This window comes from Burkholderia anthinoferrum, assembly GCF_002925705.1.
In the GTDB taxonomy this organism is placed as follows: Bacteria; Pseudomonadota; Gammaproteobacteria; order Burkholderiales; family Burkholderiaceae; genus Burkholderia; species Burkholderia semiarida.
This window is the reverse complement of the sequence record NZ_LFZP01000052.1, coordinates 1-56,177: the sequence shown is the minus strand read 5'-3', so window position 1 is coordinate 56,177 and position 56,177 is coordinate 1. Positions and strand designations below refer to the sequence as shown.

General features: G+C 68.2%; 52 protein-coding genes and 2 pseudogenes (1 of these 54 running past the window's edge). 30 read left to right on the top strand and 24 right to left on the bottom strand.

The window, feature by feature from the left end; genetic code table 11:
• The 7 genes from rbbA to C5F75_RS22880 all read left to right on the top strand — a co-directional run.
• A protein-coding gene (gene rbbA, locus C5F75_RS22910; protein WP_104012787.1) for a ribosome-associated ATPase/putative transporter RbbA crosses the window boundary here: on the top strand, window positions 1-2,813 show its 3' portion. The gene continues 22 nt to the left of window position 1, outside the view; the window shows 2,813 of its 2,835 coding nt (coding positions 23-2,835); its start codon lies off the left edge, out of view; its stop codon occupies window positions 2,811-2,813.
• A gap of 2 nt (window positions 2,814-2,815) precedes the next feature.
• Window positions 2,816-3,940 carry an ABC transporter permease gene (locus tag C5F75_RS22905; protein WP_046546583.1) on the top strand — a complete coding sequence of 375 codons (1,125 nt, stop codon included), beginning with the start codon at window positions 2,816-2,818 and terminating at the stop codon, window positions 3,938-3,940.
• A 164-nt stretch (window positions 3,941-4,104) separates the two neighbouring features.
• Entirely contained in the window at window positions 4,105-4,293 is a 189-nt protein-coding gene (locus C5F75_RS22900; RefSeq protein WP_060009840.1) for a DUF2964 family protein, read from the top strand.
• A 28-nt stretch (window positions 4,294-4,321) separates the two neighbouring features.
• Window positions 4,322-5,458: an ABC transporter permease gene (locus C5F75_RS22895; protein WP_104012786.1), complete on the top strand. Its 1,137-nt coding sequence runs from the start codon at window positions 4,322-4,324 to the stop codon at window positions 5,456-5,458.
• Window positions 5,455-6,159: an ABC transporter ATP-binding protein gene (locus tag C5F75_RS22890; protein ID WP_174242195.1), complete on the top strand. Its 705-nt coding sequence runs from the start codon at window positions 5,455-5,457 to the stop codon at window positions 6,157-6,159. The genes C5F75_RS22895 and C5F75_RS22890 overlap by 4 nt, the downstream gene beginning before the upstream one ends.
• Window positions 6,156-7,241, top strand: coding sequence for an HlyD family secretion protein (locus C5F75_RS22885; protein WP_104012785.1), 1,086 nt, complete (start codon window positions 6,156-6,158; stop codon window positions 7,239-7,241). Before C5F75_RS22890 ends, C5F75_RS22885 begins: the two co-directional genes overlap by 4 nt.
• Window positions 7,219-8,694, top strand: a complete 1,476-nt coding sequence (locus tag C5F75_RS22880; RefSeq protein ID WP_060009705.1) for an efflux transporter outer membrane subunit — start codon at window positions 7,219-7,221, stop codon at window positions 8,692-8,694. The genes C5F75_RS22885 and C5F75_RS22880 overlap by 23 nt, the downstream gene beginning before the upstream one ends.
• 26 nt (window positions 8,695-8,720) lie before the next feature.
• Here the strand turns inward: C5F75_RS22880 and C5F75_RS22875 are convergent, their stop codons facing one another.
• On the bottom strand, window positions 8,721-9,176 hold the full coding sequence (locus C5F75_RS22875; protein WP_060009702.1) for a hypothetical protein: 456 nt from the start codon (window positions 9,174-9,176) through the stop codon (window positions 8,721-8,723).
• 304 nt (window positions 9,177-9,480) lie between these two features.
• Between C5F75_RS22875 and C5F75_RS22870 the strand changes: the two genes are divergently transcribed.
• Window positions 9,481-10,884: an MBL fold metallo-hydrolase RNA specificity domain-containing protein gene (locus C5F75_RS22870; protein ID WP_047852876.1), complete on the top strand. Its 1,404-nt coding sequence runs from the start codon at window positions 9,481-9,483 to the stop codon at window positions 10,882-10,884.
• 30 nt (window positions 10,885-10,914) lie between these two features.
• On the opposite strand, the gene C5F75_RS22865 is transcribed toward C5F75_RS22870, so the two are convergent.
• From C5F75_RS22865 to C5F75_RS22845, 5 genes are read right to left on the bottom strand one after another with little or no spacing between them, the layout of a single operon-like run.
• Window positions 10,915-11,955, bottom strand: a complete 1,041-nt coding sequence (locus tag C5F75_RS22865) for a zinc-dependent alcohol dehydrogenase family protein (protein ID WP_104012784.1) — start codon at window positions 11,953-11,955, stop codon at window positions 10,915-10,917.
• Between the two features lie 41 nt (window positions 11,956-11,996).
• Window positions 11,997-12,989 (bottom strand): bifunctional enoyl-CoA hydratase/phosphate acetyltransferase, encoded by a 993-nt coding sequence (locus C5F75_RS22860; RefSeq protein ID WP_104012783.1) that lies wholly within the window; start codon window positions 12,987-12,989, stop codon window positions 11,997-11,999.
• Complete coding sequence (locus tag C5F75_RS22855; protein ID WP_104012782.1) at window positions 12,986-14,803, bottom strand: PHA/PHB synthase family protein; 1,818 nt, start codon at window positions 14,801-14,803, stop codon at window positions 12,986-12,988. Before C5F75_RS22855 ends, C5F75_RS22860 begins: the two co-directional genes overlap by 4 nt.
• A complete protein-coding gene (locus C5F75_RS22850; protein WP_046546572.1) occupies window positions 14,800-15,546 on the bottom strand; it encodes a beta-ketoacyl-ACP reductase in 747 nt (248 codons plus the stop codon). The genes C5F75_RS22855 and C5F75_RS22850 overlap by 4 nt, the downstream gene beginning before the upstream one ends.
• Window positions 15,536-16,072, bottom strand: coding sequence for a hypothetical protein (locus C5F75_RS22845; protein WP_047852880.1), 537 nt, complete (start codon window positions 16,070-16,072; stop codon window positions 15,536-15,538). The genes C5F75_RS22850 and C5F75_RS22845 overlap by 11 nt, the downstream gene beginning before the upstream one ends.
• A gap of 153 nt (window positions 16,073-16,225) precedes the next feature.
• Here C5F75_RS22845 and C5F75_RS22840 point away from each other — a divergent pair, with 153 nt between their 5' ends.
• The 4 genes from C5F75_RS22840 (at window position 16,226) to C5F75_RS22825 (ending at window position 19,676) form a co-directional block, all read left to right on the top strand.
• A complete protein-coding gene (locus C5F75_RS22840) occupies window positions 16,226-17,065 on the top strand; it encodes a universal stress protein (protein WP_104012781.1) in 840 nt (279 codons plus the stop codon).
• 8 nt (window positions 17,066-17,073) lie between these two features.
• Window positions 17,074-18,273 (top strand): acetate/propionate family kinase, encoded by a 1,200-nt coding sequence (locus C5F75_RS22835; protein ID WP_104012780.1) that lies wholly within the window; start codon window positions 17,074-17,076, stop codon window positions 18,271-18,273.
• Window positions 18,274-18,342: 69 nt separating this feature from the next.
• Window positions 18,343-18,846 (top strand): universal stress protein, encoded by a 504-nt coding sequence (locus C5F75_RS22830; protein WP_060009677.1) that lies wholly within the window; start codon window positions 18,343-18,345, stop codon window positions 18,844-18,846.
• The gene (locus tag C5F75_RS22825) at window positions 18,843-19,676 is read left to right on the top strand and encodes a universal stress protein (protein WP_060009674.1); all 834 of its coding nucleotides are present in this window, start codon (window positions 18,843-18,845) and stop codon (window positions 19,674-19,676) included. The genes C5F75_RS22830 and C5F75_RS22825 overlap by 4 nt, the downstream gene beginning before the upstream one ends.
• A 48-nt stretch (window positions 19,677-19,724) precedes the next feature.
• Here C5F75_RS22825 and C5F75_RS22820 read toward each other — a convergent pair whose 3' ends face one another.
• Entirely contained in the window at window positions 19,725-20,195 is a 471-nt protein-coding gene (locus C5F75_RS22820; protein ID WP_047852883.1) for a universal stress protein, read from the bottom strand.
• A gap of 248 nt (window positions 20,196-20,443) precedes the next feature.
• Between C5F75_RS22820 and C5F75_RS22815 the strand changes: the two genes are divergently transcribed.
• The 3 genes from C5F75_RS22815 (at window position 20,444) to fnr (ending at window position 24,193) form a co-directional block, all read left to right on the top strand.
• Window positions 20,444-22,438 carry a PAS domain S-box protein gene (locus C5F75_RS22815; protein ID WP_104012779.1) on the top strand — a complete coding sequence of 665 codons (1,995 nt, stop codon included), beginning with the start codon at window positions 20,444-20,446 and terminating at the stop codon, window positions 22,436-22,438.
• Complete coding sequence (locus tag C5F75_RS22810) at window positions 22,435-23,082, top strand: response regulator (RefSeq protein ID WP_104012778.1); 648 nt, start codon at window positions 22,435-22,437, stop codon at window positions 23,080-23,082. Before C5F75_RS22815 ends, C5F75_RS22810 begins: the two co-directional genes overlap by 4 nt.
• Before the next feature lie 337 nt (window positions 23,083-23,419).
• The gene (fnr, locus tag C5F75_RS22805) at window positions 23,420-24,193 is read left to right on the top strand and encodes a fumarate/nitrate reduction transcriptional regulator Fnr (RefSeq protein ID WP_039353434.1); all 774 of its coding nucleotides are present in this window, start codon (window positions 23,420-23,422) and stop codon (window positions 24,191-24,193) included.
• 29 nt (window positions 24,194-24,222) lie between these two features.
• Here fnr and C5F75_RS22800 read toward each other — a convergent pair.
• Window positions 24,223-25,206 (bottom strand): annotated as a pseudogene (locus tag C5F75_RS22800) (zinc-dependent alcohol dehydrogenase family protein); the annotation flags it as partial.
• A 175-nt stretch (window positions 25,207-25,381) separates the two neighbouring features.
• On the opposite strand from C5F75_RS22800, the gene C5F75_RS22795 reads away from it, so the two are divergent.
• The 5 genes from C5F75_RS22795 to C5F75_RS22775 all read left to right on the top strand — a co-directional run bounded on the left by C5F75_RS22795 (window position 25,382) and on the right by C5F75_RS22775 (window position 30,157).
• Window positions 25,382-26,383 carry an Acg family FMN-binding oxidoreductase gene (locus C5F75_RS22795; protein ID WP_104012777.1) on the top strand — a complete coding sequence of 334 codons (1,002 nt, stop codon included), beginning with the start codon at window positions 25,382-25,384 and terminating at the stop codon, window positions 26,381-26,383.
• A gap of 51 nt (window positions 26,384-26,434) precedes the next feature.
• Entirely contained in the window at window positions 26,435-26,770 is a 336-nt protein-coding gene (locus C5F75_RS22790; RefSeq protein ID WP_047852887.1) for a c-type cytochrome, read from the top strand.
• A gap of 22 nt (window positions 26,771-26,792) precedes the next feature.
• Complete coding sequence (locus tag C5F75_RS22785) at window positions 26,793-27,821, top strand: LOG family protein (protein ID WP_104012776.1); 1,029 nt, start codon at window positions 26,793-26,795, stop codon at window positions 27,819-27,821.
• A gap of 139 nt (window positions 27,822-27,960) precedes the next feature.
• Window positions 27,961-28,185: a hypothetical protein gene (locus C5F75_RS22780; RefSeq protein WP_046546559.1), complete on the top strand. Its 225-nt coding sequence runs from the start codon at window positions 27,961-27,963 to the stop codon at window positions 28,183-28,185.
• A gap of 205 nt (window positions 28,186-28,390) precedes the next feature.
• On the top strand, window positions 28,391-30,157 hold the full coding sequence (locus tag C5F75_RS22775; protein WP_104012775.1) for a SulP family inorganic anion transporter: 1,767 nt from the start codon (window positions 28,391-28,393) through the stop codon (window positions 30,155-30,157).
• Window positions 30,158-30,255: 98 nt separating this feature from the next.
• On the opposite strand, the gene C5F75_RS22770 is transcribed toward C5F75_RS22775, so the two are convergent.
• Window positions 30,256-30,495, bottom strand: coding sequence for a hypothetical protein (locus tag C5F75_RS22770; protein WP_104012774.1), 240 nt, complete (start codon window positions 30,493-30,495; stop codon window positions 30,256-30,258).
• Between the two features lie 50 nt (window positions 30,496-30,545).
• On the bottom strand, window positions 30,546-31,196 hold the full coding sequence (locus C5F75_RS22765; protein ID WP_039353456.1) for a BON domain-containing protein: 651 nt from the start codon (window positions 31,194-31,196) through the stop codon (window positions 30,546-30,548).
• A gap of 230 nt (window positions 31,197-31,426) precedes the next feature.
• Here C5F75_RS22765 and C5F75_RS22760 point away from each other — a divergent pair, with 230 nt between their 5' ends.
• On the top strand, window positions 31,427-32,092 hold the full coding sequence (locus tag C5F75_RS22760) for a nitroreductase family protein (protein ID WP_104012773.1): 666 nt from the start codon (window positions 31,427-31,429) through the stop codon (window positions 32,090-32,092).
• 105 nt (window positions 32,093-32,197) lie between these two features.
• Here C5F75_RS22760 and C5F75_RS22755 read toward each other — a convergent pair whose 3' ends face one another.
• The 4 genes from C5F75_RS22755 to C5F75_RS22740 form a co-directional block, all read right to left on the bottom strand.
• The gene (locus C5F75_RS22755; RefSeq protein WP_046546555.1) at window positions 32,198-32,632 is read right to left on the bottom strand and encodes an Hsp20/alpha crystallin family protein; all 435 of its coding nucleotides are present in this window, start codon (window positions 32,630-32,632) and stop codon (window positions 32,198-32,200) included.
• Window positions 32,633-32,812: 180 nt separating this feature from the next.
• Window positions 32,813-33,088, bottom strand: a complete 276-nt coding sequence (locus C5F75_RS22750) for a DUF1488 family protein (RefSeq protein WP_104012772.1) — start codon at window positions 33,086-33,088, stop codon at window positions 32,813-32,815.
• A gap of 65 nt (window positions 33,089-33,153) precedes the next feature.
• Window positions 33,154-33,624 carry a universal stress protein gene (locus C5F75_RS22745; RefSeq protein WP_047852893.1) on the bottom strand — a complete coding sequence of 157 codons (471 nt, stop codon included), beginning with the start codon at window positions 33,622-33,624 and terminating at the stop codon, window positions 33,154-33,156.
• Between the two features lie 143 nt (window positions 33,625-33,767).
• On the bottom strand, window positions 33,768-34,241 hold the full coding sequence (locus tag C5F75_RS22740) for a hypothetical protein (protein WP_104012771.1): 474 nt from the start codon (window positions 34,239-34,241) through the stop codon (window positions 33,768-33,770).
• Window positions 34,242-34,590: 349 nt separating this feature from the next.
• Here C5F75_RS22740 and C5F75_RS22735 point away from each other — a divergent pair, with 349 nt between their 5' ends.
• Window positions 34,591-35,541 (top strand): universal stress protein, encoded by a 951-nt coding sequence (locus tag C5F75_RS22735; RefSeq protein ID WP_046547312.1) that lies wholly within the window; start codon window positions 34,591-34,593, stop codon window positions 35,539-35,541.
• Window positions 35,542-35,551: 10 nt separating this feature from the next.
• On the opposite strand, the gene C5F75_RS22730 is transcribed toward C5F75_RS22735, so the two are convergent.
• Window positions 35,552-37,843, bottom strand: coding sequence for a heavy metal translocating P-type ATPase (locus C5F75_RS22730; protein WP_104012881.1), 2,292 nt, complete (start codon window positions 37,841-37,843; stop codon window positions 35,552-35,554).
• A gap of 228 nt (window positions 37,844-38,071) precedes the next feature.
• Here C5F75_RS22730 and C5F75_RS22725 point away from each other — a divergent pair, with 228 nt between their 5' ends.
• Complete coding sequence (locus tag C5F75_RS22725) at window positions 38,072-38,689, top strand: hypothetical protein (protein ID WP_104012770.1); 618 nt, start codon at window positions 38,072-38,074, stop codon at window positions 38,687-38,689.
• A gap of 479 nt (window positions 38,690-39,168) precedes the next feature.
• A complete protein-coding gene (locus C5F75_RS22720) occupies window positions 39,169-40,773 on the top strand; it encodes a bifunctional aminoglycoside phosphotransferase/ATP-binding protein (RefSeq protein WP_104012880.1) in 1,605 nt (534 codons plus the stop codon).
• A gap of 70 nt (window positions 40,774-40,843) precedes the next feature.
• Here the strand turns inward: C5F75_RS22720 and C5F75_RS22715 are convergent, their stop codons facing one another.
• The 7 genes from C5F75_RS22715 to C5F75_RS22675 form a co-directional block, all read right to left on the bottom strand.
• Window positions 40,844-41,293, bottom strand: coding sequence for a CBS domain-containing protein (locus C5F75_RS22715; RefSeq protein ID WP_060009641.1), 450 nt, complete (start codon window positions 41,291-41,293; stop codon window positions 40,844-40,846).
• A gap of 189 nt (window positions 41,294-41,482) precedes the next feature.
• Window positions 41,483-41,953, bottom strand: coding sequence for a hypothetical protein (locus tag C5F75_RS22705; RefSeq protein ID WP_060009636.1), 471 nt, complete (start codon window positions 41,951-41,953; stop codon window positions 41,483-41,485).
• Between the two features lie 381 nt (window positions 41,954-42,334).
• Window positions 42,335-43,594 carry an ABC transporter ATP-binding protein gene (locus C5F75_RS22695; protein ID WP_060009828.1) on the bottom strand — a complete coding sequence of 420 codons (1,260 nt, stop codon included), beginning with the start codon at window positions 43,592-43,594 and terminating at the stop codon, window positions 42,335-42,337.
• A gap of 119 nt (window positions 43,595-43,713) precedes the next feature.
• Entirely contained in the window at window positions 43,714-45,447 is a 1,734-nt protein-coding gene (locus C5F75_RS22690) for an ABC transporter permease (RefSeq protein WP_060009630.1), read from the bottom strand.
• A 123-nt stretch (window positions 45,448-45,570) separates the two neighbouring features.
• A complete protein-coding gene (locus C5F75_RS22685) occupies window positions 45,571-46,953 on the bottom strand; it encodes a nicotinate phosphoribosyltransferase (protein ID WP_104012879.1) in 1,383 nt (460 codons plus the stop codon).
• Between the two features lie 210 nt (window positions 46,954-47,163).
• Entirely contained in the window at window positions 47,164-47,613 is a 450-nt protein-coding gene (locus C5F75_RS22680; RefSeq protein ID WP_104012769.1) for a CBS domain-containing protein, read from the bottom strand.
• A gap of 226 nt (window positions 47,614-47,839) precedes the next feature.
• Window positions 47,840-48,364, bottom strand: a complete 525-nt coding sequence (locus C5F75_RS22675; protein ID WP_258048582.1) for a hypothetical protein — start codon at window positions 48,362-48,364, stop codon at window positions 47,840-47,842.
• Between the two features lie 324 nt (window positions 48,365-48,688).
• Between C5F75_RS22675 and C5F75_RS22670 the strand changes: the two genes are divergently transcribed.
• The 3 genes from C5F75_RS22670 to phaZ all read left to right on the top strand — a co-directional run bounded on the left by C5F75_RS22670 (window position 48,689) and on the right by phaZ (window position 50,918).
• Entirely contained in the window at window positions 48,689-48,904 is a 216-nt protein-coding gene (locus tag C5F75_RS22670) for a hypothetical protein (protein ID WP_046546545.1), read from the top strand.
• Window positions 48,905-49,147: 243 nt separating this feature from the next.
• Complete coding sequence (locus tag C5F75_RS22665; RefSeq protein WP_047852899.1) at window positions 49,148-49,576, top strand: hypothetical protein; 429 nt, start codon at window positions 49,148-49,150, stop codon at window positions 49,574-49,576.
• Between the two features lie 127 nt (window positions 49,577-49,703).
• Window positions 49,704-50,918 carry a polyhydroxyalkanoate depolymerase gene (phaZ, locus tag C5F75_RS22660; protein ID WP_104012768.1) on the top strand — a complete coding sequence of 405 codons (1,215 nt, stop codon included), beginning with the start codon at window positions 49,704-49,706 and terminating at the stop codon, window positions 50,916-50,918.
• A 79-nt stretch (window positions 50,919-50,997) separates the two neighbouring features.
• Here the strand turns inward: phaZ and ppsA are convergent, their stop codons facing one another.
• Window positions 50,998-53,409: a phosphoenolpyruvate synthase gene (gene ppsA, locus C5F75_RS22655; protein ID WP_060009620.1), complete on the bottom strand. Its 2,412-nt coding sequence runs from the start codon at window positions 53,407-53,409 to the stop codon at window positions 50,998-51,000.
• Between the two features lie 282 nt (window positions 53,410-53,691).
• Here ppsA and C5F75_RS22650 point away from each other — a divergent pair, with 282 nt between their 5' ends.
• Together C5F75_RS22650 and C5F75_RS22645 are read left to right on the top strand one after the other, a co-directional pair.
• On the top strand, window positions 53,692-53,964 hold the full coding sequence (locus C5F75_RS22650; protein ID WP_146075222.1) for a DUF4148 domain-containing protein: 273 nt from the start codon (window positions 53,692-53,694) through the stop codon (window positions 53,962-53,964).
• A 56-nt stretch (window positions 53,965-54,020) separates the two neighbouring features.
• Window positions 54,021-54,425, top strand: coding sequence for a hypothetical protein (locus C5F75_RS22645; protein ID WP_104012767.1), 405 nt, complete (start codon window positions 54,021-54,023; stop codon window positions 54,423-54,425).
• 327 nt (window positions 54,426-54,752) lie between these two features.
• Here the strand turns inward: C5F75_RS22645 and C5F75_RS22640 are convergent, their stop codons facing one another.
• A complete protein-coding gene (locus C5F75_RS22640; protein WP_407641359.1) occupies window positions 54,753-55,244 on the bottom strand; it encodes a WYL domain-containing protein in 492 nt (163 codons plus the stop codon).
• Between C5F75_RS22640 and C5F75_RS22635 the strand changes: the two are divergent.
• Window positions 55,168-56,100, top strand: a pseudogene (locus C5F75_RS22635) (ISNCY family transposase); the annotation flags it as partial. The gene C5F75_RS22640 and the pseudogene C5F75_RS22635 sit on opposite strands and share 77 nt — an antisense overlap.
• Window positions 56,101-56,177 lie beyond the last annotated feature (77 nt).

Sequence of the window (56,177 nt, the reverse complement as noted above, 5' to 3'; positions counted from 1 at the left end):
ACCCCGCCGCCGGCGCAACCGAGGGGCCGCCGGTTCCCGAGCCCGTCGCGCGGCTGTCCGGCGTCTCGCTGCGCTACGGCGGCAAGGCCGCGCTCGACGACGTGACGCTCGACATCCCGGCCGGCCGCATGGTCGGGCTGATCGGGCCGGACGGCGTCGGCAAGTCGAGCCTGCTCGCACTCATTTCCGGCGCACGCGCGATCCAGCAGGGGCGCGTGTGGGCCCTCGGCGGCGACCTGTCGTCGCGCCGTCATCGTGCGCGCGTCTGCCGGCGCATCGCCTACATGCCGCAAGGGCTGGGCCGGAACCTGTACGCGACGCTGTCCGTCGAGGAAAACCTGCAGTTCTTCGCCAGGCTGTTCGGCCACGACGCGGCGGAGCGGCGCCGGCGGATCGACGCGCTCACGCACAGCACCGGCCTGCACCCGTTCCTGGACCGGCCCGCCGGCAAACTGTCCGGCGGCATGAAGCAGAAGCTCGGCCTGTGTTGCGCGCTGATCCACGATCCGGACCTGCTGATCCTCGACGAACCGACGACCGGCGTCGATCCGCTGTCGCGCGCCCAGTTCTGGGAGCTGATCGGGCGCATTCGCGCCGCGCGGCCGGCGATGAGCGTGCTGGTGGCCACCGCGTACATGGACGAGGCCCGGCGATTCGACCGGCTGATCGCGATGGACGCCGGGCGCGTGCTGGCAACCGGCAGCCCGGACGCGCTGCTGGCCCGCACCGGCTGCGGCACGCTCGAGGATGCGTTCGTCGCGTTGCTCCCCGACGCGCAGCGGCGCGGGCACCAGCCGATCCGGATCGCGCCGTTCCAGCCCGATGCAGCCGCCGGCTACGCGATCGAGGCCGACGGGCTGACGATGCGGTTCGGCGATTTCGTCGCGGTCGATCACGTCAGCCTGCAGATCCGTCGCGGCGAGATCTTCGGCTTCCTCGGCTCCAACGGCTGCGGCAAGTCGACGACGATGAAGATGCTCACGGGGCTGCTTCCCGCATCCGAAGGCACGGCGACGCTGTTCGGCCAGCCGGTCGCGGCGGACGACATCGACACGCGCCGGCGGGTCGGCTACATGTCGCAAGGGTTTTCGCTGTACGGGGAGCTGACCGTGCGGCAGAACCTCGTGCTGCATGCGCGCCTGTTCGGCGTGCCGGAGGCGGACGTGCCCGGGCGGATCGCCGAAATGGCCGAGCGCTTCGGGCTGGCCGGCTCGCTCGACGCATTGCCCGAACGCCTGCCGCTCGGCATGCGGCAGCGGCTGTCCCTCGCGGTGGCGATGGTGCACAAGCCCGAGCTGCTGATCCTCGACGAGCCGACGTCCGGGGTGGACCCGGTCGCGCGGGACGACTTCTGGCGGCTGATGATCGAGCTGGCGCGGCACGATCGCGTGACGATCTTCATCTCGACGCACTTCATGAACGAAGCCGAACGCTGCGATCGCATCTCGCTGATGCACGCGGGCCGCGTGCTCGCCAGCGCCGCCCCGGCGGAGCTCGTGCGCACGCGCGGCGCCGGCTCGCTCGAGGAAGCGTTCATCGCGTACCTGACCGACGCGCAGCAAGCGGAGAGCCCGCCGGCGGACGAGGCGTCCGACGCGGGCTGGCTGGGCACGCCGCCCGACACCGCCGAATCCGCCGAATCCGCCGACACCACCGGCGCCCGTGCCGGCGCCGGCCGCGCGGCCGCGTGGTTCAGCCCCGCACGCGCCGGCAGCTACCTGTGGCGCGAACTGCTGGAGCTGCGCCGCGACCCGCTGCGGGCGACGCTCGCGCTGTTCGGGTCGCTCGTGCTGATGTGCGTGATCAGCATCGGCATCAGCCTCGACGTCGACAACCTGACGTTCGCGGTGCTCGACCGCGACCAGTCGATCCTGAGCCAGGACTATGCGCAGAACCTCGGCGGCTCCCGCTACTTCGTGCCGCGCGCCCCGCTCGTGGACGATCGCGATATCGACCGGCGCATGCGCAACGGCCAGTTGTCGCTCGCGATCGAGATTCCGCCCGGCTTCGCCCGCGACGTCGCGCACGGCCGGCACGTCGAGATCGGCGCGTGGATCGACGGCGCGATGCCGATGCGCGCGGAGACGATCCGCGGCTACGTCGCCGGCATGCACGAGAACTGGCTGCGCGACCAGGCGAAGCGCCGGCTCGGCGTGTCGCTCGCGCCTGCCGTCGAGATCGCCGTCCGCTATCGCTACAACCCGGACGTCAGGAGCCTGCCGGCGATGATCCCGGCCATCATGCCGATGCTGCTGCTGATGCTCCCCGCGATGCTGACGGCGCTGGCCGTCGTCCGCGAACGGGAGCTCGGCTCGATCGTCAACCTGTACGTGACGCCCGTCACCCGCGCCGAATTCCTGCTCGGCAAGCAGGCGCCCTACGTGATGCTGGCCATGCTGAACTTCCTGCTGATGGTCGTGCTGGCCGACATCGCGTTCGGCGTGCGGATCAAGGGCAGCTTCTTCACGCTCGCGGCCGCGGTGCTGGTCTTCAACGTGGTGGCCACGGGCATCGGGCTGTTCGCGTCGACGTTCACGCGCAGCCAGATCGCCGCGATCTTCATGACGATCGTCGGCACGCTGATTCCCGTGGTGCAGTTCTCGGGGCTGCTCACGCCATTGTCGTCGCTGGAGGGCGCCGGCAAGTGGATCGGCACGGTCTACCCGGCCACCTACATGCTCGCGATCAGCCGCGGCGTGTTCAACAAGGCACTCGGCCTGGGCGACCTGTCGTCGCAGTTCTGGCCGCTGCTCGCGGCAGCGCCGGCCATCCTGGTCATGACCGCCGTGCTGCTGCGCAAACAGGAGCGCTGACCATGTCGCGCCTGCTCGTCATTTTCCGGCTCGGGGTCAAGGAGCTCTGGAGCCTCGCCCGCGATCCGATCCTGCTCGTGCTGATCGTCTATACGTTCAGCGCGTCGATCTACGTCGCGGCCACCGCGCGCCCGGAAACGCTGCACAAGGTGCCGATCGCGATCGTCGACGAGGATGCATCGCCGCTGTCCGCGCGCATCGTCGCGGCGTTCTTCCCGCCGCAGTTCGCGCCGCCCCCGATCGTCGGCGCGGCCGCGGCAGACCGCGGCCTCGACAACGGCGACTACACGTTCTCGCTCGACATTCCGCCGGATTTCCAGCGCGACGTGCTGGCCGGCCGCCCTGCGACGATCCAGCTCAACGTCGACGCGACCCGCATGACGCAGGCGTTTACCGGCGGCGGCTACGTGCAGCAGATCGTGTCGGGCGAGATCGATGCATTCGTTCGGCGCTATCGCGGCGCATCGTCGCCGCCCGTCGATCTCGCGATGCGGATGCGCTTCAACCCGAATCTCGACGAGGTGTGGTTCGGCGCGCTGATGGAGCTGATCAACAACGTGACGATGCTGTCGATGATCCTCACCGGGGCCGCGCTGATCCGCGAGCGCGAGCACGGCACGATCGAGCATCTGCTCGTGATGCCGGTGACGGCGGCCGAGATCATGCTCGCGAAGGTGTGGTCGATGGGGCTCGTCGTCACGGTGGCGGCCGTCGCATCGCTGACGCTGGTCGTGGGCGGGGCGCTGCACGTGCCGATTCCGGGCTCCATCCCGCTGTTCGTGGCCGGCATGGCGCTGCACCTGTTCGCGACGACGTCGATGGGCATCTTTCTCGCGACGCTCGTGCGCAGCATGCCGCAGTTCGGGATGCTGCTGGTGCTCGTGCTGCTGCCGCTGCAGTTGCTGTCGGGCGGCCTGACGCCGCGCGAAAGCATGCCGCTCGCCGTGCAGGACATCATGCTGGCCGCGCCGACCACGCATTTCGTCGAACTCGCGCAACGCATCCTGTACCGGGGCGCCGGCCTCGATGCGGTCTGGATCCAGTTCGTGGTGCTGTTCGCGATCGGTTGCGTGCTGTTCCTGCTGTCGCTGATGCGCTTTCGCAAGACCATCACGCAGATGGCGTAAGCGGCCCGTCGGGCGCCCGGATTCGTCCGTTGATACAGATCAACCGTGCCGGAACCTTGCACGCGATCATGACGTCACGACTTGCGCAATCCGTAGCGGCCGCGATCGCGGCCACGCGGCATCGCGCTCACGGGCGGCCGGCGGCCGCCTCCCTGGAGAACGCCATGATGCGCCTGCCAAACCGGATCGTTCTTGCCACGCTCGGCGTGTTCATCGCACTCGCGTCGCTGCTGGGCGTCGTGCACGCGATGCTGGTCGGCGTGCATGTGCTTCCATACGCGATCGTCGCGCTGGTGGCGGGCAGCGCCGCCTTCGTCGCGCAGCCGGATCCGGGCGCCGGCGAGCATTCATGATGCGCTCGTACCCGGCTCACGCCCCATCATGAACGGCATCCTCCGCCTCGCGTTCAAGCTGCTCGTGAACGACAGCGCGAAGTTCACCGCGCTGACTATCGGCATCACGTTCTCGGTGCTGCTGATGATCCAGATGACGTCGCTGTTCGCCGGGATCCAGAACAAGTCGTCGGCGTCCGTGATCAACATCGGCGCGAAGGTGTGGGTGATGGACCCGGCCGTGAAGACGATCGCGAACAGCATCGGCATGCCCGGCTACGTGCTCGACGCGGTACGCAGCATCGATGGCGTCAAGTATGCGGTGCCGCTCTACTCCGGCGGCGCGCTCGTCAAGCTGCGCTCCGGCACCTATCAGGCGGTGACGATCGTCGGCCTGGACGATGCGAGCCTGCTCGGCCGGCCGACGATGCTGCAGGGCCGGATCGAGGACATCTACGCGGAGAACGGCTTCATCGCGATCCGGGATCCGGAGTTTCCGAAGCTCGAGAATCCGGCCGTCGGCACCGATTTCGAGCTGAACGACCATCGCGGCGTGATCGTCGGCATCGCAAAAGTGGCGGCCAGCGGCCTGTTCGGCACGCCCACGCTCTATACGACCTACGCGCGCGCGATCCGCTACATCCCGTCGCCGCGCTTCACGACGTCCTACATCCTCGTCGAGCCGAAGTCGGAGGCGGACATCGCGCACATCAAGGCCGTCGTGACGTCGCTCGGCTATCGCGCTTACACGCGCGACGAATTCATCGCGCAGATCGCACGCTTCTACAAGTACGAGACGGGGCTCGGCACCAACATCATGCTGATGACGATCATCAGCTTCATCATCGGCCTGTCGATCTCCGGCCAGACGTTCTATGCATTCATCCTAGAAAACCTCGACAAGTTCGGCGCGCTGAAGGCGATCGGCGCGAAAAGCCGCGAGCTGGTCGCGATGATCCTGTTCCAGGCGACGTTCACCGCGCTGACCGGCTACGGCATCGGCGTCGGCCTGTGCGTGCTGATGATCAGTCTCGCGAAGCTGCAGATTCCCGATTACGCGGCGCTCGTCACGTTCGGCAACCTGGCGCTCGCGTTCGGGATGGTGGTGGTGATCGCGACGATCTCGAGCTATCTCGGCGTGCGCCGCGTGCTGCGCATCGAGCCGTTCGACATCTTCCGGGGCTGACGATGGCGAAAGTCGCGATCGACGCGCGCGGCGTCACCAAATGGTTCGGCGAAGGCGACGCGCGCACGCAGGCATTGTGCGAGGTGTCGATGCAGGCGAACTTCGGCGAGATGCTGCTGATCGTCGGGCCGTCCGGCAGCGGCAAGACGACGCTGCTCAGCGTGATCTCGGGCATCCTGCGGCCGGAATCGGGCTCGGTGTCGATCGACGGCGTCGACCTGTGGGCGCAGCCGAACGACGCGATCGCCGATTTCCGGCTGAACCGGATCGGCTTCGTCTTTCAGGACTATCACCTGTTTCCGAAGCTGACGACGGCCGAGAACGTCGCGATTCCGCTGATCCTGAAGCGCCGGCCGTGGGACGAAGCGCTGCACGAAGCGCTCGGCTATCTCGACGTCGTCGGGCTCGGCAATCGTGCGCAACTGCCGCCCGTCAAGCTGTCCGGCGGCGAGCAGCAGCGCGTGGCGATCGCGCGCGCAATCGTCAGCCAGCCCGACCTGCTGATCCTCGACGAGCCCACCGCGTCGCTCGACGGCGACACGGGCCGCATGATCATCGACTTCGTCAAGCACCAGGTGCTGAACGACACGCGCTGCATCGTGATCGTCACGCACGATGCGCGGATCTTCGAGTACGCGGACCGCATCCTGCGGATGGAGGACGGCAAGCTGAACGGCATCGACCGCGGAGGTGCGCGATGAAGCACCGGCTCGTGTTCGTGGCGGCGGTGCTCGGTTTCCTGGCCAGCCTCGTCGCCGCATGGGTGTACAGCCGCCAGGAGCCGCCGCAGCCGCCGGTGTTCAAGCCGGCCGCCAATCCGTACGCGCGCGGCGTCTATGCGAACGGGATCGTCGAGAGCGAGCAGCCGGCCGGAGCGAACGTGAACGTCTACCCGGACGTGACGGGCGCGGTGACGCGCATCCTCGTGCACGACGGCGATCCGGTGAAGGCCGGCGATGCGCTGCTGACGATCGACGACTCGGTGCAGCGCGCCACCGCCGCGCAGCTTGCGGCGCAGGCCGACGCGGCCGCCGCGCTGCTCGACGAGCTGAAGGCACAGCCGCGCTGCGAGGTGCTCGACGTGGCGAGCGCGCAGACCACAGCCGCGCAGGCCAGCCTGAAGCTCGCGCAGGATCAGTACGACAAGCAGCGGCACGCGTACGACATCGACCCGAAGGCCGTGAGCCGCGACGCACTCGATACGGCCGCGAACGCGGTACGTGTCGCGGCGGCCAACCTCGACGTCGTGATGCGGCAGTATCGCCTGACGAAAGCCGGCGCGTGGCGCTACGACGTGCGCAACCAGGAAGCGCAGGCCGTCGCGCTGCGGCGTGCGGCCGACGCGGCCGCCGCGCTGCTGGCCCGCTACACGCTGCGCGCGCCGGCCGACGGCACCGTGCTCGCGATGAACGCGGCAGTCGGCTCGTACCTGACTTCGCAGGGGCTGTACGACACCTACACGCAGGGCAACGCGCCCGTCGCGGTGCTCGGCACGCCGGTCGACCGCCTGCAGGTGCGCTGCTACATCGACGAAATCCTGATCCATCAGCTGCCCGACCTGCACGCGCTGAAGGCGCACATGTTCGTGCGCGGCACGTCGGTCGAGGCCGACCTCCAGTTCGTCCGCGTGCAGCCGTACGTGACGCCGAAAATCGAATTGTCCGACCAGCGCACCGAGCGTGTCGACGTACGCGTGCTGCCGGTCATTTTCCGTATCGTCCCGAACAAGGCTGTCCGGTTGTTTCCCGGGCAGATCGTCGATGTGTACGTGGCCGGCAAGTAATCGCCTCGTCCACCGGATGTCGGGCGCGGCGGCCGTGCTCGCGGCCGCCGCGTCGCTGGCCGGATGCATGGTCGGGCCCGACTTCAAGCGTCCGCCCGTTCCGCGTGTCTCGCGTTTCGTCGCGGCGGACGCCGCCGCCGGCGCGTGGACGGCAGGCGGCCAGGCACAGGCGCTGTCGGCGGGCGAGCCGCTCACGCGCGACTGGTGGACCCGCTTCGGCAGCCGCGCGATCGACTCGACCGTCGGCGAGGCACTGACCGGCAGTCCGACGCTCGATCTTGCCGAGGCAACGCTGCGGCGCAGCGAACATGCGCTGCGGGCCGGCGAAGGCGTCTTCTTTCCGCAGGCCGATGCGCAGGCCGGCGCGTCGCGCCAGCGTGACACGCCGCTGCGCACCGGGCAGGCACTGCCGGCATCGATCTTCAACCTGTACACGCTATCCGCGACGGTCAGCTACACGCTCGACCTGTGGGGCGGCGAGCGGCGCCAGATCGAGGCGCTGGCGGCCGATGTCGACGCACGGCGCCAGGCGCTCGCGGGCGCGTACCTGATGCTGAGCGCCAACGTCGTCAACACGATGATCGCGCGCGCCGCGTATCGCGACGAAGCCGCGGCCACGCGCGAAATGATCGGCCTGCTCGACGAGCAGATCCGCCTGACGCGCGCGCAGGTCACGGCCGGCGCGGCAGCCTACGTCGCCGTGCTCACGCTGGAATCGCAGCGCGCGTCGCTCGAAGCGACGCTGCCCGTGCTCGATCAGAAACGCGCGCAGGCCGACGACCTGCTCGCACTGCTGGCGGGCCGCTACCCCGTCGACTGGCAGACGCCCGACCTGTCGCTCGAGCGCATCGCGCTGCCGGCGCGCTTGCCGGATACGGCGCCGTCGTCACTGGTGCGCCGCCGGCCGGACATCCTGCAGGCGGAAGCGCAGTTGCACGCGGCCAGCGCGCAAGTCGGCGTCGCGACGGCCGCGCTTTATCCGACGCTCACGCTGTCCGCGTCGGGCGGTTTCGACAGCATCGTCGCCGGCCGGCTGTTCGCGCCGGCCGGCCGTGCATGGAGTGTCGGCGCCGGGCTCACCGCGCCGCTCTTTCACGGCGGCACGCTGCTGAACCAGCGGCGCGCGGCGCAGGACGCGTACGAAGAGGCCGACGCGACCTACCGGCAAGTGGTGCTGTCGGCGTTCTCGCAGGTCGCCGACACGTTGCGCGCGCTCGCAAACGATGCAACGGCACTCGATGCGCAGGTCCGCGCGATGGCCGCGGCCCGCGATGCGCTGACGCTCACGCAGGCCGGCTACGACGCGGGGATTTCGGGTTATGTGCCGTTGCTGGTCGCCGACGTGCAATACCATCAGGCGCGCCTGGCGTGGCTGCAGGCGCTCGCGCAGCGGCTGCAGGACACGGTCGCGTTCTACGTCGCGCTCGGCGGCGGCTGGGGCGACGCGGGCTGAAACGAGGCGGTGCGTGCGACCGGCGTTCAGCCCGTCTGCGTGTGCGCCACGACGTCGGGACGCTGCCACGGCGGCAGTTCGGCCCAGCCGAGCGGGCCGTAGACGGTGCCGCCGGCAGCCTCGATCGTCTCGACGAATTCGGCGAGCGTGGCCCCGGCCGGCACGGCCAGTTTCATCGCGTCGACGAACGCCTCGCTGCGCAGCCACGGCACCGCGCCGCCGTTGATTTGCTCGACGCTCCAGTCACCCCCGTGCCGGCCCGCTTCGGGCGGCAGCAGGCGCGGCGCGTCGAACGCCACGCGCAGCAGTTGCGCGCGCGAATCGCTGTAAGGCGGTTGTGCGGTGTCCTGGTAGGGCACGTCGGCCCAGCTCTGGCCGCATTGCAGATCGAGCGGCAGGCAGGTGAACCACGCCCAGGGTGCGCGCACGAAGCACAGCCGGTAGCCGGTCCGCGCGCCGTCCAGGTTGGCGATCAGCGTCATGATGGGTTCGTCCCGAAAGCGTCGTGATCTCGTTGCGCAACGTGTACTCGCCGCAGGCGGCCTGCGCGGAGGGCGGGATCACGACATCGCCCGCGCGCATGCGACCACTATCGTGCCGCCGTCCGGCCCGCGCGTTGATTGACGTCAACCCGAAGCCGCAGCGGCCGGACGACGAACCTCGCCCGAGCGTGACACGGATATGGATACAGATACGGATGCGGCAATCCCTGATTTCCATCAATCGCTTCGCGCGCATCCGCGCTGTAATCGACTCACTGCTCCGTCCACTCCCGTGAGGCGATCCATGAAACTGACTTTTCTCGGTGCGACCGAAACCGTGACCGGCTCGAAATACCTGGTCGAGCACGGCAACCGGCGCGTGCTGGTCGACTGCGGCCTGTTCCAGGGCACCAAGAACCTGCGGCTGCGCAACTGGAGCCCGTTGCCGGTCGCGCCCGACACGCTCGACGCGGTCGTGCTCACGCACGCGCATATCGACCATACCGGCTATCTTCCGGTGCTGGCGCGCGAAGGGTTCCGCGGGCCGGTGTATTGCACGGCGGCCACGGCCGAACTCTGCGACATCATGCTGCGCGACAGCGCGCGGCTGCAGGAGGAAGAAGCCGATTTCGCGAACCGCCACGGCTATTCGAAGCATCATCCGGCACAACCGCTCTACACGCTGGACGATGCGCAGCGCGCGCTGCACCTGCTGAAGCCCGTCGCGTTCGACGAATGCACCGGGCTCGGCGGCGGGCTGGCGTTCCGCCTGCTGCCGGCCGGCCACATTCTCGGCGCGGCGAGCGTCGTGATGCACTGGGATCACAAGGTGCTGGCCTTCTCGGGCGACCTCGGCCGCTATCACGACCCGATCATGCAGCCGCCGCTGGCGCCCGCGCATGCGGACTACCTGGTCGTCGAATCGACGTACGGCGACCGCCTGCATCCGGAATCGGACCCCGAGAACGAACTCGCCGCGCTGTTCGACAAGACCTTCGCGCGCGGCGGCGTGGTCGTGATGCCGTGCTTCACGGTCGGCCGCGCGCAGGAAATCCTGCACTACATCGCGCGGCTGAAGGCGTCCGGCCGGATGGCGCGCGTGCCGGTATTCGTCGACAGCCCGATGGCCACCGACGTGACCGAGATCTATCGTCACCACATCCTCGAACACCGGCTGACGCCTTCCGACGCGAACGCGCTCGGCCATGCGGCCACGATGATCCGCTCGGTCGAGCAGTCGAAGGCGATTGCCGACCATCATGGCCCGATGGTCATCATCGCCGGCAGCGGGATGGCGACGGGCGGCCGCGTGCTGCACCACCTGAGCCGCTACGCGCCCGATGCGCGCAACACGATCGCGCTGGTCGGCTATCAGGCGGCCGGCACGCGCGGCGCGGCGCTGGTCGCGCACGAGCCGACGCTGAAGATCCACGGCGAGTACGTGCGCGTGCGCGCGCAGGTCGAGTCGATCACGACGCTCTCCGCGCATGCCGACTACGAGGAGATCCTCCGCTGGCTCGGCACGATGCAGCGCGCGCCCGTGCGGACCTTCGTCACGCATGGCGAGCCGGCCGCGGCCGATGCGATGCGGCGGCGCATCGCGGAGCGCCTGCACTGGCCGTGCGAGGTGCCGGTGTATGCGCAGTGCGTCGATCTCGATGCGGTCGAATCCGGCGACACGCACGCGCCGGCCGCGCTTTCCTCCTGACGGCGTGACCCGCCGCGCGCTACCCGGCCATCAACCGACTTCGATGATGACCTTCAGCGCATGGGTTTGCGCCGCGCGGCCGAACGTGTCGTACGCGCGCTCGACGTCGTCGAGCGAGAACCGGTGCGTGATCAGGCGTTTCGGATCGAGGCGCCCGGCGCGCACGGTCTTCAGCAGCATCGGCGTGCTGACCGTGTCGACCAGCCGGGTCGTGATCGAGATGTTGCGATTCCACAGCTTCTCGAGGTGCAGGTCGGCCTTGACCCCGTGCACACCGACGTTCGCGACCACGCCGCCCGGCGCCACCAGTGACGTGCACATCTCGAACGTCGCCGGAATCCCGACCGCCTCGATCGCGCAATCGACGCCGACGCCGTCGGTCAGCTTCATCACTTCCGCCACCGGGTCGCCGGCGCGGCCGTCGATGCAGTCGGTCGCGCCGAAGCGCTGCGCCGCGTCCAGCCGGTTGCTGTCCGGATCGATCATGATGATCCGCGCGGGCGAGTAGAACTGCGCGGTCAGCAGCGCCGCCAGCCCGATCGGGCCCGCGCCGACGACCGCCACCGAGCAGCCCGGCTGCACCTTGCCGTTGAGCACACCGCATTCGAACCCGGTCGGCAGGATGTCCGACAGCATCACGAGCGCCTCCTCGTCCGCGCCCGGCGGAATCCGGTAGAGGCTCGTCTGCGCATGCGGGATGCGCACGTACTCGGCCTGCGTGCCGTCGATCCGGTTGCCGAGGATCCAGCCGCCGGTCGTGCAATGCGAATACAGGCCGCGCCGGCAGTATTCGCAGCGGCCGCACGACGAAATGCAGGAAATCAGCACATGATCGCCCGGCTTCAGCGCATCGACGGCGGCGCCGACCTGCTCGACGATCCCGACCCCTTCGTGGCCGAGAATGCGGCCGGGTTCGCAAGTCGGTACGTCTCCCTTGAGAATGTGCAGATCGGTGCCGCAGATCGTCGTGCGCGTCACGCGCACGAGCGCGTCGGTGGGCGACTGCAGTTCCGGCATCGGCCGCTCCTCGAGCGCCTTGCGCCCGGGCCCGTGGTAGACGAGTGCTTTCATCGGGGTTCCTCCATCTAAAGAAAGGGTTGCAGGTACGTTGATCAGGACTGCGGCGCATGCCGCGCCTGTGCCAGCACCATCGCGAGTGCGCAGGACGCGACCCGGACGGCCGCGCCGTCGGCGCGGCTCGTCAGCACGATCGGCACGCGCGCGCCCACGACGATGCCCGCGCTCACGGCGCTGCCCAGGTATTCGAGCTGCTTCGCGAGCAGGTTTCCCGCTTCGATATCGGGCACGACCAGGATGTCGGCGCAGCCGGCGACCGGCGAATCGATCCCCTTGTCGTGCGCCGCCCGCAGCGAGATCGCGTTGTCGAACGCGAGCGGGCCGTCGACGATCGCGCCCGTGAGCTGGCCGCGCTCGGCCATCTTCGCGAGCGCCGCCGCGTCGAGCGTCGAGCGCATCGCCGGATTGACGGTCTCGACCGCGCACAGCACGGCCACGCGCGGGCACGCCACGCCCAGCGCATGCGCGACGTCGATCGCGTTCTGCGTGATGGCCGCCTTCTGCGCGAGGTCCGGCGCGATGTTCACCGCCGCGTCGGTCAGGATGAACGGACGCGGATACGCCGGTGCCTCGATCAGGAAACAGTGGGAGATGCGCTTGTCGGTGCGCAGCCCCGATTCGGCCGCGACGACCGCGCCCATCAGCTCGTCCGTATGCAGGCTGCCCTTCATCAGCGCGCCGGCACGGCCCGCCGCCGCGAGTTCCACCGCGCGGGCCGCCGCCGCATGGCTGTGCGGCACGTCCTCGATCGTCCACGGCGACAGATCGACGCCCGCGTCGTGCGCGACACGCAGCACCTTGTCGCGCGGCGCGACGATCAGCGGCTCGATCGCGGCCGCCAGCGGCGACTCGCGGAGTTCGACCAGCGCGACGAGACTGGTTGCATCGCACGGATGCACGACGGCCACGACGAGCGGCGCTGCGTTGCGTGCCCGCGCGATCAGCCCGGGCCATGCGCCGTCCGCGCGCGGCAGCAGGCCGGGCAGGCATGCGCCGCCGCACGGATCCGGATGCCGATGCCCGTTCATGTCTGGAGCACGTAGGCGCCCGGCGCCGCCGCGAGCCCGGCGGCCGGCGTGCGGGCCGGCACGTCACCCGACGAGCGCGCGCGCAGCCAGTCGCGCCAGCAGGTCCACCACGATCCGTCGACCGCGGGCGTGTCGCGCATGAAGTCGCGCGGGCTGCGGTAAGGCGCGCCGGGTTCGCGGGTCGCGCAGCGGTAATGGCGGCCCGGATGACCGGGTTCCGACACGATGCCCGCGTTGTGTCCGCCCGCCGTCAGCACGAAGGTCAACGCATGGTGCGTCAGCAGATGAAGCTTGTAGACCGAGCGCCACGGCGACACGTGATCGCGCTCGGTGCCGACCGCGAACGTCGGCACGTCGAGATCCGACAGCGCGACCGGCCGCCCGTCGACACAGTAGCGGCCGGCCGCGAGATCGTTGTCGAGGAACAGCCGGGTCAGGTACTCCGAATGCATCCGATACGGCATGCGCGTGGTGTCCGCATTCCACGACATCAGGTCGTTGGGCTTCGTGCGCCTGCCGAGCAGGTATTCGCTCATCATCCGCGACCAGATCAGGTCGCGCGCGTTCAGCAGTTCGAACGCGGCGGACATCTGCGCGCCGTCCAGGTAGCCCTGCCGCCACATCAGCGCGTCGAGCGCGGACAGCTCGCTCGCGTCGATGAACAGGCCGAGTTCGCCGGGTTCGCTGAAATCGGTCTCGGCCGCGAGCAACGTGACGGATCGCAGGGTTTCGTGTTGCCGCCCGTCGCGTGCGAGCGCCGCCGCGGCGATTGCCAGCAGCGTGCCGCCGAGGCAATAGCCGGCCGCGTGGACCGCCTCGCCGCAGATCGACCGGACGACGTCGAGCGCGGCCAGGCACCCGTCGCGCAGGTAATCGTCGAGCCCGAGATCGCGCGCTTGCGCGTCCGGATTGCGCCACGACACCGCGAACACGGTGTAGCCCGCATCGACGAGGAAACGGATCAGCGAATCGTGCGGCTGCAGATCGAGGATGTAGTACTTCATGATCCACGACGGCACGATCAGGATCGGCTCGCGCGCGACGCGCGGTGTCGTCGGGTCGTATTGCAGCAGTTCGCACAATGCGTTGCGCCACACGACCCGGCCCGGCGTAATCGCCACGTCGCGCCCCGGCAGGTACGCCCGCGAGTCGCGGCCACGCGTGCCGCCGGCGCGATCGAGCCACGCGCTCGCATCGTCGAGCCAATGCTGCGCACCCGCCGCGAGGTTCGCGCCGCCGCTGCGCATCGTCGCGTCGAGCGCGACGGGATTGGTCGCCAGAAAGTTGCCGGGCGAGCACGCGTCGAGCCATTGACGCGCGACGAAGCCGACCAGCTCCTCATGGTGCCGTTCGACACCCGGCACGCCGCGCGTCGCTTCGCGCCACCAGCGCTGAACCGACAGGAAGCCGTCGCGATACGTGCGAAACGGCCAGCCCGACCATGCGGGCGCGGCGAAGCGCGGATCGGCGTGCCCCGCATGCACGGCCAGGCCGTCCGTGTCGGCATCGTCCGCCGCGCCTTTCTCCGCCGCCGCCGCGGGCGCGGCCGCGAGCCACGCCTGCGTCGCGAGTTCGAAGCACTTGCCCGGCGACACCGCCAGGTGAGCGCCCCAGTCGAGCACGGCCAGCGCCAACGACACGGGCGACAGCCCGAAGGTCATCGCGGCGACGTTGGCATGCGCGGCGCGGTTCCATTGTTCGGCGGGGGTCGCCTCGGCGGCGGTGCATTCGGGCCGGTCCGGCTCCTGCTCGTCCCGAGCCGGCGACCGCCTCGATTCGCGCGGGAGGGGCACACGGATGACGGACGCTTTCATCGCATGTACATGCCGCCGTTGACGTCGAATTCCGCACCGGTTGCGAACGCCCCCGCATCGGAACACAGGAAGGCGACGAGCGCGGCGATTTCGTCGGGGTCGCCGAGGCGGCCGGCCGGAATCTGCGGCAGGATCTTCGTGTCGAGCACTTCCTTCGGTACCGACTCGAGCATCGCGGTGGCCAGGTAGCCCGGGGCCACCGTGTTGACCGTGATGCCGTGCCGCGCGAGTTCGAGCGCCAGCGATTTCGTGAAACCGTGAATGCCGGCTTTCGCGGCCGCGTAGTTCGCCTGCCCGTACGCGCCGCGCTCCCCGTTCACGGACCCGATGTTCACGATCCGGCCGAAGCCGGCATCGATCATCCCGGGCACGAACGGCTTCGTCATGTTGAACAGGCCGTCGAGATTGGTGCGCAGCACCGCATCCCACATGCTCTTGGTCATCTTCACGAAGGTCGCATCGTGCGTGATGCCCGCGTTGTTGACGAGCACGTCGACGCGCCCGAACTCCGCCAGCACGCGCGCCGCGCAGTGCTGGCACGAGTCGTAGTCGGCCACGTCGACCTCGTACGCATGAAACGTGCGGCCCGCCTCGCGTTCCTGCGTGAGCCACGTCGCGACGTGGTCGTTGCGTTCGGTGTGCGACACCGCCACCGTCATGCCGGCCTCGTGCAGGCGGCGGCTGATCGCGGCACCGAGGCCGCCCATCCCGCCGGTGACGAACGCAACCCGTTCAGCGCGCATGATCGTGCTCCTGCGCCGCATGGCGGCCATCGAGACGCCGGACGTCCGCGGCCCCGTCGCCCGCATCGACGGTTTCCGTGATGCCGAGCTCGAACGCGGCCATCCAGTCGCGCCACGGCATGCTCGCCTCGTTGACCACGGCCAGCCGCCCGAGATCGGGCCACCAGTCGGTCTGGTAGCGCGACAGCGCGCCGGTGCCGTAATCGCGCAGCCACGTGCGCCACGCACTCGCGCTCTCGAACTGCCCGCGCATGCACAGCTCGGTGGCGTCCTGCCAGATCGCGACGGTCGCGATCGTGTAGTCGCGCATCACATGCCGGGCCGCCTCGCCGAACGCCGTCCACTCGTTCGTCGCGGTCAGCGCCTGCTGCAGGCCGCGCACCGCGTCGCGGTCCCGCTCGATGCGCCGCCCTGCCAGCGCGTGCCATTCGTGCTGCCAGTCGCGAGCAAGCACGGCCATGCGCAACGCTAGATCGCAACCCGCGCGGCAAGCGTCGTTCGGTGTGGTCAAAGCCTGGGGGCTCATCGTCTTCCCTCCTTCGATCCGGTCGGTGAATGGGCGTCCACGTCACTGTGCGACCGTGGCGCATGGCACCCGTTGATCTGAGTCAAGCACGCGGAAACCCTGCTTCGTAGACTGGATTGCACTGGCGGATCACCCGTCGATGGAGCGATTCCGATGAGCTACAAAAGCCTAGTCGTGCACCTCGATACGAGCACCCGCGCGCATTCGCGTCTCGAGCTGGCGTTGCGTCTTGCCCGGCGCTTCGGTGCGCATCTCACCGGGCTGTACGCGGTCTACACGCCGGAGCCGCATTCGTTCTACGTGATGGCCGGTTCCGCAGACTATTTCCGCGCGCACCGCGAACAACGCGACGAGCGGCTCGGCGCACTGGAGCGCCTGTTCCATGCGGAAACCGCGCGGGCCAAAGTGCCGGCCACCTGGGTTCGCGCGGACGAGCGCGCGAATGTGGCCGTGCCGCGTGCCGCTCGTCTTGCCGACCTCGTGATTGCGGGCCAGAGCGACCCGAACGATCCCGAAACCTACATCGACGACCAGTTTCCGGAGAACCTCGTGTTGTCCGCCGGGCGCCCGGTGCTGTTCTGGCCCTACACCGGCGAATTCCCGTCGATCGGCGAACGGGTGTTCGTCGCCTGGGACGGCAGCCGCGAAGCGGCCCGCGCCGCGCACGACGCGCTCCCGTTCCTCGAGCATGCGAAGCGCACGACGGTCGCCGCCGTGGTCGACGGCGATTCCGAAGCGGCGACCACACGCATTCCGGCCGCCGATGCCGCGCTGATGCTGGCGCGCCATGCGCGCGACGTGAACGTGCTCGATATCGACACCGGTACCGGCGCGTCGGTCGGCGACACGCTGCTGTCGCGCGCTTACGAAACGGGTTCCGACCTGCTGGTCATGGGCGCGTACGGGCATCCGCGCTGGCATGAACTGATCATGGGAGGCGCCACGCGCACGGTGCTCGCGTCGATGACGCTCCCGGTGCTGATGTCGCACTGAATCGATCGATGCGTACGCTCGCGCTGCTCGTCGTCAATGCCGGTTCGTCGAGCGTGAAGTTCGCGGTGTTCGCATATCCGCCGCACGGGGATCCCGCGCGGCGGCCGCTGCACGAGGGTGAAGCGATCGAAACCGGCAACGGCGTGTCGATCCGCTTCGACGCCGCCCCGGGCGGCACGCTGCCGCTGCGCACGTGCGATCCATACCGTGCGGTGCTCGCGCAGGTCGCGATGTGGATCCGCGTGCAACTGCCGCATATCGCGCTCGGCGCCATTGCACACCGTGTCGTGCATGGCGGTGCCCGGTACGTCGACCCGGTCGTCGTCGACGACGCGGTGCTCGACGCGCTTCGCACGCTGACGCCGCTCGCGCCGTTGCATCAACCGCACAGCCTCGATGCGATCGACGCGCTGCGCGACGCGTTTCCCGACGTGCCGCAGGTCGCCGTGTTCGATACAGCGTTTCATCGCACACTGCCGCGCGCCGAGCAATTGCTGCCGCTGCCGCATGCATGGTTCGACCAGGGCGTGCGCCGCTACGGGTTCCATGGTCTGTCGTACGAATACCTGGCCGTCGCGCTCGACGAGCAGTTCGGCGCGCGTGCGCACGGCCGCGTGATCGCCGCCCATCTCGGCAGCGGCGCCAGCCTGTGCGCGATGCGCGACTGCTGCAGCGTCGCGACGACGATGGGCTTCTCGGCGCTCGACGGGCTGATGATGAGCACGCGCTGCGGAACCCTCGATCCCGGCGTGGTGCTGCACCTGCTCGAGGCCGGCAAGCTGTCCACCGACGCATTGGGCCACATGCTCTATCACGAGTCGGGCCTCAAGGGCGTGTCGGGCGCTTCCGGCGATCCGCGCGTGCTGCTGGCGTGCGAAGCCGCCGGCGATGCATTCGCCGGCGATGCGCTGACACTCTACGTCCACCGCATCGTGCGCGAAGCCGGTGCGCTCGTCGCGCTGCTCGGCGGCCTCGACATGCTGGTCTTCACGGCCGGCATCGGCGAGCACTCGGCCGTGTTGCGCGAGCGGATCTGCGCGGCGCTCGGCTGGCTCGGCATCGACATCGACGTGGGCGCGAACGCGGACCATGCGCCGGTCGTGTCGTCCGCGTCGAGCGCGGTCACGGTTGTCGTCGAGCCGGCCAACGAAGCGTGGATCGCCGCGCGCGCCGCGGTCGGGGTGCTGCGCGCCAACCGCGACGCTTGATCCAGATCAGCGCGACCGGCGCGCGCGCGCCGATGATGATCTCATCCACATCCGTTCAAGGGAAATGCCATGTACTCGAACATTCTGGTTGCACTCGACGGCAGCGACACGTCGTCCCGTGCACTCGACGCCGCGCTGGCCATCGCGTCGGAGACGGGTGCGCGGCTGACTCCCGTCTACGTCGTCGATTTCCTCGTGCCGGCCTACGACATGTACGGCTACGATCCGTCGATCCTGATCGACGCCTTTCGTGAAGAAGGGTTGCGCGTCACCGATGACGCGGCGCGACGCCTGAAGGCGCGCGACGTCGCCGGCACGCCGCAGATCTCCAACGTCGCGCCGGCGGGCGAAGACATCCCGCACCGGATCGTCAGTCTTGCCAACGAAATCGAGGCCGACCTGATCATCATGGGCACGCACGGCCGGCGCGGCGTTCAGCGCCTCTTCCTCGGCAGCGTGGCCGAGCGCGTGCTGCGCCTGGCCACGTGCCCGGTGCTGATGATTCCGGCGGGCTGCCCGTCCGGAAAACCTGCCGAGACCGCCGCCGCATCCACCGAAAAGGAGCCGTCATGAGCTACAAGACCCTGCTCGTCCATCTCGACGACAGCGAGCGCTGCGCGATCCGCGTCGACCTCGCACTCGAACTCGCGGCGCGCTGGAATGCGCATTTGATCGGCCTCTACGTGGTCTGCCAGGATCTCCTCGAGCCGCTGCGGCGGCCCGACGAACCGCTGAAACTGGCCGTGTACGAACGCCTGTGCGACCAGCGGCGCAAGGAGGCCGAGGAGAAATTCCTGATCGCCGCCGAGCGCGCGGGACGCAGCGTCGAATGGCAGGCGCCGGCCGGCGACGCGACCGCCGCCGCCATCCTGCACGCGCGCCACGCCGACCTGCTGATCCTCGGCCAGGAAGACCCGGACGATCGCCTGACCTACGTGGCGCGCCATTTCGTCGAGGATGTCGTGATGGGCAGCGGCCGTCCGGCGATCGTCGTGCCCTACGCGGGCGACGTGCTAACGATCGGCGAGAACGTGCTGATCGGCTGGGACGGCGGGCGCGAAGCCGCCCGCGTGATGGCCGATGCGCTGCCGCTGCTGGCCCGCGCGCGCTTCGTCAACGTCGAGACGGTCGTGCGCGGCCAGCCCGATCCGGACAAGACGCCGGCGGGCGTCGACGTCGCCGCGTATCTCGAACGGCATGGCGTGCGCGCGTCGTTCTCGACGACGCCGCGCGACCGCTCGGTCGGCGTAGGCGCGACGCTGCTGAACCGGGTGACCGACCTGCATGCGGATCTGCTGGTGATGGGCCTGTACAGCCATGCGCGCATGCACGAACGCGTGCTGGGCGGTGCGACGCGCACCATCCTCGAGACGATGACGGTGCCGGTACTGCTGTCGCACTGACGCCGCACGCGTGACGACGGGGCAGCCGCCGGCGGCTGCCCTCTTCGGTCACAACACGGCCGCGCACGCGCCCTGCCCCTCACGCACGACCAGCACCGGCCGGTCGGCGGTGCGCACCAGCGATTCGGCGACGCTGCCGAGCACCGCGCGGCGCACGCCGCGGCGCCCGTGCGTGCCCATCACGATCAGGTCCGCGTCGCATTCCGCGGCCGCTCGCGCCAGCACGGACGACACATCCTCGCCGCACGCGTCGATCGTGTGCGCGGTGCCGCGCACGCCGCACAGCCGAAACGCGGTCTCCGCGTCCGCCACCGCGATCGCGGCCTTGTCCGCATCCAGCCCCGCCGGGTCGCGCTGGTCGATATAGCCGCTGTCGACGTCCGTCAGTCGCGGCGCGTCCGATACCACGCATACGGCGACGATCAGGCCGCCCGAATCGCGAGCAAGCGCGATCGCCTCGTCGAGCGCCAGCCGCGAACTGCGGCTGCCGTCGAGTGCTGCAAAGATCCGTGCGTACATGATGCCTCCCTGGTGCCGTTGGGTTTTGACTGGAATGCCAAACCAGTCTGGGCCCGACGCGCGCCATCCGGTTGACGCCGGTCAAGCCCGGACGGCAGCCGGCATACGCACCGGTCCCGATTGGCGAATCCAGACAAAACGCGCACAATTTCGGGCGACATCGCAGTTTCGGCCCGCCCCGCGTTTCGTGCCTCGCGTCCGGGCCGCCGCCCGCCAGCCGCCGGCGAAATCCGTCAGGATGAACGGCCATGACAGTCAATGCGTCCTCCTTCAAGGCCGGGCCGGCTCCGCACGGGTCTCGGCCCGCGCGATACGCGCCCCTGGCCGCGCTGTTGACGCTGGCGCTCGGCCTGGCTGCGTCATTTGCGTGCGCCCGGCATCTGCAGAACCAGGGGCAGGAAGCCGCCCAGGCACGCTTCGCGCAATCGGCGACGCTCGCGACGGCCGATCTCCGGCGCAGCCTCCTCGGCGCCGCCGCCGTGTTGCGCGGCGCGCGCGGCTTCGCGGCGACGCTGGCCGTGCCTCAGTCGGGCGAAGCGTGGCGACGCTACCTCGCCGGTCTCAATCTGGACGGTTTGCAGTTGCCCGTCCGCAGCCTTGGAAGAATCGAACCGAGCGCCGACGGCGACGATCAGGCAACCCGGCTTGCGCTGCAGCGCGCGGCAGAAACCGGCAAGACCGCGCTGGCGGCGAATGCCCTCCAGGACAACTCGGACACGACGATCGCCCGCACGACGCTGACGCTGTATCTGCCGATTTATGCGAACGCTGAAGACGGGGCTTCGTCCGGGCCGCGGCATGCGCGTGCGACCGGATACGTTTATGCGGCGCTCGATCCGGAGCATCTTGTCGATCCATCGGTCCTGGACCGCCTGCACATGGAAATCACGGCCGACAACCCGGCGGCCCCCGTCTATTCCGGCGGCTTCGGCGGCGGCGACGCCACCGCCGCCCGCGACGGGCTCACGCGAACGGATGCGTTGACGTTCGGCGGCACACCGCTGTCGCTGCGCTACAGTGCGCCGGCCCCCGACACGTCCGGCGCCGCGATGGCCGCGCTGGCGGCCGGAATCGCGCTGTCGCTGACACTGGCCGCCCTCGTGCGGCAGGTCGCCGTCAGGAAAACGTCGGGCGCCGTCCCCGCCGGCGACGGCCAGCCGACCGAGGCCCGGATGATGGGCATCATCCGGTCGTCGATGGAGGCCATCATTACCGTCGATGAAGGCCAGACGATCGTGATCTTCAATCCGGCGGCGGAACGCGTGTTCGGCGTCTCCGCGATGGAGGCGATCGGCGCGCCGCTCTCCCGCTTCATCCCCGAGCGCTTCCGTGCCGCGCACACGCGGCACGTCCAACAATTCGGTGTGACGGGTGTGTCGGAGCGACAGATGGGACAGCAGCGCGTGCTGTTCGGCCTGCGCGGCGACGGCTCGGAGTTTCCGATCGAGGCGTCGATATCGCAGATTCGCGACGGCACGGGCAAGCTGTACACGGTCATGCTGCGCGACGTCACCGAGCGCGTCCGGGCGGAAAATGCGCTCAAGCAGTCGCGCGAGGAACTGCGCGACCTGTCCGCCAACCTGCAGAACGTGCGCGAGGAAGAGAAAACGCGGATCGCGCGAGAACTGCACGACGACCTCGGCCAGCAACTCACGGCGCTCAAGATGGATCTCTCCGCCGTCGAACTGGGGCTCGCGGGCATCGTCGCGCCTCACACCGGCGTGCGCGAGCAGTTGGGCGGCATGCACCGCCTGATCGATTCGACCGTTGCGTCGGTGCGGCGCATCGCGGCCGATCTGCGGCCGGTGATGCTCGACGACCTGGGCCTCATCCCGGCGATCGAGTGGCTGGTCAACGATTTCACGCATCGCTACCGGATCACGGTCGACCGGAACATTGCCCCCGTCGATACCGCGTTCACCAGCGCCGGTGCCACGACGCTGTTCCGCATCGTGCAGGAAGCGCTCACCAATGTCGCGCGCCACGCCGATGCGACGCACGTGACGCTCGCATTGAAAGTGGACGACGGCTACTGCGTGCTGCGCATCGCGGACAATGGCCACGGCGCCCCGGAGAGCGCCCGCGACGAGCGCGATCGTCCGTCGTTCGGGCTGATCGGCATCCGTGAACGCGTACACATGCTCGACGGCACGGTGACGATCGACAACCGGCCCGGAACGGGGTTCACGATTACCGTGGCGCTGCCGCTTCACGCCATCCAGCAAGGAGACGTATTGTCATGATCAGGGTACTCATCGCCGACGACCACGCCCTCGTCAGGGACGGCCTGCGGCACATCCTGCAGAGCGCAAGCGGCTTCGAGGTCGCGGGCGAAGCGCGCGACAGCGGGTCCACGATCGCGCTCGTGCGGGATACCTGCGCGAATGTCCTGGTGCTCGACCTGTCGATGCCGGGCCGCAACGGCGTCGAACTCATCAAGCAGATCAAGGACGAGAAGCCGGCCTTGCATATCCTCGTGCTGACGATGCATGCCGAGCAGCAATACGCGGTGCGCGCGTTCCGCGCCGGTGCGTCCGGCTACATGACCAAGGAGAGCGCGAGCGCCGAGCTGGTCGCGGCGCTGACCAAGATCGCGGCGGGCGGCGTCTACGTCAGCCTGACCATGGCCGAGCAGTTCGCGCAGCGCCTGAACGAGCCGACCGATCCGCTGCCGCACCAGCGTCTGTCCGACCGCGAATTCGACGTGTTCCGGCGCGTCACGACCGGCGAGTCGATCTCCGAAATCGCGCAGGCGCTGTGCGTGAGCGTCAAGACGGTCAGCACCTACAAGACGCGGATTCTCGAGAAGATGCAGATGCCGAACGACACGGCGCTCGTGCGCTATGCGATGCGCCACAAGCTGTTCGACGACCCGGACGAGCTCTGATGGCGGCTCCGGCTCACGACGGGTGCGCCCTTGCGTCGGCCCGGACAAAATGCCGCACCCGTGTAGGAAACCGCCTACATCGCTTCAATGCGACCTACTGCATCTTCAATCGCTGCTGATTTCCTTGACGCCGCGCAACATCCATACTCCAGATCAAGAAAAACAAGCACGCGCCTCGCGGAGCAAAGGCGGCAATCGCCGTCGGGACAGGTCCCCCCGGCTCGTCCGGCGCGGTTCTTCACCATGAGTGCGGCAACCGTCAGGACCGCGGGCGCTACCACCAGCGCGATCCCGCCCACGGCGGCTCGCCGCTGTCCTCAACATACTGGAGCCGATCATGCAGAGCCATGCCGAAGTTTCGCCGACCATGCCGTTACGCCCGTTCATCCCGTTGCATCCCGTCGAACGGGCGGAGCAACCGAAGCGCGCCGCGTCCCGTTGCTCGACGTGCGCGTTGCGTACCGTCTGCATGCCGGCCGACCTTTCTCCTGACGAATTCGCGCGCGTCGACGCGATGATCTGCACGACGCGGCACGTCCGGCGCGGCGAAACGCTGTTTCGCGCGGGCGATGCGTTCAACAGCATCTACGCGGTCCGAACCGGATCGTTCAAGACCATCGTGATGCATCGCGACGGCGACGAGCAGATCACCGGCTTCCAGATCGTCGGCGAATCGCTCGGGCTCGACGGCGTGCACACCGGGCACCACAACGGCGACGCGATCGCGCTCGAGGACAGCACGGTCTGCATCATTCCGTTCGGCCAGCTCGAGCAGATGTGCCGCGAAGTACGGCCGATGCAGCATCACGTGTACCAGATGATGAGCGGCGAGATCGTCCGCGAATCCGCGCTGATGCTGCTGCTCGGCACGATGACCGCCGAACAGCGCGTGGCCGCGTTCCTGCTGAACCTTTCCACCCGCTTCAAGGCGCGCGGCTACTCGGCCGCCGAATTCGTGCTGCGGATGACGCGCGACGAGATCGGCGAATATCTCGGGATGAAGCTCGAAACGGTGAGCCGCATGATGTCGAAGTTCCAGCACAAGGGGCTCGTCGCCGCGCAAGGCAAGCAGATCCGCATCGTCGATCCGGAAGGCCTCGGGCGAATCTGACCGCGCGGCGCGCGGCGAGCGCATCTGCCGCGCATGGCGAGTACCGCTGCCCCGGACAAACGCCCGGTGCGCAGGTCGTCGAGTGCGCGATTCGCATCGGTCAGCGCGTAGCGCACGGCCTCGACCCGCAGCGGCACCGCATCGGCGACCCGCATGAATTCGACCGCGTCCGCACGCGTCAGGTTGGCGACCGACACGATGCGGCGCTCGCCCCACAGCCACGCGTACGGAAAGCCCGGGATATCGCTCATGTGAATGCCGCCGCATACGACGATCCCGCCTTTGTCGACGGCGCGCAGCGCGGCCGGCACCAGTGCGCCCACCGGCGCGAAGATCAGCGCGGCGTCGAGCGCCTCGGGCGGCGCTTCGTCGCTGCCGCCGGCCCACGCGGCACCGAGTGAACGTGCCAGCTGCTGCGCGACGGTATCGCCGGGCTTCGTCAGCGCAAACACCTTTCGCCCCTCGGCATGCGCGACCTGCGCGACGAGATGCGCCGCCGCGCCGAAGCCGTAGATGCCGATGCGGCGCGCATCGCCCGCCATGCGCAAGGTTCGATAACCGATCAGGCCCGCGCACAGCAGCGGCGCGGCTTCGAGATCGGTGTAGCGCCGCGGCAGATGCACGCAATAGCGGTGGTCGGCGACGGTGCGCTCCGCATAGCCGCCATCGATCGTATAGCCGGTGAATCCCGGGCTGTCGCACAGATTCTCACGGCCCGCCGCGCAATACGCGCAATGGCCGCACGTCGAGCCGAGCCACGGCACACCGACGCGGTCACCCACCGCGAAGCCGGTCACGCCCGCGCCGAGCGCGCGCACCGTGCCGACGATTTCGTGCCCAGGGATCAGCGGCAGTTTCGGGTGCGCGAGCTCGCCGTCGACGACGTGGAGATCCGTCCGGCATACGCCGCATGCGTGTACGTCGATCAGCAACTGGCCCGCCGCCGGCAACGGCTCCGGCACGCGCGCCTCGCGCAAATGCGGTGTCGTGCCGTCAAACATCATCGCAAGCATGCTCGCCTCCCCTGCGCACGCCGGTGCGTACGCTTCACCTCTCCACGCTAGCCGCTCCGCGTCGCGAACGCATGGCCCGGTGACGGGCGCTTGATGTGGGTCAACGGCGGTCGGACGGTTGCTGACACGATGAAGTGGCGTCACGCCCGACGTGTGGCGACCAGGAGATGATCGAATGATATCCGTTCCCCCACTAGCCGCGAGCGCCCACCCCGAGGCATACCTGAAGTCGCTGCTGGCCTACGCGGTGCTGGCCCCGTCCAGCCACAACTCGCAGCCGTGGCGGTTCATCGTCGACGGCCCCACGATCGCGGTCTGCGCGGATCGTGTACGTGCGTTGCCCGTCATCGATCCGTTCGATCGCGAGTTGATCATCAGCTGCGGGGCAGCCCTGCTCAACCTGCGCGTCGCGCTCGATCACGCCGGGCTCGCCCACACGATCAGCACGTTTCCGTCCGACATCGATCCCGATCTGCTCGCGATGGTCCGGGTATGCGACGACGGCTATTCCGACGCGTCGCTCGGCGCGCTGTTCGATGCGATCCCGGAGCGCGTCACGACGCGTGCGCCGTTCGAATCGACGGCCGTGCCGGACGACCTTCAGCGCGAGCTGATCGCGGCCGGCGTCGCGGAAGGCGCCGAGATCACCTGCATCGACTCGATCGCGAATCGCGCACGGGTGGCCGAGCTGGTTGCGGAGGCCGACCAGCAGCAATTCGCGGACCCGCGCTTCAGGCGCGAACTGGCGAGCTGGATCGATCCGCGCCGGCACACCGACGGCATGCCGGCGTTCGCGGCCGGCGTGCCGACGCTGCTGGATTTCGCGGCGCCCGTCGTGACGATGGCGGTACGGACCTTCGATCTCGGCAACGGGCTGGCCGCGCTGCATCACCAGCTCGTCGGCGCGTCGCCGCTGGTCGTATGCATCTCGACCGTGCGCGACGATCGCGACGCGTGGCTCGCCGCCGGACAGGCGCTGGAGCGCGTCCTGCTCGTCGCGACGCGCGCAGGCTATACCGCGTCGTACCTGAACCAGCCGATCGAGACGGCCGGGCTGCGCGCCCATCTGCGCCACATGCTCGGGCTGCACGGCGAACCGCAGTTGCTGCTGCGGGTCGGGCGCGGCCCGCATACGCCACACTCGCCGCGCCGCCCGCTCGACGAAGTCGTCTCGTGAGCGCGCCTTGCGGCGCGATGCGGCTCTTTCGATCCGGACAAGGAAAACGACATGAACCTCCTGCGTAACGCCGCCTTCTGCGTGATCGCCGCGGCGGCCCACCCGGCCACCGCGCAGACGGCCGTGCCCGAGCCGACCGATCTCGTCAATGCGCAGCACTGCATGTTCTGCCACACGTCCGACATGACGTTCCTCGGGCCATCGTTCCACGACATCGCGCAGCGCTACCGCGGCGATCCGGCGGCCGTGCCGGAACTGGAACGCAAGCTGCGCGTCGGCGGCCGCGTGCACTGGGGCGACACGCCGATGCCGTCCGCCGAGGATCGCGGCGGCCCGCTGTCCGCCGACGACGCGCACCAGCTCGTGCAGTGGGTGCTCAGCCAGTAACCGGCCCGCCGGCCCGCCGCTCATGTCGACCGTCGTCAAACGCATTCCCGCCGGTACCGCACGCGGTGAAGTGCGCCGCCGTACTGCAGGCGACCCGATGCCGGCGGACACGCGCGGCCGGCGCACCCGCACGCGCCCCGCTGCGATCGTGGGCCACGACGGCGCCGGGCGCCGCCCGCGTCGCGCGCCGCCGCACGCGCAACGCGCGAACTGCACGCCCGCCGACGACGATGCCACCATCCTGCAGCGCACGGGCATGCGCGGCATCCGGCTGCAACTCGACTACTGGAAGGCCGAGGAACGCCTGCAGAACGAACGCATCGGCCATGCCGTCGTGATCTACGGCAGCACGCGCATCGTTGCTCCTGCCGTCGCGAACGCGCGGCTGAACGAAGCCAATCGCCTGCTCGCGGCGCGTCCGCACGATGCGGGCCGGCGTCGTGCCGTCGCGGCGGCGAGCCGGCTCGTCGAGCACAGCGTGTATTACCGCGTCGCGCGCGAATTCGGGCGCATCGTCGGCCACGTCGACCGGTGCACGCGCACCGCGCGGCTCGCCATCGTCACCGGCGGCGGCCCCGGCATCATGGAGGCCGCGAATCGCGGCGCGTACGAGCGCGGCGCGCCGAGCATCGGCTTCAACATCGAGCTGCCGCGCGAACAGGCGCCGAATCCGTACATCACGCCCGATCTCTGCTTCCGGTTTCACTATTTCGCGATCCGCAAGCTGCACCTGCTCGAACGCGCGAAGGCGGCGGTATTTTTCCCGGGCGGCTACGGCACGTTCGACGAGCTGTTCGAGGTCCTGACGCTGCTGCAAACGCGCAAGATCCCGCCGCTGCCGGTCATCCTCGTCGGCGAAGCGTACTGGCGCCGCGCGGTGGACCTGGCCTTCCTCGCCGACGAAGGGATGATCGACCGCAGCGATCTCGACCTGTTCACGTACTGCGAATCCGCCCCCGACATCTGGCGCGCGATCGGCGGCTGGTATGCGCGGCGGCGCACGGCGCGGCCGGTGCGCCGCCGCACGAAGCCGAAACCGCGTGCCATGTAGGAATCTGCCGACGCCCGCTGAACGATTCCTACCGCAGCTTCGGGGCATGCCGATTGAATCGCGCCGGCGCGGCAACGATACTGAATTCATGGATCACGGCTGCGCGGCATCCGGATTCCGGGCCCTCAGGAGAGTCGTCATGTCATACGCTACCCATCTTCCCGATCCGGGCGATCAGGCCGGCCGCACCGACGCAGCCGCGCTCGACACGCAGGCGCTCGTCGCCCTCGCACGCGACGCCGGCATGCTCGTGATCCTCGACGGCCAGATCGGGCGCGAGCGGTACGAAAGCGTGACGGGATCGATCGCCACGCTGGCGCGCTTCGCGCAGGCGCTGCAACTGTCGGTGCGCAAGGCCGCCTGAGGCCGCTTGAAACTGCTTGAAGCCGCGCATCGCCGTGCCGTGCCGCCGGCATCCGGTGCAGCGGCAGCGGCCTTGCCGCCCGACGCAATGACCCCTGTCGCCCTGCCGTTTCGCACGTCTGCCCGGGCTGGCCGCCGCCCGGCGACCGTGCGCCGGGCGGCCCCGGCCCTCCCGCTCGCCCGGACGGCTCCGGCATGAAGCCGCCATGAACCGGCCCCTTTCCGCCCGCGTCGCCCACCTGTTCCCGGGCGTCGCGCTGCTCGCGAACTACCGTCGCGCATGGCTCCCGCGTGATCTCTACGCGGGCATCGCGCTGTCGGCCGTGCTGGTGCCCGTCGGCATGAGCTATGCCGAGGCGGCCGGCCTGCCCGCCATCACGGGGCTCCATGCGTCGATCGCCGCGTTGCTCGCGTATGCGCTGCTCGGCCCGAGCCGGATCCTCGTCCTCGGCCCGGATTCGGCGCTGGCCGCGCTGATTGCCGGCGCCATCGCCCCGCTCGCCGGTCACGATCCGCAACGCGCGATCGCGCTCGCCGGCGCGCTGGCGCTGTCGGCCGGCACGATCTGCATCCTGCTCGGCGCGCTCCGCCTCGGCTTCGTCACCGATCTGCTGTCGCGTCCGATCCAGTACGGCTACCTGAACGGCATCGCCATTGCGCTCGCGATCGGCCGGTTGCCGGAACTGCTGGGCATGCCGGTATCGGGCGGCGACGTGTTCACCAGCGTGCCGCGCATCGTGCAGGCGCTCTCCGGACACCGGTTCTCCGTTGCCGCGACCGCGCTGGGCATCGGTACGCTCGCCATCATTTTCCTGATGAAACGCACGATGCCGCGTGCGCCCGGCGTGTTGATCGCGGTGCTGGCGGCAACCGTCGTCGCGCAGGTGCCGCCGTTGCACGGCGCGGCAACGATCGGCGCCCTGCCTGCCGGCGCGCCCGTACCGCATCTGCCGGCCGTGTCCGTTGCCGACCTGGTCGCGCTAGCGTCCGGCGCGATCGCCGTCGCGCTGGTGTCGTTCGCCGACATCAGCATGCTGTCGCGCGCACTGTCCACTCGCGCGGGCGATACGCCGGACCGCAACCAGGAACTGCTCGCACTGGGCGCCGCCAATCTGCTGGCCGGCGTGATGCAAGGGTGCGCGGTCAGCAGCAGCGCATCGCGTACGCCCGTCGCGATCGCCGCCGGTGCGCAAAGCCAGGTCACGAATCTGGTCGCGGCAGCCTGCATCGCGCTCCTGCTCGCCGCCGCCCCGGCGCTGCTGACCCTCGTGCCGCGCGCGGCGCTGGCCGCCGTCGTGATCTACGCGGCGTTCGCCATCGCGGACGTCCGCAGCGTCGTGCGGCTGTACCGGATGCGCCGCGGCGAATGCCTGATTTCCGTGCTGTGCTTCGCCGGCGTGATCGGCATGGGCGTCGTGCCCGGCATCCTGCTCGCCAGCGCGCTGTCGCTGCTGTCGTTCGTGTGGCGCGCGTGGCATCCGTACGATGCGGTGCTGGGCCGGCTCGCCGGCGTGCGCGGCTATCACGACGTCGCGCGGCATCCGGACGCCGTGCTGATACCGGGGCTCCTGCTGTTCCGCTGGGATGCGCCGCTCTTCTACGCGAACGTCGAGATTTTCTGCGAGCATCTGCACGCGGCGATCGCGAAGTCGGCATTCCCGGTTGCGCGCGTCGTCATCGCGGCCGAGCCCGTCACCGATATCGACGTCAGCGCCGCGGACCGGCTCGTGGTGCTGGGCGAGGAACTCCGGGAACGGAAGATCGCGCTGGACTTCGCGGAAATGAAGGGCCCGGTGAAGGATCGCCTGCGCGCCTACGGGCTGTACGACGCATTCGGCCCCGCCTGTTTCTTTCCGACCGTGACCGACGCCGTCGCGCATCATGTCGGGCGGCAACGCAGGCATGCGCGCGACGACGAACCGGTCCCGCGCGCCGCGCCGCCGCGTGCCACCCGTGATCGGTCGGACGGCTAGGCACGTCGATGTCGATGCGCACGCGATGCGACGCCGGTTGCGTCACGTGGCGAACGAAACGCCGGCACCCGTGCGACATGCGCACGGGTGCCGCGACCTCAAACCGTGAACGTGTTCGACTTCATCATCTCGACCCACGTCATCCCGGCGCGCAGCCCGTCGATCACGGCTTCGCGCTCGGTGTCGTGGGCCCGGCTGTGCGCGAACGTACGCTCGCACGCGCCCTCCGGCGACACCAGCGTCACGTGGATCCTGCAACGATAGCCGCCCGTTCCGGCGGCGATCGTCTCGATCGCCACCGACCAGTCCGCGTCGTGCACCTCGCCTGACAGTGTCATTTGACTCCTCCTTCCGCGCGGACCGCGCATCCGGTTGCCGCTCGCCGGCGTTACTCGACGACCAGGTCGTCGACGACGGCACGCACGCCGCGCGCCGACCATGCCGCCCCGCGCACGGCCTTGCGCTCGGAGAACGAGCCGACCTTGCCGGACAGCCGCACCGTGCCGTCGCGCACCTCGATCGCGATGTGCTTCGCCTCGCGCTCCGCATGGCGCATGATCGCGCGCTTGATGTTGCCGCCGATGTCGGCCGAGCCGATCGTCCCCTGCACCGCGATATGGTCGGTCACGCCGGTCACGCTGCGCATCTGCGAGATCGCCCGCACGGCAAGGTGGCTCTGGTACGCCCATTCGACCCTGCCGGACAGCGTGATCCAGCCGTGTTCGACCTGCACCTTCACCGCGTCGTCGTGCAGCCCGACCGTCCAGTGCAGCACCGAACGCACCGCGTTCGCGATGTCCTCGTCGGTGCGGACGTCGTCGTCCGGCAGATGCACGGTCATGTCGACGACGAGCGCCTTGACGCCGGCCACGCGGTTCGCCGCCCGCTCGATCGCCAGCTTCTCCGCATAGCTCGGCGGATGACCCGAGAGCGTCACGATCCGGTTGACCACCTCGACACCGATACGTGTCGCGTCGATCGCCGGGTCGGACTCCAGTTCGTCCTGAACGTCCTGCTTCAACTGCTTGTCGGTCTTCATCGCCTGCACTCCTGTGAGCCGCGGCGCGCCAGTCCGCCGCACATCCCCAGATTCGCACACGCGCGGCCGGGGATCGCTGATGCAGGTCAACGGACGCCGCTCGACGCGCGTCGCAGCCCGCCGGAGCACCGCTTGACGGAGGTCAAGCCGATGCGGCCCGGCCGTCTTATCGTGAAATCGCCGATGCGCGACGTCCCAGGCAAGCACGGCGATGCTCCAAGGAGACTCACATGACGGAACAGCAACTGTTGGCCTATTCGCCGGCGCCGCCGGCACGGCCGGTATCGCCACAGGGCGAATCCCCGGCCCTCATCGACCTGCCGCATCCGGACCTCGACAGCGGCCCGCCCTTGATGACGGCACTCGCAGCCAGAATGAGCGCCCGCGAATTCGCCGCCACGCCGCTGCCGCCCGCGACGCTCGGCGCGATGCTGTGGGCCGCGGACGGCGTCAACCGGCCCGCCGGCGGCGGCCGCACGGCGCCGTCCGCGCATGCGTTCAACGAAATCGACGTGTACGTCGCGCTGCCGTGCGGCGTCTATCGCTATGACGCGCCCGCGCACCGGCTCGTGCTGAAACACGCGATGGATGCCCGCAACCTCACGGGTTACCAGGACTTCGTCGGCCGCGCGCCGCTGGATCTCGTCTACGTCGTGCGCACCTCGCCGATCCTCGACATGCCGCCGCATCAGCGCGACGTGTTCTCGGCGATCACGGCCGGCGCCATCGCGCAGAACGTGTCGCTCTACTGCGCGGCCGCCGGGCTCGGCACCGTCGTACGCGGCTGGATCAACCACCGCGCGCTTGCCGATGCGCTGCGGCTGAACGAGGACGAACTCCCGATCCTCGCGCAGACGGTGGGCTACCGGGCCGGCGGCACGGGATCTCACGCGTGAGCGTTCGCGCGACCGCTTCAATGAAGACGGCGCGCGGATCGCTCCGCGCGCCGGTATCCCTCTTCGGACGACGCGTGCCAGCATCGCCCGCTGCCTGCTGTCCGATCAGCTGATGGCCAGCTTCTTCTGCGCGACCGGCGCCTTCTTCGGGAGCGTCAGCGACAGCACGCCGTCCTGGTAAGTCGCCGTTGCATTCGCGTCGTCGATCTCGCCCGACAGCGAGAACGAACGGCTGATCGCACCGCTGTAGCGCTCGCGCCGGATCACGCGTTCGCCCTCCTTCTGCTCCTTGTTGCGCTCGATCTTCGCGTTGATCGATACGGTGCTGCCCGTCACCTGGACGTCGATGTCGTCCTTGGCGACGCCCGGCAGTTCCGCGTTGACCTTGTACGCCTCGTCGCTTTCCGTCACGTCGATCTTCATCGAGGCCAGATCGGGCTCGTCCGTCAGCGTCATTCCGCGCAGCGGCCTGAACAGCCCCTGAAACAGGTCGGCGACGGGTTCGATCGAAAACGGATCGTAACGCGTGACATTGCTCATGGTTCGCACTCCTTGAACGATAGACAAGCGGCCCGCGCGTTCGTCCCGCCCGCGCGACGCCATGATGAAGACCGGATTGGCACGGCACCGTGTGCCGCACAACGGACGAACGATCATCAGGATTCCAGCGTAACTGCCCGTATCGGCACGCGCTTGATGCGCGTCAACGACTGCGGGCGCTCACGTACAGAACCGGAAATAGCCGCTGTGAAGCAGGATCGGCCGCCCGCCCATCTCCTCGAGCAGGCAGCGTGCGGCGCGCTCGATCGCGGGACGGTGGCGGGCAAACGCCTCCACGAGATCCTGCTCGCGCGGCGACGCCGCGCGGAAGTGATCCTCCAGCGCTTCCGCGGTAATCGCGCAGCGCACGCGGTGGCCTTCGACCAGCGCCGGAAAGGTCAGTGCCGGATCCAGGCCGCAATACGCCGGATGTTCGGAAGGAAACGAGATCTGCATGATGGTCACCTCGGCAGGTTGCGCACGGGCAGGCGCCGGCTGGCGGCGCTGCGTGCATGGCGGCCCTACGCCGCCGCCGCGGCCGGTGCGGCGTCGGTGCCGCGCATGAGCAGGACCGGACAGCTCGATCCGCGCAGGAACCGTTCGGCGACGCTGCCGAGGAACAGCCGCCGGACCCCGCGCCGCCCGTGAGTGCCGACCACCGCGAGATCGATCGACCGTTCGGCGACGTAGCGCTGCAGCCGTTCGGCGATACTCTCGCCAAGCTCGGTCTCGACGAGTTCCGTCTCGCCGTTGACTGCCGCGTGCGCGATGGTTCGTTCCGCTTGTCGCAGGACCGACGCGCCGTCGCGCCGGATCTCGGCGAGCAATGCATCCGGATCCAGGCGCCCGCTGTAAGTGATCAGCAGCGATTTGTCGACGACGAAAACGGCGAACAGGCGGGCACCGCACGATCGCGCCACCTTCAAGCCCTCGTCGAGCGCGCGTTGCGATGAAGGACTGCCGTCCACGGCGACCATGATGTTCGTGTACATACCGACCTCGCTGGATGAACCGACGCGCCGGCGGCGTTCGGCATGGTTTTCATCTTCGGCGTTCGCCGGAAGCGGGCGTTGACGGAGGTCAACGGTTCGGAATCACGCGGAAACCGGCACGCGAGCGGCCGCGAGACGCCGGATCATCGCGGCACGACGGGCGCCGTCGGCGCGTCGGACGAACGCGCCGGGTTCCCGTATGACCGGAAGCCCCGCTCGATGTCGAGGATCTTCGTCGCGCACGCGTCGTACCGCCAGCCCGGGCCGCCGTCGCTGGCGTACATGCCCTTGCACATCGCCTTGAGCCGGATCACCGACGCGCCGCCCGACGCCGTGCGGGAGGCCCACAGATACACTTCTCCGGCCAGAAACGGCGCCGCCGTTTCGATCGTGTCCGTATCGGCGCGCGTGATCCGGGTCGACGAATGCGCTTCGACGTAGCGGCGTGCGAAGTGCCATGCGCGGTCGCATTCGGCAGGCGTCGAACACTGCAGCACCGCGACCTGGCGCGTCGCGAACAACTGCGTTTCCGTCGACCGGAAGGCCGCGTTCCGTTCCGCGCCGGCGCACGCGGCCAATGCAAGGAGCACGCCGACCGCCCACCCCCGTTGTTTCATCGCCCCGCCCCGCAACACATTGAGTTCCGCTCGCAATCGGGCGGCATGAACATGCTCGGCGCGAATCCGGCCGTGCGATGGCTGAGCGCCCGCAATCAGCGCGCGGTCATGTGCCGCATCGCCCGAATCGACTGTATGACCGCCATCGGGAATGCGGTTGACCTGCGTCAATCGCCCGCCGGTGCGGGGCGGAGAGCACGAGCGGGAAGGATGCCGAAGACGGGGAACCGGTCACCCTGCCCTGTTGCACCGCGAAGACAAGCGTGCTTGACGAAGGTCAAGCCGGGAAGAACCGGACGCGCGAAAAATTACCGTGCACACGATCGTCGGTCGCCACCGGGAGACATTCATGAACACCGGCACTTCACCCGTCCAGGCAGTCCAGGCTCCCCAACGGGTGCTGATCGCCATCGACGGTTCGAACGCATCCGCTCACGCACTCGCGTATGCCAAAGCGCTCGTTCCAGCGAATGCAGCCGTGCATATCGTCAGCGTTGCGGAAAATCCGAGAACGCTTGTCCCGCTCGGCTCGAAAGCCATGGCGTTCCTCGAATCGGCGCGCGTCGAGTTGCTCAGGGATGCATCCGATGCGCTGTCGCGCGCCAAAGCCGCAATGGATCGCGACGACCTCGCCATCGACACGGAAGTCATCGACCTGGCCGCCCGCGGCGGGGATATCGTGCATGCGCTGACCGACAGCGTGCAAGCCTGGCAGGCCGAACTCCTGATCATCGGCGCACGTCAGCATCATGGCTTGCTCAGATGGGTCGAAGGAACGGTTTCCGGCCCGCTCGGCAAACTCGTTCCCTGCCCGCTTCTCATCGTTCCAGAAGGATTCGCGTCGGTTGCCGAGCACCTGCCGACGCGAATGCTGTTCGCCGTCGACGGAAGCGCAATGGCACTCGACGCATTGCGGACCGGGTTGACATTCTCTCGACCCGACACTGAATTTCGTGCGATATATGTGGTTGATCGTCCCCCTGCGCTGGGTGACTTCGTCCTTGGCGGGGCACTGGAAGATGCATTGATCGGCGAAGGCAACCATGCACTGCAGGGCGCGACGGCCCTCCTCGATGGCGCAGCCGGACACGCGCAGTCGCAGCTGATTCAAACGGATCGAATCGACGCGGACGTTTCTCGTCTGATCGTGCGCGACGCGATCGAATGGAATGCAGACATGATCGTCATGGGCACTCATGGACGGCGAGGCGTCACGGGCTGGCTCGTCGGCAGCGTGGCCGGACGCGTTGCGCGGATCACGAAGACGCCACTCCTTCTCGTGCCCGCGCCGAGTGCATGACGCCTTCTCGTCACGCCTCCGTTCCCACGGCATGGAACAGCTCCTCTTCCTGAGCGCAATGCAGGCGTACGATCGCTTCCAGCCCGTACAGCAAACGCTGTATCGCCTGAACCTGCATGCTGCTCACGTCGTCGCGCGGCACGTCCTCGACCATCTGCCTGAGCGATCGGACCATCTTGAAGATCTCCCGGTGGGCGCCGCTCATCGCGGAGAGCGGATCCTCGCCGCCAAGCAGCGGAGCCAGGCGCGCATAGACTTCGAGATCGTCGGCACGTTCGTGCGGCAGCAGCCGTTCGTCGAGTGAGTCGATGACTTGCACCAGCTCCCGGGTGATGGCTCCCGCGGAAAGTTGCGGCAAGCGATCCGCCAGATCCCTGATCCGGTCGAGCAACGGCGACAATGCCGCATGCTCGCGCTTGAGCTGCTCGACGTCGAGGTCGGCCGGCCGGGCGCTCGTCCGCCTCGCGGGCACCAGCAACACGCGCAACGCATTGACGATGACGACGACGTCGATGACTTCCTGAACGACCGCACCTGCGATCGGTTGCAGGAATCCGGCGGCAGCAATCGTCATTGCAGCAAACGACAGCGACATACCTGCCACCACGCTTTCGAGCGCGATACGGCGTGACCGTCGTGCGATACGGATCGCATCGACGAGTCGGTCCAGCCGATCCACCAGCAGTACCACGTCGGCTGCTTCGGAAGACGCCGCGGCCCCCCGCGCGCCCATCGCGATACCGACGTCGGCCGCCGCGAGTGCCGGTGCATCGTTCACTCCATCGCCGACCATGATCGTCACGCCGTCCTTCCGGGCAGCCTCGATGGCGGCAAGCTTGTCCGTAGGCGTCTGCTCGGCGCGCACGTCGGTGACACCCAGCAGCTCGCCCACGGCCTGTGCAATGTCACGCCGGTCGCCCGTCAGCATGACGAGGCGCTCGACGCCCTCGCGTTTCAGTAACCGCAATGCCCTTGGCGTTTCCAGTCGCAGCTGGTCGGCCATCTGAATCGCGCCGGTCATCACGCCATCCACGCCGACGAATACGGCAGCCCCGCCCTCGGCCGCGATCCGCCTCAGGAACGCGTCGCTCCACGGTTCAACCGTCGATCTGGCGGAAACGTACTCGAACTTGCCGATCGCGACCGTCCGATCGTCGACCCGGCCCGTCACGCCCTCACCCGCCGTTTCCACGACGGCCGACGGCGGCGACAGATCGATGCCACGTTCGCGTGCGGCGATCGTCAGCGCATCCGAAATGACGTGACCTGATGCCTGGGCCAACGACGCCGCCCAACGCAGCACATCGTCCGTTGCGATGCCCCCGCCGCATTCGATCGAAACGATACGCGCCTGCCCTCCGGTCAACGTCCCTGTTTTGTCGAAGAACAGAATCGACGCTTGAGCCAGGCGTTCCAGCGCACCGCCGCCCTTGACCAGCACGCCGCGTCTCGAACAACGCGACATGCCCGACACAATTGCGACCGGAACCGCGAGAATCAACGGACAAGGCGTGGCGACGACGAGCACGGCGAGCGCACGAGCGACATCGCCGGTCATCAGCCAGGAGAGCCCCGCGACGAAAAGCGAGGCCAGTACGAAAAGCGCGGCGTAGCGATCCGCGAGACGCACGGACGGACTGCGCTCGCGTTGCGCGCGTTCGACCATGCGGACGATGCCGGCAAACGTACTGTCGCCTGCCGTCGTGCGAGCGACCATTTCGAACGGCGCGCCGACGTTGACCACGCCGCTGCACGCGCTTTCTCCGGCACGTCGCGACTGGTTGGACGACTCGCCCGTCAGCATGGATTCGTCGAGTTCCGCGTCATCGCTCAACGTGCCGTCGACCGGCACGAACTCGCCGCTTCGCACGAGGAGGCGGTCACCGGGGACGATGGTTTCCAGCGCAACGGAGCGCCATTCGCCGTTCTCGAACCGGGTTGCCCGTCGAGGGGCGCGGCCGAGCAGCGCGGTCATCTCGCGTTGCGCGCGGTGCTGCGCATACTGTTCCAGCGCGCGGCCGCTAGCCAGCATCAACGCGATCACTGCCGCTGTCAGGGTCTCGTCCAGCACGATCGCGAGCCCGATCGCCAGCCACGCGAGCACGTCGATGCCGGCCTGGCGCCTCGCCACGGCTTTTGCTAGCGATACCGTCAACGCGAGCAGGATCGGCAACGTACCCGCCAGCCAAGCGATTCGCGCGAGCGACGGCAGTCCGAACGCCATGCACACGCCTCCCGAGGCGAGCGTGACGGCCGCGACGATCAGCAGCAAGAGGTCGATTGACCAAGGGATTCGAGACATGACGCTTTTTCCGATCACTGGGCATGGACTGGTTTGCACCGCTCGATTCCGGTTGCAGACAGCGTGGCCCCAGTCTAGGAAACGTGGGGGCAAGTCCGTTGACTTGGGTCAGGATGGCGCGCCTGCCGCGAAGCGCCGGCATGACACCTGGCTTGATGTGAGTCAAGCCGCCTGTCCCTTTTCTCAGCAAAATCGAAACGTGACACTGGATAGCGTGGAGCCGATACCGTGCAGACGCTGGCGCTTCTGTTCCTGCTGATTCTTCTGCTGAATCTCGTGCCGGCGTTCGCTCCACCCACCTGGATGGCGATGTCGTGGGTCGGGTTCAATCTGCCTGACGGCAATCCGCTGATCTTTGCCGTCGCAGCGGCAGGCGCGGCAACAACCGGCCGCGTCATCCTCGCCACTTTCGCAAGGTCGCTTGTCCACTCACGCTGGATGCGGGATTCCGACCGCGAGAATATAGACGTCGCCGCACAATGGCTGCACAAGCACCGAACGCTGACCGTCGGCGCGTTCTTCTTCTATGCATTGAGCCCGCTACCGTCGAACTACCTCTTCATCGCATACGGACTTTCCGGGCTGCCGCTCAGAATCATCGCGGCGGCGTTCTTCATCGGCCGCGGAACGACCTATGCGGTCTGGGCGCAACTCGGCCGCTTTGCGTCGACCCGACTGGACCTGGAATCGCAACTCGAAGGCACCTACCTGGGCGGATACTTCATCGTCACGCAACTGGTGTTGCTCGGCGTCGTCTTCGCGTTGATGAAGCTCGATTGGCGCGCGCTCTTCAATGAACACCGGCTGACGTTCCAGCGCGGTCGTGGCCCGCGCAGTTCCGGATGACGTCGGCAGGCGCGCCCCCCGTTCTGCGTACCGCTGGACTCATGCAAACGACGTGGAGACCGCCATGTCCGGAGCAAACGGGTTCACCGTTTCGTTCCCGGCCGGCGTCGCGATTTCGATGACGGCCGGCCTTGCCGACGCACAGCGTCACCAGCCTGCTCGAGGCCTCGCTGTGGATCTGCCCCCCTGTAAATTGTACGAAAATCAAGTGGGTCCAAGACGTGAATGCGGGCGGCGTTGCGTCGATACCGCGGCGGCGCCGGGCCACGGGTAGCCGACCGCGTACGCACCGTCGGTACGCTTGACGCGCATCAAGCCGAAAGGGGCGGCAGTCGGCTGCAATAAGATTCGTCGCACGCGTGCCCCCGGGCCGGCCGGCCCGATCCCTCGACATCGAGCAAACGGGAACGTGCCGTTTCCGTTCGACCGCAACCCGCCGGCGCCGCAGCATGCACGCGCACGGCATCGATCCGTTCACCATGCCCCGAGCACCACGCCTGCCGTTCAAGTCGAGTCGCGGAGCCGCACGACGCGAAACCCTGCAATTCGATCGCGCATTGCGCCGGCCCGCCAACTATCCCCATCCCGCCGGCCGGATCGAACGGATCGAAACGCACCTGTCCGTCGTGTATCTGGCAGGGCGTTATGCATACAAGCGCATCAAGCCCGTCCGCTTCGCGTTCGTCGACCTCGTGCGCCCCGCGCAGCGGCGCCGCTGCGCGCTCGCCGAATGCACGCTCAACCGGCCGTTCGCCGGCCCGCTGTACCTGGGCGTCTGGCCGCTCGTCGCGCAGGGCCGGCGCAGTGCATTCGGCCCGCCCGTGGCGACCGCCGCGCGCCGGCGCCGACACACCGCGGTGCCGGGCGAGCATGTGGTGCGCATGCGCCGGTTCGATGCGGATGCAATGCTGTCGGCACGCAGCGCATCGCACGACGTGGGCCTGACCGATGCGGACGCACTCGCGGTGACGCTGGCTCGCCATCACCTTCACGCGCCCCGCCGTGCGCAGCGCGGCCACCCGGGCAGCGCGGCCAGCGTCGCGGCGCAATGCCGGCCGTTGTGCGACACGCTCGACGTCACCGTGCCCGGGGAAGCCGCGCTGCGCCGCTGGTACGAGGCCGAGCTGGCCCGCATCGCACCGCTGCTCGCCGAGCGGCATGCGCACGGCTTCGTGCGCGCGTGCCACGGCGACCTGCATCTCGACAACGTCGTCCGCTGGCGCAACCGCATCCTGATGTTCGACTGCATCGAATTCGACGACTCGCTGCGCTGGATCGACGTGGCGAGCGATCTCGCGTTTGCGCTGATGGATTATTCCGCCCGCGGGCGAACCGACTGCGCCCACCGTCTCCTGTCCGGATGGCTCGCCCGCACGGGCGACCATGCGGCGCTGGGCGTGCTGCCGTGCTACTTCGTCTATCGCGCGCTGGTGCGGGCAATGACCGCGCGGCTGCGCGGCGACGAAGCGGCGCGCGGCCGCTATCTGCGCGTCGCGTCGGATATGGCGCAGACGCGGCGCGATGCGCAACCCGTGCTGCTTCTGTGCCGCGGCTTGTCCGGCTCGGGCAAGTCGGTGGCCAGCCGCGCGCTGGCGGAACAGATCGGCGCGATCCGGCTGTCCAGCGATGTCGAGCGCAAGCGCGACGCCTGCGCGCCGGAGCACACCCGGCTGCCCGCCACCGCGTACTCGGATACGGCAATCGACGCGACCTACGACAGGCTCCGCGAACAGGCCGGCGTGGTCCTCGCCGGCGGCTACACGGCGATCGTTGACGCGACGTTCCTGCGCCGGCACAACCGGACGGCCTTCATCTCGCTCGCCGCGCAGCTCGGCGCGCGCGTCGCCATTCTCGACTTCACCGCGAGCCGGGCGACGCTCGCCGCGCGTGTCGCGGCCCGGGCCGCGCTCGGGCACGATGCGTCCGACGCCGACACTGCCGTACTGGCCACGCAGATCGCGCATGCCGAGCCGCTGGACGGCTCCGAAGCCGCGATCGCGATCCGGTTCGAGACCGACTGCGATGTCGCGGCATACGGTGACCGCGCATTCTGGGCGCCGTTGTTCGCCGTGCTACGCACATAGCCGCGCGGTGGGTGGCACACCGGGAAACGGCGCCTGCGCCCACGACGGGCGCAGGGCCGGCGACACGTCGTTACGCGCGGAAACGCTGCTCCTCGATCTGCTGCAGCTTGCCGACTTCCGCGACACTGCCGAGCAGCCCCGCCAGATGCTCGACGATATCGTCGAGCGTCACGATGCCGGCGAGACGGCCCTCGTCGTCGACCACCGGCAAGCGCCGGATACCCGACCGGCGCATCTCCTCGAGCGCGACGCCGATCTCGTCGGTATCGGACACGACGACCAGGCCCCGCGACATTCTCTGGCCGGCCGTCACGTCGCCCGGATCGACGCCGCGGGCCATCACCTCGATCACCAGGTCGCGGGCGGTGACGACGCCGATCGGGATGGCATCGCCCTCGCGATACTCGATGACGACGATATCGCCGACATGCGCGTGCCGCATGCGATCGGCCAGTTCGAGCGCACTGCATTCCACGGTGCAGGATTCGACCGGCCGGGTACTGATTCTTCCGATGTGCATGATGAGGCTCCTGTTGCGCTTTCGGTGGAAGCACGCACGCGTATCGCCCGACGGCGGCGGCACGGGCGGCGTCGCGCACTTCGCCCACCTGGGCGGCATGCCCGGCGCGCTCGTTCGTCTCGCCGTCCGGAGAAGACGCGGGAACGTGCACGCGGCGCCTGGTTCCCGCCCTCGGCGGGAACCAGGCGCCTAGATGCTGAGATATCCCTGGAACAGCCACGGCGGGCCGGATCGGTCGCCGGACACACCCGACATGCAGACGCCCGCGGCCGGCGCGCAGATCCCCGAGAAGCCGGGCGAACCGTCCGGCCAGAACGACGGCACGAACGAGAATTCGCCGTTGACCGTCATGACGAAATCGCGGTTGAACGGCGACGGCGCAAAAATCGTCACCTCGCGGAAGAACGGCGTGCCGTCGTGATGCAGCGCGCCGCGCGCGAACGTCCCCCTCGAGTCGTAGCGCGCCGGCAACGCATAGACCCTGCCGCCGCGCTCCACGGTTTCGGCCGGCGTGTACACCAGTTCCACACCCGGATAAGGCAGACGATAAGGCTCGCGGCAAGCCGGGCCGTCGGGCCCGACCACGAGCGGCGGATGCGCCCAGAGCGACAGCGACAACGGGCTCGTGCGCTGTGCGAAATATTCGGAAAGCCAGTTCATGGTCAGTCCTCCCGCGGACGATCGTCGGCGTGCAAGCGCGGGGCCGTCCGGCCGGTTCGGCGCGCTTGCGCCGACGGCCCATCCAGCGTCGCGTGCCCCGCTGCGCCACGCTCGATGTCCGGACGATCGATCTCGCGTCGCCACGCATCGATCGGATGCCTGAACGACGTCGTCGGCGAACGCCCGGTGTGTTCCGGCGCCGGATCGGCAAGCTGCCTGCCGGGGGCATGGTGCGTGCCGCCGCGTCTTGCCGTCGACGATGCCTTCATTCTCGATCGCAGCGCGCGGCGTGCGTTGACGGAAGTCAATGCGCACCGCGCGGCGCGATCGACGTCGACTCGTCACGCCACGCCACGCCGCATTTGACGAGCGCGCGCACGGTCAACGGCCGAACGTGCGCGTATGGTCGTCGTAATCGAACAGCCCGGCGTAGCGGCCCCAGTCGGTCACGACGCGCAACGCCTGATCCGCGCTGCGCGGATCGAGATGATCCTCGAGTTCCAGTTCGAAACGCTCGCGCGGCGCGCGATGCCCGGCGCGCTCGTCCAGTACTTCGTCGATATGCGCGCCAAGCGGCACGAATTTGACGACGTGCTCCCGAAACAGGCGCCGCCGGGCCTCGTCGTCGCTGTGCGCGAACAAGTGGCCCGCCGCGCTCAGCCGGATCGTGCGGTCGTGCCACTCGGCAAAGGCGAGCAGATGGAGCGCCGCGGCGGTCGAATGGAGCGCGTCGGCCCGCAGCGCGAGCGCCGATGCAATCGTGCCGAGTTCCGCATGGCCGTCGTACGGTGCGGTCGCGAGGGTCTCGACGAACCCGGCGAGATGGTGGCTCGTCACGTCGGGCAGCGTCATGGCCAGCGCGCCGCCGGCCGCGTCGCGGGCCTCCGCCGCATCGGCTATGCGGGCGGTCAGCGTCGCGTAGATCTTGCCGACGATCGCCTGGAAGGCCGGGTCATGCCGGCTGCGCGGGCGCGGCAGCGGCACGTTCAGCGCGGCGTCGATGCGGGCCGGGGCGGCGCCGAGCACGAGGATGCGATCGCACATGAGCACGGCTTCCTCGATGTTGTGGGTCACCATCATCACCGACCGGGTCGACAACTGGCGCGCATCCCACAGGTCGAGAAAATCGGTACGCAACGTTTCCGCAGTGAGCACGTCGAGCGCCGAGAACGGTTCGTCCATCAACAGCATGACGGGTTGGCTGACGAGCGCGCGGGCGAACCCGACCCGCTGGCGCATGCCGCCCGACAGTTCGCGCGGATAAGCCGATTCGAAACCGTCGAGCCCGATCAACTCGATCGCGGCGGCGGCCCGTTCGCGCACCTCGCGTGGCGGGAGGCTCAGCGCATCGAGTCCCAGCTCGACGTTTTCGGCGACCGTCAGCCACGGGTACAGCGCGAACGTCTGGAACACCACCGCGATGCCGCCGGTCGGGCCGGCCAGCGGCGCCCCGCAATAAGCGACCGCACCGGACGAGGGCCTGACGAGCCCGCCCGCGATCCGCAGCAGCGTGGACTTGCCCGAGCCGGAGCGGCCGAGGAGCCCCAGTATTTCGCCCTCGCGCAGCGTGAGATCGATATCGGCCAGCACGTGCAGCGGTTCGCCGGACGGCTTCGTGAACGACTTGCAGACGGCGCGCATCTCGAGCACGGCCGGTGTCTGGCCGGACGACGGCGTGGCGGCATTCGCGACATGCGCTTCCTTGCATTCACCGAGGTTCGACACGCCAGTCTCCTGCGGGTAAGGGATCGGGTTCCGGCTCAATCGAGCCTCGTTCTGCGTTCCGCGAACGCGTACATGGGGCGCCACACGAGCCGATTGGTCGCGATCACGAGCAACGACATGACGGCGACGCCGAGTGCGATGCGCGGATAGTCGCCGGCGTCGGTCATCCGCGCGATGTAGGCGCCCAGTCCGCCGGCATTCAGGCGCGTGCTGCCCCAGCTCACGGCTTCGGCGACGATGCTCGCGTTCCATGCGCCGCCGGACGAGGTGATCGCGCCCGTCACGAAGTACGGCAGGACGCCCGGCAGCATGACGCGACGCCACCAGGTCGCCGGCCGGACCCGGAAGCATGCGGCGGCTTCGCAGAGGTCGGCCGGGAACGCGCTCGCACCGGCGATCACGTTGAACAGCACATACCATTGCGCGCCCAGGATCATCAGCAGGCACAGCCAGATATCGGGCTCGAGACGGAAGCGCACGATCGCGAACACGGCGACCGGAAACAGCAGGTTGGCCGGAAATGCGGCGAGGAACTGCGTAACCGGCTGAACGCGTGCGGCGACGCGCGGCCGAAGGCCGATCGCGATACCGATCGGCACCCAGATCGCCGAGGCGATCACGACCAGCACCGTCACGCGGACGAACGTGAGCGCCCCCGCGCCGGCCACGACACGCAAGTCGGTCCAGGTCAGCGTCGCGCGGCCGAGCCGGAACAGCACGTACGCCGCATACGCGCCTCCCGCGGCACACAGCGCGAGCCAGAGCACATCGCCCGCATGGCGCGGCAATGCGATCCGGCCGCGCCACGGCCAGGCGCCCCCGTGCAGCCGCGCACGCGCCGCACGGCGCAACAGCATGCCAATCGGGGCAACCGCGCGCGCCATCCATCGCGATCGATGGAACAGGTCGAGCATCCAGCTGTGCGGCGCGACAGCGGGCGCGGCATCGCCGTAGCGGAATCGTTCCGACCACGCGACCAGCGGCCGGAACAGCAACTGGTCGTACAGGACGATCGCGATGCTCATCGCCACGATCGCCCAGCCGACCGCGGCCAGGTCGCGGTTCGCGATCGCCTGCGCGACGTAGGCGCCCACGCCGGGCAGGTCGACGTGCAGGCCGCCGACCGCGATCGCCTCGGACGCGACCACGAAGAACCAGCCGCCCGACATCGACATCATCGCGTTCCAGACGAGGCCGGGCATCGCGAACGGCACCTCGAGCCGCCAGAAGCGCTGCCATGCCGAAAGCCGGAAGCTGCAGCTCGCCTCGTCGAGATCGAGCGGCACCGTGCGCAGCGCCTGGTAGAAGCTGAACGTCATGTTCCACGCCTGGCTCGTGAAGATCGCGAAGATCGCCGCGCACTCGGCGCCAAGGATGCGCCCCGGAAACAACGACAGGAAAAACAGCACCGTAAAGGACAGGTAGCCGAGGATCGGCACCGACTGCAGCACGTCGAGTAACGGAATCAGCACGCGCTCGGCCGACCGGCTTCTGGCCGCCACGGTCGCGTAGACGAACGTGAAGACGATCGACGCGAGCAAGGCCGCGAACATGCGCGAGACCGTACGCAACGTATAGCCCGGCAGCGCCGCCGGAGACAGCGAGATGACCGGGGGATGCGCAACCGCGAGCGGGCCGGCCATCTGGTGCGCCGAAATACCGGCCAGCAGCAGGAGACCAGTGACGATCAGAATCGCCGCGAGATCCCGCCAGCCCGGCACGGGCAGCGTCCAGCGCCCGCCCCGCAATACCTCCGCATGGTGCTCCACGGTGCCCCTCCCCGCCGATGATCGGGGTTCATCTTCCGGGGCAGACGGGCGAGCCCGGTTGACCTGTGTCAACCGTCCTGCAGCAGCCGGCACGCGTCGCGCCGATCGCGCTGCGGGCCTCGCTCATGCTGCTTGCTGCCTCGCATGCGCGTGGGCGTCCGGCCCGCCGCCGCACTGCGCGACGCAGGCCGCCAGCGCCGGAGAAATCGCCGCCCGCAGCGGCATCACGGGCGCCAGCGCGTGCATGAGATCCGGCAGCGTGGACAATTCGCGCAGCGCATGCATGCGGCTCTCGTCGAGCGTCGGGGCCGGGAGGCGCGCACCCGAGACCATGACCGGCTGCAACAGCGGCCTGCCGTCGACGCGCTCGCCATCGAGACCGATGCAGTCGGCGGCAATCCGCCCATCCGGGCCGTATTGCCGGAACACCTGCTTGCGGCCCGGCAGCGTCGCCTTGCCTTCCGAGCGCTTGCAGCGCGCCCGGCCGGCATACTCGACCAGCTTGTACGCGCAATCAAGGCAAGGCGCATCCGCCGACGTGCTCATCTGCGTACCGATCCCGAAGCCGTCGATCGGTGCGTGCTCGCGGCCGAGCGCCTGCAGCCGGTGTTCGTCGAGATTGCCGCTCGCGAAGATCGTGGCGTCGGCGAGGCCGCCCCGGTCGAGGATCACGCGAACGTTGCGCGCATGCGCCGCAAGATCGCCGCTGTCGATCCGCACGCCCTTGATGCGGATCTGCTCGCGTGCGAGCCGTCGTGCCAGTTCGACCACCTTGTACGCCGCGCGCTCCGTGTCGTACGTATCGATCAGCAGCATCGCGTTGTCCGGCTGCGATCGCGCGAAGTGTTCGAACGCGAGCGTTTCGTCGTCGTGTGCCTGAACGTATGAATGCGCCATCGTGCCGTACGCGGGAATGCCGTAGCGCAAGCCGGCAAGCAGGGTCGCCGTCCCGGAAAATCCCGCCAGATAGCTGGCGCGCGCCGACAGCATCGCTGCCTCCGCGCCGTGCGCGCGCCGCAGGCCGAAGTCGACCAGCAGCCTGCCGTGGGCGGCCAGCGTGACGCGTGCAGCCTTGCTTGCGACGAGCGTTGCATAGTGGAGCAGGTTCATCACGCGGCTCTCGACGAACTGCGCCTCGCGAAACGGCGCCGTGATCCGCAGGATCGGCTCCTCGGCAAAGAACACCGTGCCCTCCGGCATCGCGTCGACCGTGCCCGTGAACCGGAGGTCGGCGAGCGATGCGAGGAAGTCCGAGCGAAGGCGCCGGGTTCCGGCCAGCCGTTCGAGCACGGCGGCCGGCATGCGCAGTCGCTCCAGGTAATCGAGCACGGGCGCGAGTCCCGCCGCCATCAGGAACGCGCGCGGCTCCGGCAGCGCCCGTACGAAGAATTCGAAGCTGGCCGTGTCGTTCATGCCGGCATCGAAGGCGGCCTGCAACATCGTCAGCTCATACCAATCCGTGAGCAACACGTCGCTCGCGTTCGCATCCTGCAAGAATCCGTTCATCATCCGTTCTCCCGCGCGGCACGCCGCATCGACGCCGGCGGCCCGGTCGGCACAGACCAGCATTGATTGCCGCCCGGCGCCCGAATTGAGCGAGATCAAGGGGCTGCGGCACGATCGCCGGAGTCTGTTCGCGCCCGCGCGGCGTTAACCGCGATCGACGGCACGTCCGCGGCACGACCGGCAGCGCAGGTGATCCGGTCGCGCGCCGCATCATCCACGCTGCTTCTCCTCGAAATACGGCTGACGCGCCGCCACGAGGCGCAATTCGTCGACCAGCGCAGCGGCCGCGCGCAGCAAATCGTCGAGCGACACGATGCCGACCAGCTCGCCGCCGTCGCCGACCACCGGCAGCCGGCGCACGCCATGCTGGCGCATCCGTTTCGCGAGCAGCCAGAGATCGTCATCGACGTTCGCGACCGCGACGGGCGCCGACATGACGTCGCCGACGAACAGTGATCCAGCCGGTGCATCGGGGCTCACCACGGCGAGCACGATGTCCCGGTCGGTCAGCATGCCGACAGGCTCGCACCGCCCTTCCCGTTCACGTACGACGACCAGGTCGCCGGCGTGGGCATCGCGCATCATCGCGGCCGCCTCGACGACGCGCGTCTGCGCGGAACACATCGCGACATCGCGGGTGCAAAGCATCTCGGCATTCATGTTCCCTCTCCCTGCCCGGGCGACGCGGATCGTTGGTCGACGCCGCCCGACGATTCACGCACCGGTCATTCGATCGACCCCATCGTGCATGGCATCGATCGATCCCGCCCGACCGCCCGCTCGACGTCCCTCGTCAGTTCGCCACCGTTTTTCATGGTCATGGACTGCTGCCCCATCCCATGACGACAACCGTAGATCCGGCAGCAGCGTCAGCGCTTGATACAGGTCAGCGTGGCGCATGCCGAGGCGTCGCGCTCGCGGTCCGGCCCGCCATCGTGAAATCGGCATGGCGACCGCGTCGCGGCCGGTCGCGCTCCGCGAGACGCGACACTATCTGCCGCCCCCGGTCCGACAGGCGCACGTGTGCGTCCGCGAGCGGCGCGGCATCCAGCCGGACGAGGCCCCGGTCCGCAAGACAATGAAGATCGGCAGGGTCGCCCTGCTGGCGTCGCGGTTCGCTGGCGAGCGCCATCAGGATCGCGATTTCGTGGGGACTTAACAGGTGGTCGCCGCCGGCGTCGACCGGACGATTCCTGTGCGGTGCAGCGGGCGGGACGTTCGGCGTCGGCTCGCCGGGCAGCATGATGATCTGAAGACTCGACGTGTGCGCGAACAGGGAAGGCATGATGGAGGCCCGTATCATAAACGTGAAGACGCAGACGGCACGGTGCATGTCGGCCCTCGATCGTGACCGGCACGCGCGAACCTCCATCATCGCGCTTGCCGCGCGAGCGGCCTTGATGCAGGTCATCAAGCACACGCACGCTCCCTCAACTACCCGCGATTCGTCTGACGCACCCTCCGGCGCCCCGGTTTGCGTGCCCGTCAGGAACCCGTCAAGTTGACCGTTTAGCCTTTCATCGCCCGATCGAAACATCGCGATACCGTACGCATCCTCACGCCGGCTTTTTCGGATTTTCGCTCACGCTCTCGTTACATCAACGAAGTACTCCGAATCACTGGATTTTCTCAGATGAAACGGACGTCGTGTCCGGCTTGAGTGAGCTTGAGTGAAATCAATGCGAAACGGACAGCGGGAATCCACCATGCATCACCATCCTGGAGGGGTCCGCACATGAACTGGTATTACGACGTCGAACGCGAACTCGCCCATATCGAAGGATCCATTCGCCTGCTCGAACAGACACGAGACTACTTCCAGACGAAGACATCGATCAACGATCCCGCGTACTGGCGCGCAAGACTGCACGCCGTCAGGGCGACGGCCGAGCAGGACAGGACGCTGTTGCGCCGAGCCGACGAGATCCTGGCGCTCCTCGAACGATTCTGATGTGTTCTCGCCGCCCGTTTGCATTCGCGCTGCGCAACGATCGGACGATTCGGGCGACATGAATCCGGAACGGGTGGCGCGCCTCGATCCATCCGTCGAAGCCCTCCCGGTCGGCGCGCTCGCTCGCAGGCGGATCGCCCCGCGCAACCGCGATTGACCTCCATCAACGTTCCATCGCGGCATCGCTCATAGATTGCAGGGAAGCACGCGGGACGATTCGCTCCGCGAAACCGGAAGCCGATCATGCCGAACGAAACCGAAGCACGCCACGCCTTGCTCATGCATCTCGGCAGCATCTTGCGAACGCTCAGTTGCGTGCTCGAATACGAGCCGGATGACAGGACGATCGACTCGCTGCTGGCGGCCCAGCCAATGCTCGCCGACGTGCCGCTGCTGAATCACGTGTTCGCGCACATGACCGTGCGCGAATTCACGCACGCGGTCCTCCACGCCTACTGCTTGTGGCCGCAGCGCCTGCTCGACAGCCCGCTCGACCGCGACGCACTCGCCGAGCCCGTGTGCGCGTGGCTGTTCGCGGGCAACCCGGGTGGCTGGGCGCGCTACGTCGCATCGCTCGGCGCCGCGATCCCATGGTTCGGCCAGGGCCTCGCACCGTCACCCGCATCCGGCGCGAGTGAAAAACGACGAGCTTGCGTCGAGCGGCGTCCATGACCTGCTCCGTGCTTGCGCCCAGGATCCGAAGATCAGCTTCCCGACGCTGATGCAGGTCAACCCGCCGCCGCGCAATCAGGCGACAGTAGACCTGTCCGAATTCCCGGCGGCTTCTCGCCGACGCGCCATGTGGTATGACCTGATCGAACGGCAACGGCAATGGTTGCGGACATGGGACGCGGCGACACGATTCGCGCGCGGTTTCTGGCCTGGTGCGGCGGCGGCAAGCTACGCCGATCTGCTGGAGCCCTTGCTCGACCTGCATGCCGGCGCGCCACGGTTCGCGATCGACGCGATCGCCCCGGACGGACGACCACTCGACGTCGACGAAACGATCGCCGCCCATACCCCTTTTTGCTCGCTGCGCCGTTTCACGCGCCCCCGTGCGCCGCGCGTGATCCTGCTTTGCGTGCCGCTGGCCGGCCATGCGGCCGTGATAATGCGCGAAACGGTCGAGACGCTGCTGGCCGATGGTGACGTGTGCGTCACCGACTGGATCGATGCGCGTGACGTGCCGCCTGACGCGGGTCGATTCGGCCTCGACGAATACGTGGCGATGCTCGACGGCTTCATCGATGCGCTGCTGGCCGACGCTCGGCCCGTGCACGTCGTCGCCGTCTGTCAGGCGACGGTTCCGTCGCTCGGCGCATTCGCGCTGCGCGCGCAACGCGGGGCCGCCCTGCCGGCGAGCCTGACGCTGATCGGCGGTCCGCTCGATGCCCGGATCAATCCGAGCGCGCTCGGGATCGCAGCCAGCTCGCATTCGCTCGCATGGTGCCGCTCCACGTTGATCGACACGGTGCCGCCCGGCTATGCCGGACACGGGCGGCAGGTTTTTCCGGCCTACCTGCAGCGCGCCGAGATCTCGATCGCGTACCCACAACGCTACATGACGCTGCTCGATCGCTACCGACGCGCGGTGACGTGCGGCGATGCCGGCACACTCGCGCAAGCACGCCGGGCCCTGCGCGAATACCTGACGCTCCTCGACATGCCCGCCGAGTACTTCCTCGACACGGTCGACATCGTGTTCCAGCGCGCCTGCCTCGCAACCGGCACCTGGGACGTTTGCGGCCAGCGTGTCGATCCCGCCGCGCTGCGCGCCGTCGTGCTCACGACCGTCGAAGGCCGGCGCGATGCGGTCACCGGTGCCGGACAGACCCATGCCGCACTGGCCATGTGCAGCGGCCTCGCGGCGGATGCGCGACAGCGCGTCGACATCGACGATTGCGATCACTACGGGCTGTTCACGGACGAGCACTGGCGCACCGACGTTCATCCCGCCCTGCAGGCCGCATTTGCCCGGGCCGAAAGCGGCCGGCGGCACACGTGCGCGGCGTGACGCCGGCATCCGGTCGATGCGGACACGATCACACGGTCCGGCGCTCCGGCGGCCCGGGGCGCCGCCGCGGCCAACCCGCTCATGCCTTCGGCGGGCCCGCGTCGCGCGCCGCCTGTTCCGCGGCCGCCACGCGACGCTTGACCGCAATGAAGCTGTCGGGGCTGACCGACACCGAGTCGATGCCGCAGGCGACGAGGAAATCGGCGAATTCCGGATGATCGCTCGGCGCCTGGCCGCAGAGGCCCACCTTTGCGCCCACGTCGTGCGCGGACGCAATCACGCGGGCAATCATCCACTTCACCGCGTCGTTCCGTTCGTCGAACAGGCCGGCCAGCTCGGCCGAGTCGCGGTCGACCCCGAGCGTGAGCTGGGTCAGGTCGTTGCTGCCGATCGAAAACCCGTCGAAGCGCTGCGCGAACGCGCTCGCCAGAATGACGTTCGACGGGATCTCGCACATCACGTAGATCTGCAGACCGTTATCGCCGCGCTTCAGGCCGTTCGCGGCCAGCACCTCGAGCACGCGGTCCGCTTCGTCGGTCGTGCGGCAGAACGGGATCATCACGATCACGTTCCTGAAGCCCATGTCGTTGCGCAGCCGTGCGATCGCCCGGCACTCGAGTGCAAACCCGTCGCGATAGCGCGGCGAGTAGTAGCGTGACGCGCCGCGAAATCCTAGCATCGGATTTTCTTCCTGCGGTTCGAACTGTGCGCCGCCGACGAGATGCGCATATTCGTTCGTCTTGAAGTCGCTCATGCGGACGATGACCGGCGCGGGATGGCAGACCGCCGCGATCCGTGCAAGGCCGCGCGCGAGCCGGTCGACGAAATATTCCGCCGGATCGTCGTAACCCGACGTCAGCGCCGCGATGGTGTGCTTCACCCGCTCGTCCTGCAATGCATCGTAGCGGGCCAACGCCATCGGGTGCACCTTGATGTGGTTGCCGATCACGAACTCCATGCGCGCGAGCCCGATGCCGTCCGCCGGCAAGCGCCACCACCTGAAGGCGGCGGCAGGATTCGCGAGGTTCAGCATGACCTGCGTGCGGGTGGCCGGCAGGTCGGCCAGGTCGATCGCCTCCACATCGTATTGCGCGATGCCTTCGTAGACGAAGCCGGCCCCGCCCTCCGCGCACGACACGGTGACTTCCTGCTGGTCGTGCAGCAGGTGCGTCGCGTTGCCGGTGCCGACGATCGCCGGCAATCCCAGCTCGCGGCTCACGATCGCGGCATGCGACGTGCGGCCGCCGTGATCGGTGATGATTGCCGCAGCGCGACGCATGACCGGCAGCCAGTCCGGATCCGTCGTGTGCGTCACGAGCACCGCGCCATCGACGAAGCGCGCCATGTCACGCGGGCTGTCGATCACGCACACGCCGCCGGCCGCGACGGCCTCCCCGACGCTGACGCCGGTCAGCAGCTTGCGGCCCGTCTCGCCGAGCCGGTAGGTCTTCACGGCGCCGGCTTCACGCCGGGACTGCACCGTTTCCGGGCGCGCCTGCACGACGAACAGTTCGCCGCTCACGCCATCCTTCGCCCACTCGATGTCCATCGGCTGGCCGTAATGCGCCTCGATCGCACAGGCCCAGTGCGCGAGCGCCAGGATGTCGCGATCCGCCAGTACGAACGCGGCGCGCTCGGCTTTCGACGTCGGCACGTTGCGGGTCGGCGCATCCTCGTCGCGTGCATAGATCAGCTTGTGCGCCTTGCCGCCGAGCGTCTTGCCGATGACGGGGCTGCATGCGGCGTCGCCGAGCAAGGGCTTGAACACTTCATATTCGTCGGGATCGACGGTGCCCTGCACCACGTTCTCGCCCAGCCCCCACGCGGCGCTGATCAGCACCACCTTGTCGAAGCCGGTTTCCGTGTCGAGCGAGAACATCACGCCGGCTGCGCCGACATCGGAACGTACCATCCGCTGCACGCCGATCGACAGCGCGACACGCAGATGATCGAAGCCCTTTTCTTCCCGGTACGCAATCGCGCGGTCGGTGAACAGCGACGCGTAGCACCGCCGGCACGCAGCGAGCAACGCGCGCTCGCCGCGCACGTTCAGGTAGGTTTCCTGCTGCCCCGCGAAGCTCGCGTCGGGCAGATCCTCGGCGGTTGCGCTCGAACGCACGGCGACATCGACGTCGGCGCGGCCGGACTGGCTGCACAGCTGCCGATACGCGTCCCGGATCGCGCCGGCGATGTCGTCGGGCCAGTCGCCATGGAGGATCGCCCGCCGGATCGCCGCGCCGGCATCGGCGAGCGCCAGCTTCCGGGCGGCGAATGCGTCGAGCGTGCTGCCAATGACCTGGCGCAATCCGTTCGCATCGATGAACCGCCAGTACGCATCCGCGGTCGACGCGAAGCCGGGCGGTACGCTCACGCCCTGTGCAGACAGGTTGCCGATCAGTTCGCCGAGTGATGCGTTCTTTCCGCCGACGCGCGCCACGTCGCCGCGACGCAAGTCGCCGAACCAGACAATCGAAGCTATCCCGTGATCCATGACGCGTCCTCCGGTGATCGCAGCCGGGCCGCGCACGGCAGGCGCAGGAAGCCGGCATTTCCCGGCGCGGGCGCGCCGGACACGCTCATCCTGGCGCCGTGCCGCGCAGGCACCCGTGACCTGCATCAAGAATGCGGGGTGGCGCAGACGATGCGCTTGTCCGGCCCGCGATTTGTCTGCGTTTGACGTTCGTCAACGGATCACGCCGCTCGTCTCGTACGCTCGGGATCGAAACCGTATCGATCGCGCCACGCCAACGACAAGAGTCCGGACATGGATTGCATGCGTTTCGCCAGATCGTCTGCGTTGGGAGCCGCCATCGCGTGGGCCGGCTTCGTCGCACCGATTCATGCGCAGGAACCGGAATCGCCGGCCGCGGACATGCCGTCGCCGGCTGTCGCGGCGCCATCGGAACACGATTCGCCTGCTCCCGCATCGGTCCCGCGCGGCGACGGCGCCGGCAAGTCGCGCGCGCAGGTCAGGCGAGAGCTCGAACAGGCCGAAAGGGTGGGCGAAATCAAGCGCATCGACCGCTTCTTCGGCAGCGGCAGCTGATCGCCGTCGCACCGGCACCGGCCATGCACTGCGCTTTTCGAAAGGGACCATCGCCGATGCGGGTCAGTCCGGGCATTGCACGCGTCGTTGCGATCGCGGTGATGCTGGCTTGCGCCGTCGCGTCGGAACGGTTTGCAGGGCATTGCTATTACGCGCTTGTCCTTCTGCATTCCGCCTATGAAGCGGGAACCAGCAGCGTGCGCTCATGGATAACGCTCGGCTATGTGGCCGCGACGTACTCCGTGCCGAAAGCGGGCCTGACGCAGCGCATTGGCTTTGCGGCCGTCACCGCCCTGGTCACGCGGTTAAGAGCCCTAGCCGAACTCATCTTCATTGATGGAAGTCATCGAGTTTTTGTGGTCACTCACACCTCTCGATTCAGCATTCAGCAACCCATTGATTCAAAAGAATATTTATATAGGGTCGCAGCTGAGGCCGGTTACAGGCCTAGGTACCCATAACCGCAAAAATGCGCCGAAATCAAAGCCCCCCGTAGAGTTAAAGCAGTTAGCGTGTATCGAGAAAAGCTTAGGACAGTTGTCTGTCCAAACACCTCCCGCACCGGAAACTCGAGAGTCGCTGACGGCCCACACGCCCTCGAAAAAATCACCCCGATTCCGCCAACACACTATTGATGTCAATCTTCCCTCCCTCCTTCCTTACAGCCCCACGTCACGTTGTTCCACCACATCTACAAGGAGCTCACTTCACGGCTGACGATATTGTCTGTCCAGAGGACGCGCAGGTGTTTCCAATCTTGCGAGCAACTCGCCAGAGCAGGCCTACATCTATTCGCTTGTTCGTGGCTTCCGAAACCCTTCAATCGCGGTATGATTTTTGAGTGAAATCTGCTGAACTTCCGGGCGCCTGCCGTCGCCGTCGTCCAACCCAAGCTGTTTGAGAGTGTAGAAAAGGAGTGATTGTCTGCAACTCAGGTCAACTTGGCCGTCTTCCATGCCATAGTCAAGTTCAACAACGCGCCGACGCTGCTCGCTAAGGTCAGGATTAGCAACAATTTCTAACGTGACAACTGTATTCCATTCGCGATCGTCCTCCTGGCCAAGGCCAGGCTGCTCCGTGGCCTCGACGCGCAGAATGCGTGCGATCACAAAATCAAGGAATAGCTCCCGGATATGGCAATACGCTCGCACGTGCCAACGGAAGCCGTCGAAGGCAATCGCATGAGGCGTAATAACTCTACTGATCGCTTCGGGACACCGATCGAAGCCCGGCAACCGTCGTCTCGACCCGGGAGCCGCTGATCGTGCGCTGTCGATCATCCGCGATCGCTACGCCGATTTCGGGCCGACGCTGGCCTGCGAGAAGCTGTACGAATGCCACGGCATTCGGCTGGCCAAGGAGACGGTCAGGAAGCTGATGACGGACGCTGGGCTCTGGATTCCGCGCCGACAACGGCCGCCGAAGGTCTACCAGCCGCGCGCGCGTCGGGCGTGTCTGGGCGAACTGATCCAGATCGACGGCAGCGACCATCGGTGGTTCGAGGAACGGGCGCCGGCCTGCACACTGCTGGTGTATGTGGACGACGCGACGAGCCGGTTGATGATGCTGCACTTCACGCAGACCGAATCGACCTTCAGCTACTTCGAAGCGACGCGAGCGTACATCGAGCGGCACGGCAAACCTGGGGCGTTCTATAGCGACAAGGCCAGCGTGTTCCGCAACGTGACGCCAGGCAAGACCGGTAACCGCGTGACACCGTTCGGCCGGGCTATGTACGAACTGAACATCGACACGTTCTGCGCGAACAGCAGCTCGGCCAAGGGGCGCGTGGAGCGAGCGCACCTGACGTTGCAGGATCGATTGGTTAAGGAGATGCGATTGCGCGGGATCAACACGATGGCCGACGCCAACGCTTACGCGCCCTCCTTCATGGCCGCCCACAACACGCGCTTCGCGAAGCCGCCAAAGAGCGACTTCAATGCGCACCGGCCGTTGCGGGCCGACGAGAGTCTGGACCGGGCGCTGACGTGGCGCGAGCCGCGGAAAGTGACGAAGTCGCTCACGGTTCAGTACGACCGGGTGATGTATTTGCTGGACGACACGCCGGAGAATCGGAAGCTGATCGATCGAACGATCGAGGTGTGGGAGTACCCGGATGGGCGGATCGAAATCCGGGGAGGTATCCGGAATTTAGTGTGTGAGGCGGGTTGAGATTCAGACTCCAATGTTGAATCGTTCTGGGTAAAGCAGTG

What these genes read in the sequence shown, in the direction of transcription:
- C5F75_RS22905 (WP_046546583.1), top strand. Translation starts at nt 2,816, where the DNA reads ATGTCGCGCCTGCTCGTCATTTTCCGGCTCGGGGTCAAGGAGCTCTGG.
- C5F75_RS22830 (WP_060009677.1), top strand. Translation starts at nt 18,343, where the DNA reads ATGTACTCGAACATTCTGGTTGCACTCGACGGCAGCGACACGTCGTCC.
- C5F75_RS22785 (WP_104012776.1), top strand. Translation starts at nt 26,793, where the DNA reads ATGTCGACCGTCGTCAAACGCATTCCCGCCGGTACCGCACGCGGTGAA.
- C5F75_RS22810 (WP_104012778.1), top strand. Translation starts at nt 22,435, where the DNA reads ATGATCAGGGTACTCATCGCCGACGACCACGCCCTCGTCAGGGACGGC.
- C5F75_RS22865 (WP_104012784.1), bottom strand. Translation starts at nt 11,955, where the DNA reads ATGAAAGCACTCGTCTACCACGGGCCCGGGCGCAAGGCGCTCGAGGAG.
- C5F75_RS22730 (WP_104012881.1), bottom strand. Translation starts at nt 37,843, where the DNA reads ATGTCTCGAATCCCTTGGTCAATCGACCTCTTGCTGCTGATCGTCGCG.
- C5F75_RS22840 (WP_104012781.1), top strand. Translation starts at nt 16,226, where the DNA reads ATGAGCTACAAAAGCCTAGTCGTGCACCTCGATACGAGCACCCGCGCG.
- C5F75_RS22900 (WP_060009840.1), top strand. Translation starts at nt 4,105, where the DNA reads ATGATGCGCCTGCCAAACCGGATCGTTCTTGCCACGCTCGGCGTGTTC.
- C5F75_RS22780 (WP_046546559.1), top strand. Translation starts at nt 27,961, where the DNA reads ATGTCATACGCTACCCATCTTCCCGATCCGGGCGATCAGGCCGGCCGC.
- C5F75_RS22885 (WP_104012785.1), top strand. Translation starts at nt 6,156, where the DNA reads ATGAAGCACCGGCTCGTGTTCGTGGCGGCGGTGCTCGGTTTCCTGGCC.
- C5F75_RS22875 (WP_060009702.1), bottom strand. Translation starts at nt 9,176, where the DNA reads ATGACGCTGATCGCCAACCTGGACGGCGCGCGGACCGGCTACCGGCTG.
- C5F75_RS22845 (WP_047852880.1), bottom strand. Translation starts at nt 16,072, where the DNA reads ATGAGCCCCCAGGCTTTGACCACACCGAACGACGCTTGCCGCGCGGGT.
- C5F75_RS22640 (WP_407641359.1), bottom strand. Translation starts at nt 55,244, where the DNA reads ATGATCGACAGCGCACGATCAGCGGCTCCCGGGTCGAGACGACGGTTG.
- C5F75_RS22770 (WP_104012774.1), bottom strand. Translation starts at nt 30,495, where the DNA reads ATGACACTGTCAGGCGAGGTGCACGACGCGGACTGGTCGGTGGCGATC.
- C5F75_RS22775 (WP_104012775.1), top strand. Translation starts at nt 28,391, where the DNA reads ATGAACCGGCCCCTTTCCGCCCGCGTCGCCCACCTGTTCCCGGGCGTC.
- C5F75_RS22835 (WP_104012780.1), top strand. Translation starts at nt 17,074, where the DNA reads ATGCGTACGCTCGCGCTGCTCGTCGTCAATGCCGGTTCGTCGAGCGTG.
- C5F75_RS22760 (WP_104012773.1), top strand. Translation starts at nt 31,427, where the DNA reads ATGACGGAACAGCAACTGTTGGCCTATTCGCCGGCGCCGCCGGCACGG.
- phaZ (WP_104012768.1), top strand. Translation starts at nt 49,704, where the DNA reads ATGTGGTATGACCTGATCGAACGGCAACGGCAATGGTTGCGGACATGG.
- C5F75_RS22870 (WP_047852876.1), top strand. Translation starts at nt 9,481, where the DNA reads ATGAAACTGACTTTTCTCGGTGCGACCGAAACCGTGACCGGCTCGAAA.
- C5F75_RS22860 (WP_104012783.1), bottom strand. Translation starts at nt 12,989, where the DNA reads ATGAACGGGCATCGGCATCCGGATCCGTGCGGCGGCGCATGCCTGCCC.
- C5F75_RS22755 (WP_046546555.1), bottom strand. Translation starts at nt 32,632, where the DNA reads ATGAGCAATGTCACGCGTTACGATCCGTTTTCGATCGAACCCGTCGCC.
- C5F75_RS22650 (WP_146075222.1), top strand. Translation starts at nt 53,692, where the DNA reads ATGCGTTTCGCCAGATCGTCTGCGTTGGGAGCCGCCATCGCGTGGGCC.
- C5F75_RS22795 (WP_104012777.1), top strand. Translation starts at nt 25,382, where the DNA reads ATGATATCCGTTCCCCCACTAGCCGCGAGCGCCCACCCCGAGGCATAC.
- C5F75_RS22680 (WP_104012769.1), bottom strand. Translation starts at nt 47,613, where the DNA reads ATGAATGCCGAGATGCTTTGCACCCGCGATGTCGCGATGTGTTCCGCG.
- C5F75_RS22815 (WP_104012779.1), top strand. Translation starts at nt 20,444, where the DNA reads ATGACAGTCAATGCGTCCTCCTTCAAGGCCGGGCCGGCTCCGCACGGG.
- C5F75_RS22645 (WP_104012767.1), top strand. Translation starts at nt 54,021, where the DNA reads ATGCGGGTCAGTCCGGGCATTGCACGCGTCGTTGCGATCGCGGTGATG.
- ppsA (WP_060009620.1), bottom strand. Translation starts at nt 53,409, where the DNA reads ATGGATCACGGGATAGCTTCGATTGTCTGGTTCGGCGACTTGCGTCGC.
- C5F75_RS22895 (WP_104012786.1), top strand. Translation starts at nt 4,322, where the DNA reads ATGAACGGCATCCTCCGCCTCGCGTTCAAGCTGCTCGTGAACGACAGC.
- C5F75_RS22820 (WP_047852883.1), bottom strand. Translation starts at nt 20,195, where the DNA reads ATGTACGCACGGATCTTTGCAGCACTCGACGGCAGCCGCAGTTCGCGG.
- C5F75_RS22735 (WP_046547312.1), top strand. Translation starts at nt 34,591, where the DNA reads ATGAACACCGGCACTTCACCCGTCCAGGCAGTCCAGGCTCCCCAACGG.
- C5F75_RS22705 (WP_060009636.1), bottom strand. Translation starts at nt 41,953, where the DNA reads ATGAACTGGCTTTCCGAATATTTCGCACAGCGCACGAGCCCGTTGTCG.
- C5F75_RS22745 (WP_047852893.1), bottom strand. Translation starts at nt 33,624, where the DNA reads ATGTACACGAACATCATGGTCGCCGTGGACGGCAGTCCTTCATCGCAA.
- C5F75_RS22685 (WP_104012879.1), bottom strand. Translation starts at nt 46,953, where the DNA reads ATGAACGGATTCTTGCAGGATGCGAACGCGAGCGACGTGTTGCTCACG.
- C5F75_RS22825 (WP_060009674.1), top strand. Translation starts at nt 18,843, where the DNA reads ATGAGCTACAAGACCCTGCTCGTCCATCTCGACGACAGCGAGCGCTGC.
- C5F75_RS22670 (WP_046546545.1), top strand. Translation starts at nt 48,689, where the DNA reads ATGAACTGGTATTACGACGTCGAACGCGAACTCGCCCATATCGAAGGA.
- C5F75_RS22675 (WP_258048582.1), bottom strand. Translation starts at nt 48,364, where the DNA reads ATGACCTGCATCAAGGCCGCTCGCGCGGCAAGCGCGATGATGGAGGTT.
- C5F75_RS22765 (WP_039353456.1), bottom strand. Translation starts at nt 31,196, where the DNA reads ATGAAGACCGACAAGCAGTTGAAGCAGGACGTTCAGGACGAACTGGAG.
- C5F75_RS22880 (WP_060009705.1), top strand. Translation starts at nt 7,219, where the DNA reads ATGTGTACGTGGCCGGCAAGTAATCGCCTCGTCCACCGGATGTCGGGC.
- C5F75_RS22720 (WP_104012880.1), top strand. Translation starts at nt 39,169, where the DNA reads ATGCCCCGAGCACCACGCCTGCCGTTCAAGTCGAGTCGCGGAGCCGCA.
- C5F75_RS22850 (WP_046546572.1), bottom strand. Translation starts at nt 15,546, where the DNA reads ATGCGCGCTGAACGGGTTGCGTTCGTCACCGGCGGGATGGGCGGCCTC.
- C5F75_RS22715 (WP_060009641.1), bottom strand. Translation starts at nt 41,293, where the DNA reads ATGCACATCGGAAGAATCAGTACCCGGCCGGTCGAATCCTGCACCGTG.
- C5F75_RS22790 (WP_047852887.1), top strand. Translation starts at nt 26,435, where the DNA reads ATGAACCTCCTGCGTAACGCCGCCTTCTGCGTGATCGCCGCGGCGGCC.
- C5F75_RS22695 (WP_060009828.1), bottom strand. Translation starts at nt 43,594, where the DNA reads ATGCGCGCCGTCTGCAAGTCGTTCACGAAGCCGTCCGGCGAACCGCTG.
- fnr (WP_039353434.1), top strand. Translation starts at nt 23,420, where the DNA reads ATGCAGAGCCATGCCGAAGTTTCGCCGACCATGCCGTTACGCCCGTTC.
- C5F75_RS22665 (WP_047852899.1), top strand. Translation starts at nt 49,148, where the DNA reads ATGCCGAACGAAACCGAAGCACGCCACGCCTTGCTCATGCATCTCGGC.
- C5F75_RS22750 (WP_104012772.1), bottom strand. Translation starts at nt 33,088, where the DNA reads ATGCAGATCTCGTTTCCTTCCGAACATCCGGCGTATTGCGGCCTGGAT.
- C5F75_RS22740 (WP_104012771.1), bottom strand. Translation starts at nt 34,241, where the DNA reads ATGAAACAACGGGGGTGGGCGGTCGGCGTGCTCCTTGCATTGGCCGCG.
- C5F75_RS22855 (WP_104012782.1), bottom strand. Translation starts at nt 14,803, where the DNA reads ATGAAAGCGTCCGTCATCCGTGTGCCCCTCCCGCGCGAATCGAGGCGG.